The 55757-nt window shown below is 64.3% G+C and carries 57 protein-coding genes and 1 riboswitch (2 of these 58 running past the window's edge); of the genes, 35 read left to right on the top strand and 22 right to left on the bottom strand.

Translation table 11 applies throughout. From position 1 onward, the window contains the following. Nucleotides 1–483: the 5' portion of a sigma-54-dependent Fis family transcriptional regulator gene (locus DMX12_RS07805; protein ID WP_110676947.1), read on the bottom strand. 1371 nt of this gene lie to the left of the window's left edge; only the first 483 of its 1854 coding nucleotides appear in the window; its start codon is at nt 481–483; its stop codon lies beyond the left edge, outside the window. Between the two features lie 283 nt (nt 484–766). Between DMX12_RS07805 and DMX12_RS07800 the strand changes: the two genes are divergently transcribed. The 7 genes from DMX12_RS07800 to DMX12_RS07770 all read left to right on the top strand — a co-directional run bounded on the left by DMX12_RS07800 (nt 767) and on the right by DMX12_RS07770 (nt 8735). Further along, nucleotides 767–1822, top strand: a complete 1056-nt coding sequence (locus tag DMX12_RS07800) for an ATP-NAD kinase family protein (protein WP_110676945.1) — start codon at nt 767–769, stop codon at nt 1820–1822. A gap of 22 nt (nt 1823–1844) precedes the next feature. Further along, nucleotides 1845–2822 (top strand): thiamine pyrophosphate-dependent dehydrogenase E1 component subunit alpha, encoded by a 978-nt coding sequence (locus DMX12_RS07795; RefSeq protein ID WP_110676963.1) that lies wholly within the window; start codon nt 1845–1847, stop codon nt 2820–2822. 33 nt (nt 2823–2855) lie between these two features. Further along, nucleotides 2856–3878 carry an alpha-ketoacid dehydrogenase subunit beta gene (locus DMX12_RS07790; RefSeq protein WP_110676943.1) on the top strand — a complete coding sequence of 341 codons (1023 nt, stop codon included), beginning with the start codon at nt 2856–2858 and terminating at the stop codon, nt 3876–3878. Then, complete coding sequence (locus tag DMX12_RS07785) at nt 3875–4981, top strand: acetoin dehydrogenase dihydrolipoyllysine-residue acetyltransferase subunit (RefSeq protein ID WP_110676941.1); 1107 nt, start codon at nt 3875–3877, stop codon at nt 4979–4981. The genes DMX12_RS07790 and DMX12_RS07785 overlap by 4 nt, the downstream gene beginning before the upstream one ends. Nucleotides 4982–5033: 52 nt before the next feature. After that, nucleotides 5034–6098, top strand: coding sequence for a 2,3-butanediol dehydrogenase (locus DMX12_RS07780; RefSeq protein WP_223809663.1), 1065 nt, complete (start codon nt 5034–5036; stop codon nt 6096–6098). 231 nt (nt 6099–6329) lie between these two features. Beyond that, on the top strand, nt 6330–8063 hold the full coding sequence (locus tag DMX12_RS07775) for a C13 family peptidase (RefSeq protein ID WP_029886943.1): 1734 nt from the start codon (nt 6330–6332) through the stop codon (nt 8061–8063). Nucleotides 8064–8090: 27 nt separating this feature from the next. Further along, nucleotides 8091–8735 carry an oxidoreductase gene (locus DMX12_RS07770; protein WP_009685749.1) on the top strand — a complete coding sequence of 215 codons (645 nt, stop codon included), beginning with the start codon at nt 8091–8093 and terminating at the stop codon, nt 8733–8735. Between the two features lie 159 nt (nt 8736–8894). Here DMX12_RS07770 and DMX12_RS07765 read toward each other — a convergent pair whose 3' ends face one another. The 4 genes from DMX12_RS07765 to DMX12_RS07750 all read right to left on the bottom strand — a co-directional run bounded on the left by DMX12_RS07765 (nt 8895) and on the right by DMX12_RS07750 (nt 13221). Next, nucleotides 8895–9182 (bottom strand): YceK/YidQ family lipoprotein, encoded by a 288-nt coding sequence (locus tag DMX12_RS07765; RefSeq protein WP_110676939.1) that lies wholly within the window; start codon nt 9180–9182, stop codon nt 8895–8897. Beyond that, nucleotides 9179–9808 carry a flavin prenyltransferase UbiX gene (ubiX, locus tag DMX12_RS07760; RefSeq protein ID WP_029886945.1) on the bottom strand — a complete coding sequence of 210 codons (630 nt, stop codon included), beginning with the start codon at nt 9806–9808 and terminating at the stop codon, nt 9179–9181. Before ubiX ends, DMX12_RS07765 begins: the two co-directional genes overlap by 4 nt. Then, nucleotides 9805–11154, bottom strand: a complete 1350-nt coding sequence (gene mpl / locus DMX12_RS07755; RefSeq protein ID WP_110676937.1) for a UDP-N-acetylmuramate:L-alanyl-gamma-D-glutamyl-meso-diaminopimelate ligase — start codon at nt 11152–11154, stop codon at nt 9805–9807. The genes ubiX and mpl overlap by 4 nt, the downstream gene beginning before the upstream one ends. Before the next feature lie 66 nt (nt 11155–11220). Continuing rightward, the gene (locus DMX12_RS07750; RefSeq protein WP_110676936.1) at nt 11221–13221 is read right to left on the bottom strand and encodes a sigma-54-dependent Fis family transcriptional regulator; all 2001 of its coding nucleotides are present in this window, start codon (nt 13219–13221) and stop codon (nt 11221–11223) included. Nucleotides 13222–13475: 254 nt separating this feature from the next. Between DMX12_RS07750 and DMX12_RS07745 the strand changes: the two genes are divergently transcribed. From DMX12_RS07745 to DMX12_RS07705, 9 genes are all read left to right on the top strand, one after another. After that, a complete protein-coding gene (locus tag DMX12_RS07745; RefSeq protein ID WP_009685743.1) occupies nt 13476–14996 on the top strand; it encodes an aldehyde dehydrogenase family protein in 1521 nt (506 codons plus the stop codon). 220 nt (nt 14997–15216) lie between these two features. Next, on the top strand, nt 15217–16665 hold the full coding sequence (gene eat, locus DMX12_RS07740) for an ethanolamine permease (RefSeq protein ID WP_110676934.1): 1449 nt from the start codon (nt 15217–15219) through the stop codon (nt 16663–16665). A gap of 46 nt (nt 16666–16711) precedes the next feature. Beyond that, complete coding sequence (locus DMX12_RS07735; protein WP_110676932.1) at nt 16712–18106, top strand: ethanolamine ammonia-lyase subunit EutB; 1395 nt, start codon at nt 16712–16714, stop codon at nt 18104–18106. Nucleotides 18107–18114: 8 nt separating this feature from the next. Next, on the top strand, nt 18115–18933 hold the full coding sequence (gene eutC, locus DMX12_RS07730; RefSeq protein WP_110676930.1) for an ethanolamine ammonia-lyase subunit EutC: 819 nt from the start codon (nt 18115–18117) through the stop codon (nt 18931–18933). Nucleotides 18934–19041: 108 nt separating this feature from the next. Continuing rightward, nucleotides 19042–19500 (top strand): GNAT family N-acetyltransferase, encoded by a 459-nt coding sequence (locus DMX12_RS07725; protein WP_110676928.1) that lies wholly within the window; start codon nt 19042–19044, stop codon nt 19498–19500. 189 nt (nt 19501–19689) lie between these two features. After that, nucleotides 19690–20337: a DedA family protein gene (locus tag DMX12_RS07720; protein WP_009685738.1), complete on the top strand. Its 648-nt coding sequence runs from the start codon at nt 19690–19692 to the stop codon at nt 20335–20337. 9 nt (nt 20338–20346) lie between these two features. Beyond that, nucleotides 20347–21162: a zinc-dependent peptidase gene (locus DMX12_RS07715; protein ID WP_029886279.1), complete on the top strand. Its 816-nt coding sequence runs from the start codon at nt 20347–20349 to the stop codon at nt 21160–21162. A 93-nt stretch (nt 21163–21255) separates the two neighbouring features. Further along, nucleotides 21256–21783 (top strand): inorganic diphosphatase, encoded by a 528-nt coding sequence (ppa, locus tag DMX12_RS07710; protein ID WP_003255365.1) that lies wholly within the window; start codon nt 21256–21258, stop codon nt 21781–21783. A 176-nt stretch (nt 21784–21959) separates the two neighbouring features. After that, nucleotides 21960–22661 (top strand): XRE family transcriptional regulator, encoded by a 702-nt coding sequence (locus DMX12_RS07705; RefSeq protein WP_110676926.1) that lies wholly within the window; start codon nt 21960–21962, stop codon nt 22659–22661. A gap of 284 nt (nt 22662–22945) precedes the next feature. On the opposite strand, the gene DMX12_RS07700 is transcribed toward DMX12_RS07705, so the two are convergent. Next, nucleotides 22946–25123, bottom strand: coding sequence for a TonB-dependent siderophore receptor (locus tag DMX12_RS07700; RefSeq protein ID WP_110676923.1), 2178 nt, complete (start codon nt 25121–25123; stop codon nt 22946–22948). Nucleotides 25124–25304: 181 nt separating this feature from the next. On the opposite strand from DMX12_RS07700, the gene DMX12_RS07695 reads away from it, so the two are divergent. The 8 genes from DMX12_RS07695 (at nt 25305) to DMX12_RS07660 (ending at nt 34635) form a co-directional block, all read left to right on the top strand. Further along, nucleotides 25305–25997: a response regulator transcription factor gene (locus tag DMX12_RS07695; RefSeq protein ID WP_029886276.1), complete on the top strand. Its 693-nt coding sequence runs from the start codon at nt 25305–25307 to the stop codon at nt 25995–25997. After that, a complete protein-coding gene (locus tag DMX12_RS07690) occupies nt 25997–27343 on the top strand; it encodes a sensor histidine kinase (protein WP_110676921.1) in 1347 nt (448 codons plus the stop codon). Before DMX12_RS07695 ends, DMX12_RS07690 begins: the two co-directional genes overlap by 1 nt. A gap of 81 nt (nt 27344–27424) precedes the next feature. Further along, nucleotides 27425–28327: an alpha/beta hydrolase gene (locus DMX12_RS07685; RefSeq protein ID WP_110676919.1), complete on the top strand. Its 903-nt coding sequence runs from the start codon at nt 27425–27427 to the stop codon at nt 28325–28327. A 95-nt stretch (nt 28328–28422) separates the two neighbouring features. Beyond that, nucleotides 28423–28564, top strand: a riboswitch (FMN riboswitch). A gap of 80 nt (nt 28565–28644) precedes the next feature. Then, nucleotides 28645–29295 carry a 3,4-dihydroxy-2-butanone-4-phosphate synthase gene (gene ribB / locus DMX12_RS07680; RefSeq protein WP_054904362.1) on the top strand — a complete coding sequence of 217 codons (651 nt, stop codon included), beginning with the start codon at nt 28645–28647 and terminating at the stop codon, nt 29293–29295. Nucleotides 29296–29492: 197 nt separating this feature from the next. Next, nucleotides 29493–29735, top strand: a complete 243-nt coding sequence (locus tag DMX12_RS07675) for an exodeoxyribonuclease VII small subunit (RefSeq protein ID WP_009685726.1) — start codon at nt 29493–29495, stop codon at nt 29733–29735. Next, nucleotides 29732–30619, top strand: a complete 888-nt coding sequence (gene ispA, locus DMX12_RS07670) for a (2E,6E)-farnesyl diphosphate synthase (RefSeq protein WP_009685725.1) — start codon at nt 29732–29734, stop codon at nt 30617–30619. Before DMX12_RS07675 ends, ispA begins: the two co-directional genes overlap by 4 nt. Before the next feature lie 107 nt (nt 30620–30726). After that, nucleotides 30727–32622 (top strand): 1-deoxy-D-xylulose-5-phosphate synthase, encoded by a 1896-nt coding sequence (gene dxs, locus DMX12_RS07665; RefSeq protein WP_110676917.1) that lies wholly within the window; start codon nt 30727–30729, stop codon nt 32620–32622. 141 nt (nt 32623–32763) lie between these two features. Continuing rightward, the gene (locus tag DMX12_RS07660) at nt 32764–34635 is read left to right on the top strand and encodes a TonB-dependent receptor domain-containing protein (RefSeq protein WP_110676915.1); all 1872 of its coding nucleotides are present in this window, start codon (nt 32764–32766) and stop codon (nt 34633–34635) included. On the opposite strand, the gene DMX12_RS07655 is transcribed toward DMX12_RS07660, so the two are convergent. The 12 genes from DMX12_RS07655 to nrdR all read right to left on the bottom strand — a co-directional run bounded on the left by DMX12_RS07655 (nt 34607) and on the right by nrdR (nt 43314). Next, entirely contained in the window at nt 34607–35425 is an 819-nt protein-coding gene (locus DMX12_RS07655) for a cobalamin-binding protein (protein WP_110676913.1), read from the bottom strand. The two genes, DMX12_RS07660 and DMX12_RS07655, sit on opposite strands and share 29 nt — an antisense overlap. Then, the gene (locus DMX12_RS07650; RefSeq protein WP_110676911.1) at nt 35425–35844 is read right to left on the bottom strand and encodes an MFS transporter; all 420 of its coding nucleotides are present in this window, start codon (nt 35842–35844) and stop codon (nt 35425–35427) included. Before DMX12_RS07650 ends, DMX12_RS07655 begins: the two co-directional genes overlap by 1 nt. Beyond that, the gene (gene ribA / locus DMX12_RS07645) at nt 35841–36458 is read right to left on the bottom strand and encodes a GTP cyclohydrolase II (RefSeq protein WP_029886268.1); all 618 of its coding nucleotides are present in this window, start codon (nt 36456–36458) and stop codon (nt 35841–35843) included. The genes DMX12_RS07650 and ribA overlap by 4 nt, the downstream gene beginning before the upstream one ends. Before the next feature lie 129 nt (nt 36459–36587). Further along, nucleotides 36588–37331 (bottom strand): ABC transporter substrate-binding protein, encoded by a 744-nt coding sequence (locus DMX12_RS07640; protein ID WP_054904996.1) that lies wholly within the window; start codon nt 37329–37331, stop codon nt 36588–36590. A gap of 16 nt (nt 37332–37347) precedes the next feature. Further along, nucleotides 37348–37851, bottom strand: a complete 504-nt coding sequence (locus DMX12_RS07635; RefSeq protein ID WP_009685716.1) for a phosphatidylglycerophosphatase A — start codon at nt 37849–37851, stop codon at nt 37348–37350. Continuing rightward, nucleotides 37848–38816 carry a thiamine-phosphate kinase gene (gene thiL / locus DMX12_RS07630; RefSeq protein WP_009685715.1) on the bottom strand — a complete coding sequence of 323 codons (969 nt, stop codon included), beginning with the start codon at nt 38814–38816 and terminating at the stop codon, nt 37848–37850. Before thiL ends, DMX12_RS07635 begins: the two co-directional genes overlap by 4 nt. 18 nt (nt 38817–38834) lie before the next feature. Beyond that, the gene (gene nusB / locus DMX12_RS07625; RefSeq protein WP_054914177.1) at nt 38835–39335 is read right to left on the bottom strand and encodes a transcription antitermination factor NusB; all 501 of its coding nucleotides are present in this window, start codon (nt 39333–39335) and stop codon (nt 38835–38837) included. Then, nucleotides 39332–39808 (bottom strand): 6,7-dimethyl-8-ribityllumazine synthase, encoded by a 477-nt coding sequence (ribE, locus tag DMX12_RS07620; protein WP_003255395.1) that lies wholly within the window; start codon nt 39806–39808, stop codon nt 39332–39334. The genes nusB and ribE overlap by 4 nt, the downstream gene beginning before the upstream one ends. Nucleotides 39809–39899: 91 nt before the next feature. After that, nucleotides 39900–40991, bottom strand: coding sequence for a bifunctional 3,4-dihydroxy-2-butanone-4-phosphate synthase/GTP cyclohydrolase II (ribBA, locus tag DMX12_RS07615; RefSeq protein ID WP_029886265.1), 1092 nt, complete (start codon nt 40989–40991; stop codon nt 39900–39902). Between the two features lie 18 nt (nt 40992–41009). Continuing rightward, nucleotides 41010–41675 carry a riboflavin synthase gene (locus tag DMX12_RS07610; RefSeq protein ID WP_009685712.1) on the bottom strand — a complete coding sequence of 222 codons (666 nt, stop codon included), beginning with the start codon at nt 41673–41675 and terminating at the stop codon, nt 41010–41012. A gap of 41 nt (nt 41676–41716) precedes the next feature. Beyond that, nucleotides 41717–42847: a bifunctional diaminohydroxyphosphoribosylaminopyrimidine deaminase/5-amino-6-(5-phosphoribosylamino)uracil reductase RibD gene (gene ribD / locus DMX12_RS07605; protein WP_110676909.1), complete on the bottom strand. Its 1131-nt coding sequence runs from the start codon at nt 42845–42847 to the stop codon at nt 41717–41719. A gap of 2 nt (nt 42848–42849) precedes the next feature. Beyond that, nucleotides 42850–43314, bottom strand: coding sequence for a transcriptional regulator NrdR (gene nrdR, locus DMX12_RS07600; RefSeq protein ID WP_009685710.1), 465 nt, complete (start codon nt 43312–43314; stop codon nt 42850–42852). 106 nt (nt 43315–43420) lie between these two features. Between nrdR and DMX12_RS07595 the strand changes: the two genes are divergently transcribed. Genes DMX12_RS07595 through trxA form a run of 3 tightly spaced genes read left to right on the top strand, consistent with a single transcriptional unit; the run spans nt 43421 to nt 45437 of the window. Next, nucleotides 43421–43873: a YbaY family lipoprotein gene (locus tag DMX12_RS07595; RefSeq protein ID WP_110676907.1), complete on the top strand. Its 453-nt coding sequence runs from the start codon at nt 43421–43423 to the stop codon at nt 43871–43873. Then, nucleotides 43874–44533 (top strand): methyltransferase, encoded by a 660-nt coding sequence (locus DMX12_RS07590; protein ID WP_009685708.1) that lies wholly within the window; start codon nt 43874–43876, stop codon nt 44531–44533. It abuts the gene before it with no gap. Between the two features lie 31 nt (nt 44534–44564). Further along, nucleotides 44565–45437, top strand: coding sequence for a thioredoxin (trxA, locus tag DMX12_RS07585; RefSeq protein ID WP_009685707.1), 873 nt, complete (start codon nt 44565–44567; stop codon nt 45435–45437). A 136-nt stretch (nt 45438–45573) separates the two neighbouring features. Here the strand turns inward: trxA and DMX12_RS07580 are convergent, their stop codons facing one another. Next, nucleotides 45574–45918, bottom strand: a complete 345-nt coding sequence (locus DMX12_RS07580; protein WP_110676905.1) for a hypothetical protein — start codon at nt 45916–45918, stop codon at nt 45574–45576. A gap of 128 nt (nt 45919–46046) precedes the next feature. On the opposite strand from DMX12_RS07580, the gene DMX12_RS07575 reads away from it, so the two are divergent. The 5 genes from DMX12_RS07575 (at nt 46047) to DMX12_RS07555 (ending at nt 50019) form a co-directional block, all read left to right on the top strand. Further along, on the top strand, nt 46047–46628 hold the full coding sequence (locus tag DMX12_RS07575) for a DUF2796 domain-containing protein (protein ID WP_110676903.1): 582 nt from the start codon (nt 46047–46049) through the stop codon (nt 46626–46628). Nucleotide 46629: 1 nt separating this feature from the next. Then, on the top strand, nt 46630–47340 hold the full coding sequence (locus DMX12_RS07570; RefSeq protein ID WP_110676901.1) for an ABC transporter ATP-binding protein: 711 nt from the start codon (nt 46630–46632) through the stop codon (nt 47338–47340). Beyond that, nucleotides 47340–48605, top strand: coding sequence for an ABC transporter permease (locus DMX12_RS07565; RefSeq protein ID WP_110676899.1), 1266 nt, complete (start codon nt 47340–47342; stop codon nt 48603–48605). The genes DMX12_RS07570 and DMX12_RS07565 overlap by 1 nt, the downstream gene beginning before the upstream one ends. Nucleotides 48606–48713: 108 nt before the next feature. Further along, nucleotides 48714–49226, top strand: a complete 513-nt coding sequence (locus DMX12_RS07560; protein WP_033690955.1) for a DUF3299 domain-containing protein — start codon at nt 48714–48716, stop codon at nt 49224–49226. 109 nt (nt 49227–49335) lie between these two features. Beyond that, nucleotides 49336–50019 (top strand): OmpW family protein, encoded by a 684-nt coding sequence (locus tag DMX12_RS07555; RefSeq protein ID WP_009685701.1) that lies wholly within the window; start codon nt 49336–49338, stop codon nt 50017–50019. On the opposite strand, the gene DMX12_RS07550 is transcribed toward DMX12_RS07555, so the two are convergent. Further along, nucleotides 50007–51212 carry an MFS transporter gene (locus DMX12_RS07550; RefSeq protein WP_110676897.1) on the bottom strand — a complete coding sequence of 402 codons (1206 nt, stop codon included), beginning with the start codon at nt 51210–51212 and terminating at the stop codon, nt 50007–50009. The two genes, DMX12_RS07555 and DMX12_RS07550, sit on opposite strands and share 13 nt — an antisense overlap. A 101-nt stretch (nt 51213–51313) precedes the next feature. Here DMX12_RS07550 and DMX12_RS07545 point away from each other — a divergent pair, with 101 nt between their 5' ends. Further along, entirely contained in the window at nt 51314–51757 is a 444-nt protein-coding gene (locus DMX12_RS07545; RefSeq protein WP_110676895.1) for a helix-turn-helix domain-containing protein, read from the top strand. Between the two features lie 469 nt (nt 51758–52226). Here the strand turns inward: DMX12_RS07545 and DMX12_RS07540 are convergent, their stop codons facing one another. Both DMX12_RS07540 and DMX12_RS07535 read right to left on the bottom strand, forming a co-directional pair. Beyond that, nucleotides 52227–53159, bottom strand: a complete 933-nt coding sequence (locus DMX12_RS07540) for an NAD-dependent epimerase/dehydratase family protein (RefSeq protein ID WP_110676893.1) — start codon at nt 53157–53159, stop codon at nt 52227–52229. Next, nucleotides 53152–54036: a sugar nucleotide-binding protein gene (locus DMX12_RS07535; RefSeq protein ID WP_110676891.1), complete on the bottom strand. Its 885-nt coding sequence runs from the start codon at nt 54034–54036 to the stop codon at nt 53152–53154. The genes DMX12_RS07540 and DMX12_RS07535 overlap by 8 nt, the downstream gene beginning before the upstream one ends. Before the next feature lie 236 nt (nt 54037–54272). Between DMX12_RS07535 and DMX12_RS07530 the strand changes: the two genes are divergently transcribed. Together DMX12_RS07530 and DMX12_RS07525 are read left to right on the top strand one after the other, a co-directional pair. Beyond that, on the top strand, nt 54273–55334 hold the full coding sequence (locus tag DMX12_RS07530) for a TauD/TfdA family dioxygenase (RefSeq protein ID WP_110676889.1): 1062 nt from the start codon (nt 54273–54275) through the stop codon (nt 55332–55334). Nucleotides 55335–55356: 22 nt separating this feature from the next. Next, nucleotides 55357–55757, top strand: the 5' portion of a protein-coding gene (locus DMX12_RS07525) for a TSUP family transporter (protein WP_110676887.1). The gene runs 376 nt beyond the window's last position; only the first 401 of its 777 coding nucleotides appear in the window; the start codon lies at nt 55357–55359; the stop codon falls past the right edge of the window.

Below are 55757 nucleotides of genomic sequence, written 5' to 3'. Positions count from 1 at the left end.
CAGGCCGATGAATGCCGCCCGGAAGTGGTCGCGCTTGTGCACCGTGACCGGGGCCTTGCTGGTGAGCACCGCCGCCACGCCACAGGTGCCCTCCTCGCCCTCCGACCAGCAAGTGCCCAGGTACAGGCCGGCTTTGCGACAGTCGTTGCGAATGGCCGATTCGACCCGGTAGTCGATGGTGCGCCCTTGGGCGTCGGTCAGCAGCACGCAATAGTCGGCGCCCCGCACGCGCTCGTGCAGGCGGGCCACGGCGTCGCTGGCGATGCGCAGAAACAGCTGCGCGCGTTCACGGCACTCATTGAGCAGGCTTTGGGAAAGGATTCGCGGGCCCTGCTGGGAGGCGGGGTCCAGGCGGTACAGCTCCATGGAACGGCGCCATGAATCGAGGATCAGCGGCGGTACCGGCGCCTGTGGCAGGCGGTCGGCATTCTTCAGCACCCTGCTGACGCAATCGACATGGGCTCGGGAGTTCGCGGCAAGCATTCGGGCCCTCCGGTTCTCGTTGCTGTTTTTATCGTTGTTCGGCCATTAAGCGCTTGCGCGCCCGCCCCGACAAGCACTGTGTGGTTACCGGCTGGCTTGAGACGCAGCGTCTCAGCGTCTCGCTCAACGCAGCTGCGCACTGGCACCGCGCGTCTCGCCGTGCCCGCCCTGCAGCCGCCACCAAGGCAGGCCAAAGCGCTCTGCAACGGCCCCTTCGGCGCCCTTCGGCAAAGCTGGCACCGCCCTTGCTCCTGTCTTGGCAAACAAGAATACGAGGTGCGCCATGCCGCTACCCGCCCCGCTTGTCGGGATCATTGCCAACCCTGCCTCCGGCCGTGACCTGCGCCGCCTGACGGCCAGCGCCGGGCTCTATTCGAGCACCGACAAGGCTTCGGCAATTCAGCGCCTGCTGGCCGCCTTCGGCGCCACCGGCATCGGCCAGGTGCTGCTGCCCAGCGACATGACCGGCATCGCCGCCGCCGTGCTCAAGGCCAGCCAGGGCACGGCTGCGCTCGACCAGCACTGGCCAGCCATCGAAATACTCGACCTGCCGTTGTCGCAGACCGTAGCCGACACCCGCCTGGCCACCCGACGCATGGTCGAGCGCGGTGTGGCGCTGATCGCCGTGCTGGGGGGCGATGGCACCCACAAGGCCGTCGCCGCCGAGGCGCAAGATGTGCCACTGCTGACCCTCTCCACTGGCACCAACAATGCCTTCCCCGAACTGCGCGAGGCCACCAGCGCCGGCCTTGCCGGCGGCCTGCTGGCCACCGGCCGGGTACCGCCCAGCATTGGCCTGCGCCGCAACAAGCGCCTGTTGGTGACAGTGCCGCAGCAGCAACTGGCCGAATGGGCCCTGGTGGAAGTGGCAGTGTCACCGCAGCGTTTCATCGGCGCCCGCGCACTCAGCCGCAGCGAAGACCTTGCCGAAGTTTTCGCCTGCTTCGCCGAACCGCATGCCATCGGCCTGTCGGCGCTGTGTGGCCTGTGGTGCCCGGTGTCGCGCCAGGCCCCGCACGGCGCCTGGGTTCGCCTGGCACCTGGCGCTGAACAGGCACTGCTCGCGCCGCTGGCCCCCGGCCTGCTGCAAGCCTGTGGCATCACCGCCAGCGGCACGCTGCTGCCCGATGTTGCCCACCGCCTGAGCCTGGCCAGCGGCACCCTGGCCCTGGACGGCGAGCGCGAAATCGAATTCGCCGAACACGACACCCCCACCATCACCCTCGACCACCGCGGCCCGCTCAGTGTGGACGTCGAGGCCGTGCTGGCGCATGCCGCCCGTCACCACCTGCTGGCCGTACCTCGCGGCCATCGGCTGCACCCTGCAAACCCGTGTTGAGACAACCCCGGAGAACAACAACATGTCCAATCAACTCAGTACCGAACAACTGCTGCATGCCTATGAAGTGATGCGCACCATCCGCGCCTTTGAAGAACGCCTGCACGTGGAATTCGCCACTGGCGAAATTCCCGGTTTCGTGCACCTCTACGCCGGCGAAGAGGCCTCGGCTGCCGGGGTCATGGCCCACCTGCGCGACAGCGACTGCATCGCCTCGACCCATCGCGGCCATGGCCATTGCATCGCCAAGGGCGTGGACGTGTACGGCATGATGGCCGAAATCTACGGCAAGAAGACCGGTGTATGCGGTGGCAAGGGTGGCTCGATGCACATTGCCGACCTGGAGAAAGGCATGCTCGGGGCCAACGGTATCGTCGGCGCCGGCGCCCCACTGGTGGCCGGCGCGGCACTGGCGGCCAAGCTCAAGGGGCGCGACGACGTGGCGGTGGCCTTCTTCGGCGACGGGGCCTCCAACGAAGGCGCGGTATTCGAAGCCATGAACATGGCGTCGATCATGAACCTGCCGTGCATCTTCGTCGCCGAGAACAACGGCTACGCCGAAGCCACCGCCTCCAACTGGTCGGTGGCCTGCGACCACATCGCCGACCGCGCGGCCGGCTTCGGCATGCCCGGGGTGACCATCGACGGCTTCGATTTCTTTGCCGTGTACGAGGCCGCCGGTGCGGCCATCGAACGCGCCCGCTCCGGGCAAGGGCCATCGCTGGTCGAGGTCAAGCTCAGCCGCTACTACGGCCATTTCGAGGGCGACGCGCAAACCTACCGCGCGGCGGATGAAGTCAAGAACCTGCGCGAAACGCGCGACTGCCTGATGCAGTTCCGCAACAAGACCACCCGCGCCGGCCTGCTCACGGCCCAGCAGCTGGACGCTATCGACGCACGCGTCGAGGACCTGATCGAAGACGCTGTGCGCCGCGCCAAGTCCGACCCCAAGCCACTGCCCGCCGACCTGCTCAGCGATGTCTACGTCGCCTACCCCTGAGCCGCGCATTACAAGAACAAGAGGAGAACCACCATGGCAAGAAAGATCAGCTACCAGCAGGCCATCAACGAAGCACTGGCCCAGGAAATGCGCCGCGACGACAGTGTGTTCATCATTGGCGAGGACGTTGCCGGCGGTGCCGGGGCGCCCGGTGAGGAAGACGCCTGGGGTGGCGTGCTGGGCGTGACCAAGGGCCTGTACCACCAGTTCCCGGGCCGGGTACTGGACGCTCCCCTGTCGGAAATCGGCTACGTCGGCGCAGCGGTCGGTGCCGCCACCCAGGGCCTGCGCCCGGTGTGCGAGCTGATGTTCGTGGACTTCGCCGGCTGCTGCCTGGACCAGATACTCAACCAGGCCGCCAAGTTTCGCTACATGTTCGGCGGCAAGGCAGTCACCCCGCTGGTGATGCGCACCATGTACGGCGCAGGCCTGCGCGCAGCGGCCCAGCATTCGCAAATGCTCACCTCGCTGTGGACGCACATTCCAGGCCTGAAGGTGGTGTGCCCATCCTCGCCCTACGACGCCAAGGGGCTATTGATTCAGGCGATCCGCGACAACGACCCGGTGATCTTCTGCGAGCACAAGCTGCTCTACAGCATGCAGGGCGAGGTGCCGGAAGAGGTGTACACGGTCCCCTTCGGCGAAGCCAACTTCCTGCGCGATGGCGACGACGTGACCCTGGTCACCTACGGGCGCATGGTGCATGTAGCCCTGGAGGCCGCCAATAACCTGGCCCGCCAGGGCATCGACTGCGAAGTACTGGACCTGCGCACCACCAGCCCGCTGGACGAAGCCAGCATTCTGGAGAGCGTGGAAAAAACCGGCCGCCTGGTAGTCATCGACGAAGCCAACCCGCGCTGCTCGATGGCCACCGATATCAGTGCCCTGGTGGCGCAGAAGGCTTTCGCTGCGCTCAAGGGCCCGATCGAGATGGTCACCGCACCGCACACCCCGGTACCGTTCTCCGACGCCCTGGAAGACCTGTACATCCCCAACGCGGCGAAGATCGAGGCCGCCGTGCGCAAAGTGATCGAAGCCGCAAGGAGTGCCGCATGAGCCAGATCCATACCCTGACCATGCCCAAGTGGGGGCTGTCGATGACCGAGGGCCGGGTAGACACCTGGCTCAAGCAGGAAGGCGACCCGATCACCAAAGGCGACGAGGTGCTGGACGTCGAGACCGACAAGATCAGCAGCAGTGTCGAGGCCCCGTTCAGCGGCGTGCTGCGCCGCCAGGTGGCCAAGCCGGATGAAACCCTGCCGGTGGGCGCGCTGCTGGCCGTGGTCGTGGAAGGCGAAGCCGAAGAGGCCGAGATCGATGCCGTGGTGCAGCGCTTCCAGGCCGAGTTCGTCGCCGAAGGCGGCGCCGACCAGGCCCAGGGCCCGGCCCCGCAAAAGGCTGAAGTGGGTGGCCGCCTGCTGCGCTGGTTCGAGCTGGGTGAAGGCGGCACGCCGTTGGTGCTGGTGCACGGCTTTGGCGGCGACCTTAACAACTGGCTGTTCAACCACCCGGCGCTGGCGGCCGAGCGGCGGGTGATCGCCGTGGATCTGCCGGGGCATGGCGAGTCGGCCAAGGCCCTGCAGCGCGGCGATCTGGATGAACTGAGCGAGAGCGTGCTGGCCCTGCTTGACCACCTGGGCATTGCCAAGGCGCACCTGGCGGGGCATTCGATGGGCGGTGCAGTCAGCCTGAACCTGGCGCGCCTGGCACCGCAGCGGGTGGCCAGCCTGAGCCTGGTGGCCAGTGCCGGCCTGGGCGAAGCGATCAACGGGCAATACCTGCATGGCTTCGTCAGCGCAGCCAACCGCAATGCCCTGAAGCCACAGATGGTGCAGCTGTTCGCCGACCCGGCGCTGGTCACCCGGCAGATGCTGGAAGACATGCTCAGGTTCAAGCGCCTGGAAGGCGTTGACCAGGCCCTGCAGCAATTGGCTGCGGCACTGGCCGAAGGCGACCGCCAACGCCACGACCTGCGTGGCGTGCTGGGGCAGCACCCGGCGCTGGTGGTGTGGGGCGGCAAGGACGCGATCATCCCGGCCAGCCATGCCGAAGGGTTGGAGGCCGAAGTACTGGTGCTGCCCGAGGCCGGCCATATGGTGCAGATGGAGGCGGCCGACCAGGTCAACCAGCAATTGCTCGCATTCCTGCGCAAGCACTGAACCTATTCCGTGAGCCTGGAGAACAACCATGAATGACTTGAGCCACACCCACATGCGCGCTGCCGTATGGCATGGCCGCAACGACATTCGCGTAGAACAGGTCCCCCTGCCAGCCGACCCGGCGCCGGGCTGGGTGCAGATCAAGGTCGACTGGTGCGGCATTTGCGGCTCCGACCTGCATGAATACGTCGCCGGGCCGGTATTCATCCCGGTCGAGGCGCCGCACCCGCTGACCGGCATCCAGGGCCAGTGCATCCTCGGCCACGAATTCTGTGGTCAGATCGCCAAACTGGGCGAAGGCGTCGAAGGCTTTGCCGTCGGTGACCCGGTGGCTGCAGACGCCTGCCAGCATTGCGGCACCTGCTACTACTGTACCCATGGCCTGTACAACATCTGTGAACGCCTGGCCTTCACCGGCCTGATGAACAACGGCGCCTTCGCCGAGTGGGTCAATGTGCCGGCGAACCTGCTGTACCGCTTGCCGCAGGGCTTTCCGGCAGAGGCTGGCGCGCTGATCGAGCCGCTGGCGGTGGGCATGCATGCGGTGAAGAAGGCCGGCAGCTTGCTGGGCCAGACCGTGGTGGTGGTGGGCGCCGGCACCATCGGCCTGTGCACCATCATGTGCGCCAAGGCAGCCGGTGCGGCGCAGGTAATTGCGCTGGAAATGTCATCTGCGCGCAAGGCCAAGGCCAGGGAAGTCGGCGCCAGCGTGGTGCTCGACCCGAGCCAGTGCGATGCCCTGGCAGAGATTCGCGCGCTTACCGGCGGCCTGGGGGCGGATGTGAGCTTCGAGTGCATCGGCAACAAGCACACGGCCAAACTGGCCATCGACACCATCCGCAAGGCCGGCAAGTGCGTGCTGGTAGGCATTTTTGAAGAGCCCAGCGAATTCAACTTCTTCGAACTGGTATCCACCGAGAAGCAGGTGCTGGGGGCATTGGCGTACAACGGCGAATTTGCCGATGTCATTGCCTTCATTGCAGACGGGCGGCTGGACATTCGCCCGCTGGTGACCGGGCGGATCGGGCTGGAGCAGATTGTCGAGCTGGGGTTTGAGGAACTGGTGAACAACAAGGAGGAAAACGTGAAGATCATCGTGTCACCAGGCGGGCATTGATTGCACCTCAACCTGTGGGAGCGGGCGTGCCCGCGAAGCCGACGACTCGGTAGATGGCACCGGCTTCGCCGGTGTTCGCGGGCACGCCCGCTCCCACAGGGGTTGCGCCAGCTTTTAAGACAGGTATAGGCCCACAAGCGGCACCTCAGGGATGTGCGTCAGCGCAGGCGCTCGCTGTTTCAGGATCCCATTCTGCGTCATAATCGGCAGACCTATTGCCCGGTTCTCGCCATGCGTCCACTGCTCCCCATTACCCTGGTCCTGCTGCTCGCCGCCTGTGGCGATGGCGAATCGTTGCTGCCGCCGGATGCCCGCCTGCCCGACGGTGGGCGCTACCGGGGCCAGGTGGTCGATGGCCTGCTGCAGGGTGAGGGGCGGATCGACTATCCCAACGGCAGCTGGTATGCCGGCACCTTCAAGGACGGCCAGTGGCATGGCCAGGGCGAATGGCATGGCCAGAACGGCGAGGTGTACCGCGGCCAGTTCGCCGCGGGGCTGTTCGAGGGGCTGGGCGACCTGACCACACCGGGCAGCCACTATGCCGGCACGTTCAAGCACGGCCGCCGCGATGGCGAAGGCACCCTCAAGCAAGCCGACCAAACCTACCGCGGCCAATTCAAGGACGACCTGTACGACGGCGCCGGCGAGCTGGTGCTGGCCGACGGCAGCCGTTACCAGGGCCTGTTCGCCAAGGGCAAGCCCAACGGCGCCGGGGTGCGCAGCGACGCCAGCGGTAACCGGTTCAGCGGCCATTTCAGCAATGGCCAACTGCAAGGCAGCGGCACCTACGACAGCGTCGATGGCGAGCAGTACATCGGCGAGTTCAAGGACAACCGTATTGAAGGCCGTGGCCGCTACGAGAGTGCCGATGGCGATGTTTGGATCGGCCAATTCAAGGACGGCTCGCTGATCGGCGAAGGTGAATTGCTGGGCAGCGACGGCAGCCATTACAAAGGCACGTTCGCCGACTGGCGGCTGTCTGGCCAAGGCAGCTTGCAACTGGCCGACGGCAGCCAGTACGTAGGCGGCTTTCTGAACGATGCCTACAACGGCAAGGGGCGCCTGATCCTGCCCAACGGCAAGGTCGAAAGCGGCGTGTGGGCCAACGGGGTGCGCGTGCGCGACCAGCATGGCACGCTGCTGCCCGACCCGCTTGACCTGGCCCTGCTGAACCAGGGCCGGCTACTGCAACAGGCGCTGGCCGCAGTGCCGCGCTCGGCCCCGCCGATTCAGCTGTACAGCCTGGTGGTGGGCGGTGATGGCCAACAGAGTGTGTTCCTGCGTGAAGCCGACTACGTCAGCAACATGCTCAAGGTACGCTTTGGCGCCCGCGGCCAGGTGACCCTGGTCAACCACCGCGACCACCTGGCCAACCGCCCCATGGCAACCCGCGAGAACCTCACCCGTGCCGCCCGCACCCTGGCCGAGCGCAGCGGCCCGGAAGACCTGGTGTTCATCTACCTCACCAGCCACGGCAGCGCAGACCACCAGCTGGTGCTCGACCAACCCCGCCTGCAACTGGCCGACTTGTCCGCCGACGAGCTGGCAACGGCCCTTGCGCCGTTGAAGGATCGCGACAAGGTCATTGTCATCTCGGCCTGCTATTCAGGGGGGTATATCGCCCCGCTGAAAGATGAGCGTACCCTGATCATGACTGCCGCACGCGCCGACCGTGTCTCCTTCGGTTGCTCGGAGGAAGCCGATTTCACCTACTTTGGCGAAGCCCTGTTCGCCCAGGCCCTGAACCAGACCGACGACCTGAAACAGGCGTTTGAACTGGCACGCGGCAGTGTTGCCGAAAGGGAACAAAGGGAAGGTTTCGACGCCTCTGAGCCTCAGTTGTGGGCGCCGCCGGCGGTGCTTGAGCATTGGCAGCAACTGCGCCGGCAACAGGCCGAAGAAGCATTGCGCAACACGACCCAGGCCAAGGTGGGCGCACAGGCAAAAACCCCGGGCAACCACTAGACTTGGGTGTAACAAGGGAGAGACATCATGTACTTGACGCCTCAGCATGTCCTGCTTGCCGGTGCCACCGGCCTCACCGGTGAACACCTGCTCGACCGCCTGCTCAACGAGCCCACCATTACCCGCGTGCTGGCCCCGACCCGCCGGCCGTTGGCCGAACATCCGCACCTGGAAAACCCGGTGGGTGACCCGGCAGTGTTCCTGCCGCAGCTGGCCGGCAGGGTCGACGTTGCCTATTGCTGCCTGGGCACCACCCTCAAACAGGCCGGCTCCGAGTCGGCGTTCCGCGCGGTGGACCTGGACATGGTGGTGGCGTTCAGCAAACGGGCCCGGGAAATGGGCGCACGGCATTTGCTGGTGGTCAGTGCCTTGGGCGCCGACCCGAAGTCATCGATTTTCTACAATCGGGTGAAGGGCGAGATGGAAGAGGCGCTCAAAGCGCAGGATTGGCCGCAACTGACCATCGTGCGGCCGTCGTTGCTGCTGGGCGAGCGCATCAAACCGCGGCTGGCAGAGCAGTTGGTTTCACCGTTGTCCCGGCTGATACCGGGCAAATACCGGGGGATCGAGGCCTGCACCCTGGCCCGTGCGCTATGGCGCCTGGCCCTAGAGGAAGAAGACGGGGTGCGGATCGTGGAGTCGGATGAACTGCGCAAGCTCGGCAAGAAGTAAGCCGCAAGCATTGCACGGTACCTGTGGGAGCGGCCTTGCGTCGCGAAAGGACCGCGCAGCGGCCCCCGGATTTCAGCTTTAGCACAAACATGGCTGGGGCCGCTTTGCGGCCCATTCGCGACGCAAGGCCGCTCCCACACCACAGGACCGTGCAATCCCTCACAGCCCCCCTGTGGCCTGGAAGCCTACACCGGCAGCAGTCAGCAAGGACAACGGCAGCAACAGGGTATCAAGCAGCATGCTCCCTGGCAGGTCCAGCCCTGGATAGCTCGGGGCTTGAGCCCCAAACCGATCCTGCGGGCAGCAACCACCGTTGATCACATACAGATCCAGACGCGTACCGGCATACACCACCGGCGCCCCCGGCTTGTTGGCATCCAGCGTGCGCACCGTGGCACAACCACTCAGCAACCCCAGCGCCAGCAAGCAGGCCAGCGCCCGTTTCAATCATCCACCCCGAAGTGGTGCTCGCCCCAACGCGGCAGCATGTCCTGGGGGATGTTCAGCAGGTTGAGAACACGCGCCACAACGAAGTCGACCAGGTCGTCGATGGTTTGCGGCTGGTGATAGAAGCCCGGCGCCGCCGGCAGAATCACCGCGCCCATCTGCGACAACTTGAGCATGTTCTCCAGGTGAATGGTGGAGAATGGCGCTTCGCGGGGCACCAGAATCAACTGGCGGCGCTCCTTGAGGGTCACGTCGGCTGCGCGCTCGATCAGGTTGTTGCAGGCCCCGGTGGCAATCGCCGACAAGGTGCCGGTGGAACACGGCACCACCACCATCGCTGCCGGGGCGCCCGAGCCCGAGGCCACTGGCGACATCCAGTCTTCCTTGCCATACACGCGGATCTGCCCATCGGCAGCACCGGTGTATTCGGTGAGAAAGGCCTGCATCGCCTGGGGCTTGGCCGGCAGCAGCACATCGGTCTCGGTGGCCATTACCAGTTGCGCAGCCTTGGAGATCAGAAAATGCACCTCGCGGTCCTCGCGCACCAGGCAATCGAGCAGGCGCAGGCCGTACTGGGCGCCTGAAGCGCCCGTCATGGCCAGGGTAACGCGTTCCGGCCCGTTCACTTCAGCGCCTCGGCCAGCTTGCCATGCAGGCCGCCGAAGCCGCCGTTGCTCATGATCACCACGTGGGTGCCCGGGCGGGCCTGGCCCTTGATGCGTTCGATGATCGCTTCGAGGCTTTCGGCAACCACACTCGGTACCTTGCACTGCGCAGCAGTCGCAGCGAGGTCCCAGCCCAGGTTGGCCGGCGCGTACCAGATCACCTGGTCGGCGTCGTTGACGCTTTCTGGCAGGCCATCGCGGTGTGCACCCAACTTCATCGAGTTGGAGCGCGGTTCGATTACCGCGATCACCGGCGCCTCGCCAACGCGCTTGCGCAGGCCGTCGAGGGTGGTAGCGATGGCAGTTGGATGGTGAGCGAAGTCATCGTAGATGGTCACGCCCTGCACTTCGGCAACCTTCTCCATGCGCCGCTTGACGCTCTTGAAGGCGCAGAGGCCCTCGATGCCCATGGCCGGCACCACGCCTACATGGCGAGCGGCTGCCAGGGTAGCCAGGGCGTTGGCGACGTTGTGCTGACCGGTCAGCGCCCAGTCCACCACACCTTGCGCCTGGCCCTCGAACAGCACTTCGAAACGCGAGCCATCGGCGCTGAGCAGGCGGGCCTGCCACTGGCCACCTTCACCCGTGGTGTGTACCGGGGTCCAGCAGCCCATGCCGATGACCCGCTCCAGTGCTTGTTCGGTGGTCGGGTGGATGACCAGGCCTTCGCTGGGGATGGTGCGCACCAAGTGGTGGAACTGCCGCTCGATCGAGGCCAGGTCCGGGAAAATGTCTGCGTGATCGAACTCAAGGTTGTTGAGGATCGCAGTGCGCGGGTGGTAGTGCACGAACTTTGAACGCTTGTCGAAGAAGGCACTGTCGTACTCGTCGGCTTCGACCACGAAGAACGGCGTAGCCCCCAGGCGGGCCGACACCGAGAAGTTCTGCGGTACACCGCCTATCAGGAAGCCCGGGCTCATGCCGGCGTGCTCCAGCACCCAGGCCAGCATGCTGGTGGTGGTGGTCTTGCCGTGGGTACCGGCAACGGCCAGCACCCAACGGCCTTGCAGCACGTGGTCGGCCAGCCACTGCGGGCCGGAAACATAAGGCAGGCCTTTGTTCAGCACGTACTCAACCGCCGGGTTGCCGCGCGACATGGCGTTGCCGATCACCACCAGGTCGGGTGCCGGCTCCAGTTGAGCCGGGTCGTAGCCTTGGGTCAGCTCGATGCCCTGGGCTTCGAGCTGCGTGCTCATCGGCGGGTAGACGTTGGCGTCCGAACCGGTCACGCGATGGCCAAGCTCCTTGGCCAGCACTGCCAGCGAGCCCATGAAAGTGCCGCAAATACCGAGAATGTGAATATGCATGGTCGACCTCGCAAAACATCGAGGCAGGGTAGCCCAGGGCGCGACAAATCGCACCCGCTGTTTCGCTCAGTCGCCCCGGGTGATGCCGTGTTTGCGCAGTTTTCGATACAAGGTATTGCGGCTGATGCCCAAGTGTTCGGCGACACGGGTGAGGTGCCAGTGTTTTGCCTGCAACACTTCAATGAGCGCTTGCCGTTCTGCGTCCTGCAACACCTCGGTACCCTCACCTGGTCCATTGTCGGACCTGTGGGAGCGGGCGAGCCCGCGAACCGGGGCAACGCCCTCGCCTTGTGTCGACTGGGCAGACGGCTTCGCGGGCGCGCCCGCTCCCACAGGCCCGGTGTGGCTGCGCACAATGGCAGGGAGATCCGGGAAAGTGATGCGGGCACCTTCGCAAAGCGCCACCAGGGTACGCAGCACGTTGCGCATCTGCCGCACGTTGCCCGGCCAGGCAAAGTCCAGCAGCGCCTGGCGCGCTCTCGGTTCGATGTCGATCAGTTGGCCCTGCGCCTCCTGGCGCAGCAGGAAGTCCAGCAACTGCGCCTTGTCACTGCGCTCGCGTACGGCCGGCAATGCCACTTCCAGGCCATTGAGGCGGTAATACAGGTCTTCACGGAAAATGCCCTGCTCGACCCGCTGCAGCAGGTCACGGTGGGTAGCGCTGACAATGCGCACGTCCACTGCCTGTGGCTCGCCGCCGATCGGCACTACCTGACGCTCCTCCAGCACGCGCAGCAGGCGTGTCTGCAGGGCCAGCGGCATGTCACCGATCTCGTCCAACAGCAAGGTGCCACCATCGGCTTGCAACAGCTTGCCGCGCATGCCTTCCTTGCGGGCACCGGTGAAGCTGCCACCGCGGTAGCCGAACAGCTCGCTCTCGATCAGGCTTTCAGGGATCGAGGCACAGTTGATGGCCACGAAGGGTTGGCTGCGGCGCTCACTGGCCTGGTGCACGGCCTGGGCAAAGGCCTCTTTGCCGCAGCCGGTCTCACCGCGCAGCAGCAGTGGCACATCGCGCTCGAACACCCGCACACTGCGGCGGAAATCATTCTGCAACGCCGGGTCGAGCAGGCATACCAGCGGCTCTGCAGCACGCGTAGGCCGCGGCTGGGCCACGGGCACCGACCATACAGGCGCGCGCGCCTGCCCGCGCAGGCTGGCGAACACCTGGCGGCCGTCCAGGGTGCGCAGCGGCCAGGCCGTGCTGCCCCGGGGCGTGGCGCGGCCGAACAGCTCATCGTGGCTGCAGGCAAAAAACCGCTCCAACGGCTGGCCCAGCACACCACTGCGTACGCTGCCCAGCAGGTTCAGGGCGCTCTGGTTGGCCGCGCAGATCCGGCCATCACCGTCGAAGGCCAGCAGGCCCTCGCTGAACAGGCCAACCGACTCCGCCTGCAGGTGAAAACGCAGCAGCCACTGCTGCTCGAAATGGCGCAGGAAGTAGCAGCTTTCGATCATCTTGGCCGACAGGTTGACCAAGGCCATGGTATGGAACTGGCTTTGCCGTGAAACGTCGGGGCGGGCCGAGGATACGTCGAGCACCGCCAGCAACTCGCCATGGGGGTCGAACACCGGGCTGGCCGAGCACGTCAGCCCGGTGTGGCGGCCGCGGAAGTGCTCGTTCTGGTGGATGGTCAGCGCCTGGCGCTCGACCAGGCAGGTGCCGATGCCATTGGTGCCTTCACGCGCCTCGCTCCAGTCGGCGCCCAGCCACAGCCCGGCATGCTCGAAGCTGCGCCGCTCGCTGGCCGCGCTGACGCAATTGAGGATCACCCCGCGGGCATCGGTCAGCAACACCGCATGGCCGGCCCCGGAGAGTTGCTGGTGCAGGCTGTTCATTTCGTGGTCGGCGATCTGCAGCACCTGGCGCAAGCGCTCGCGGCTTTCCAGCAAGCGCCCGTGCTCGAGCACCACCGGCGCCTCGATCACCGTTGGGTCGAGGTGGTAGTCCTCCAGGCAACGCAGCCAGGAGCGGGCAATGGAGGGGTCGCTGACGCCCTCGCCAGCACCACCATGGGCCACAGTGTGGACCTGCCGGGCATGGCGGCTGAAGTGATTGCTCTGCATTGTTGTAGTTCTCCGCAGATAGAGCGTGCCACCAGCATCCTCCACCGGCGAAGGCATTGCAATGCACCCACGGGTGACGTGTCGTGAACGGCACAAAATGTCACCCCCAGGCGTACCGCAACCGGCACAGGCTCGCTGCCACGTGCCCGCCACACCCGCCCAAGCCATTGATTTTACGGGTGCCGCCCACGCTGGCCCAACCTTTGCTCTACGCTTCCTACTCCCTAACAAACACAATAGCCAGGAGACACACCATGCGTTACGCACATCCCGGTACCGAAGGCGCGAAGGTTTCCTTCAAGAACCGCTACGGTAACTACATCGGTGGTGAGTTCGTTCCTCCGGTAAAGGGTGAATACTTCACCAACACGTCCCCGGTGAACGGCCAGCCGATTGCCGAATTCCCCCGCTCTACTGCCGAAGACATCGACAAGGCACTGGACGCTGCCCACGCTGCCGCCGACGCCTGGGGCCGTACCTCGGTGCAGGACCGTTCCAATGTGCTGTTGAAAATCGCCGACCGCATCGAGCAGAACCTCGAACTGCTGGCCATTACCGAAACCTGGGACAACGGCAAACCGATCCGCGAAACCCTGAATGCCGACATTCCGCTGGCAGTCGATCACTTCCGCTATTTCGCTGGCTGCATTCGTGCACAAGAAGGTGGCGCCGCCGAAATCAACGAAGGCACCGTGGCCTACCACATCCACGAACCGCTGGGCGTGGTCGGGCAGATCATCCCGTGGAACTTCCCGATCCTGATGGCCGCCTGGAAGCTTGCACCGGCCCTGGCCGCTGGCAACTGCGTGGTGCTCAAGCCGGCCGAACAGACCCCGCTGGGCATCACCGTGCTGCTGGAAGTGATCGGTGACCTGCTGCCCAAAGGCGTGCTCAACGTGGTGCAGGGCTATGGCCGCGAAGCAGGTGAAGCGCTGGCGACCAGCAAGCGCATCGCCAAGATTGCCTTCACCGGCTCTACCCCGGTTGGCTCGCACATCATGAAATGCGCTGCCGAAAACATCATCCCGTCTACCGTGGAACTGGGCGGCAAGTCGCCGAACGTGTACTTCGAAGACATCATGCAAGCCGAGCCGAGCTTCATCGAGAAAGCGGCCGAAGGCATGGTGCTGGCTTTCTTCAACCAGGGCGAAGTGTGCACCTGCCCATCGCGGGCGCTGGTGCAGGAGTCGATCTACCCGCAGTTCATGGAAGTGGTGATGAAGAAGGTGCTGCAGATCAAGCGCGGCGACCCTCTGGACACTGACACCATGGTTGGCGCACAGGCCTCGCAGCAGCAGTTCGAGAAGATCCTCTCGTACCTCGAGATCGCCCAGCAGGAAGGTGCCGAGCTGCTGACCGGTGGCAAGGTTGAAAAACTCGAAGGCTCGCTGGCCACCGGTTACTACATCCAGCCGACCCTGCTCAAGGGCAACAACCGCATGCGCGTGTTCCAGGAGGAAATCTTCGGCCCGGTGGTCAGCGTCACCACCTTCAAGGACGAAGCCGAAGCGCTGGCGATTGCCAACGACACCGAGTTCGGCCTGGGCGCCGGCGTGTGGACCCGCGACATCAACCGCGCTTACCGCATGGGCCGCGGGATCAAGGCTGGCCGTGTATGGACCAATTGCTACCACCTGTACCCGGCGCATGCCGCGTTCGGTGGCTACAAGAAGTCCGGGGTTGGGCGTGAAACCCACAAGATGATGCTCGACCACTACCAGCAGACCAAGAACCTGCTGGTGAGCTACGACATCAATCCGTTGGGCTTCTTCTAAGCATCTAGCTGCAAGTCGCAAGTCGCAAGTCGCAAGTCGCAAGTCGCAAGTCGCAAGAATAAAGCGGATCGCCCGCCGACTCGCTTTTCTCTTTCAGCTTGCAGCTTGCAGCTTGCAACTTGCAGCTTGCAACTTGCAGCTCCCTGGCTCGCTTCCTGCAGTACCCATCACCATCGGCGCGGACCCCTTCCGCCCACCAAGAAAAACAACAGGTGAAACTATGCCAAGCGATCAATCCGCCGGCTCGCCGGCAGGCTCTTCCGTCGACTTCGAGAAGGTCGGTTCGGACTATTTCCAGCAACGTGAATTGAAAAAAGGCGCGGCCGGCTGGGTGCTGCTGGTCGGCCTGGGGGTGGCCTACGTCATTTCCGGCGACTACGCCGGCTGGAACTTCGGCCTGGCCCAGGGTGGCTGGGGCGGCATGTTCCTCGCGACCCTGCTGATGGCCACCATGTACTTGTGCATGTGCTTCTCGCTGGCCGAGCTTTCCTCGATGATCCCGACCGCTGGCGGTGGCTACGGCTTTGCCCGCAGCGCCTTCGGCCCCTGGGGCGGTTTCCTTACCGGCACGGCGATCCTCATCGAATACGCGATCGCCCCCGCCGCCATCGCGACCTTCATCGGCGCCTATTGCCAGTCGTTGTTCGGCATTGGCGGCTGGATGATCTACCTGGCGTTCTACGTGGTGTTCATCGGCATCCACATCTTCGGGGTGGGCGAAGCACTGAAGTTGATGTTCATCATCACGGCCATCGCGGCCATTGCCCTGGCGGTGTTCCTGGTGGCCATGGTGCCCCATTTTGATGCAGCCAACCTGTTCGACATCGCCAAAACGGACGCTGTCGGCGCCAGCAGCTTCCTGCCGTTCGGCTATGTCGGAGTATGGGCGGCGATCCCGTATGCCATCTGGTTCTTCCTCGCCGTCGAAGGCGTGCCGCTGGCCGCCGAAGAAACCAAGAACCCCAAGCGTGACCTGCCACGCGGCCTGATCGGCGCCATGCTGGTGCTGTTGGCCTTTGCCCTGCTGATCCTGGTGGTCGGCCCTGGCGGCGCGGGTTCCGAGGCGCTGAAAGCTTCCGGCAACCCCCTGGTCGAAGCATTGGCCAAAGCCTACGGCGGCTCTACCTGGATGGGCAGCTTCGTCAACCTGGTCGGCCTGGCCGGCCTGATCGCCAGCTTCTTCTCGATCATCTATGCCTATTCGCGGCAGATTTTCGCCCTGTCCCGCGCCGGCTACCTGCCGCGCAAGCTGTCGGAAACCAACAAGAGCAAGGCGCCGGTCATGGCCCTGGTCATTCCTGGCATCATCGGTTTTGCGCTGTCGCTGACTGGCCAGGGCGACCTGCTGATCCTGGTCGCGGTGTTCGGCGCTACGCTGTCGTACGTGCTGATGATGGCCGCGCATATCACCCTGCGCATCCGCCGGCCGAAGATGGAGCGCCCGTACCGTACCCCTGGCGGCATCTTCACCTCCGGCCTGGCCCTGGTGCTGGCGTGCATCGCCGTGGTCGCCGGTTTCCTGGTGGACCCGCGCGTGGTGATTGGCGCCGCAGTGATCTATGCGGTATTAATTGCCTACTTTGCTTTCTACAGCCGCCACCACCTGGTAGCGGGCACCCCGGAAGAGGAATTCGCCGCGATCCAGCAGGCCGAAGAGGCTCTGCACTGACCGGCGCCACCCGCCGCGGGGCAACCCGCGGCTCTGGAGATTCTGTATGGCAAGTTTCGTACACACGGTCGGCCACCTGGTCTACCGCTTCGACAGCCTCAAGGATGTCATGGCCAAGGCCAGCCCGGCGCGCTCCGGGGACTGCCTGGCAGGCGTTGCGGCAAACAACGACGGCGAGCGCGTAGCCGCGCAGATGGCCTTGGCCAATATCCCGCTGACGCATTTTCTCAACGAAGCCCTGATCCCCTACGAAGCCGACGAGGTCACCCGGCTGATCATTGACAGTCACGATGCCCAGGCATTTGCGCCGGTCAGCCACCTCACCGTCGGCGGCCTGCGTGACTGGTTGCTGAGTGAAGAGGCCAACGAGGACAGCCTGCGCGCCCTGGCGCCAGGGCTGACCCCGGAAATGGCGGCGGCGGTATCGAAGATCATGCGCGTGCAGGACCTGGTGCTGGTGGCGCAAAAAATCCGTGTGGTCACCCGTTTTCGCGGCACCATGGGCCTGCGCGGGCGCCTGTCGACCCGCCTGCAGCCCAACCACCCGACCGACGAGCCGGCCGGAATTGCCGCCAGCATTCTCGACGGCCTGTTGTACGGCAACGGCGATGCCATGATCGGCATCAACCCGGCAACCGACAGCATTGCCTCGATCTGCGCCCTGCTGGAAATGCTCGATGCCATCATCCAGCGCTACGACATACCCACCCAGTCCTGCGTGCTGACCCACGTCACCACCTCCATCGAAGCGATCAACCGCGGCGTGCCGCTGGACCTGGTGTTCCAGTCCATCGCCGGTACCGAAGCGGCCAATGCCGGCTTCGGCATCAACCTGAACGTGCTGCAGGAGGGTTACGAAGCCGGCCTTTCGCTCAAGCGCGGCACCCTGGGGCAGAACCTGATGTACTTCGAAACCGGCCAGGGCAGTGCGCTGTCGGCCAATGCCCATCACGGGGTCGACCAGCAAACCTGCGAAACCCGCGCCTATGCCGTGGCCCGCCACTTCAAGCCGTTCCTGGTCAATACCGTGGTCGGTTTCATTGGCCCGGAGTACCTGTACAACGGCAAGCAGATCATCCGCGCCGGCCTCGAAGACCACTTCTGCGGCAAGCTGCTGGGCGTGCCGATGGGCTGCGACATCTGCTACACCAACCACGCCGAGGCCGACCAGGACGACATGGACACCCTGCTGACCCTGCTGGGTGTGGCCGGGATCAACTTCATCATGGGTATCCCCGGCTCCGACGACATCATGCTCAACTACCAGACCACCTCGTTCCACGACGCGCTCTACGCGCGCCAGACCCTGGGCCTGAAGCCCGGGCCGGAATTCGAGGCATGGCTGGCCCGCACCGGCATCTTCACCCAGGCCGATGGCCGGGTGCGCTTCGGTGACAACCTGCCGCCGGCCTTCCGCCAGGCCTTGGCACAGCTTGCATAGGGATCACCATGGACCATCGCACCCCTACCCCTGAAAACCCTTGGCTGGCCCTGCGCACGCTGACCCCGGCGCGTATCGCCCTGGGCCGCAGCGGTACCAGCCTGCCGACCGGGGCGCAACTGGACTTCCAGTTCGCCCATGCCCAGGCCCGTGATGCCGTGCACCTGGCGTTCGACCACGCTGGCCTGGCTACCCAGCTGGCTGAACGCGGCCGCGACAGCCTGGTGCTGCACAGCGCCGCCAGCGACCGCCACGAATATCTGCAACGGCCCGACCTGGGCCGGCGCCTGAACGAAGCATCGGTCGCCACCCTGCGCCAGCACGCCCAGGCCAACCCAGGCGGGGTCGACCTGGCCATCGTGGTTGCCGATGGCCTATCGGCGCTTGCCGTGCACCGGCATACCTTGCCGTTGCTGAGCCGGTTCGAGGAACAGGCCGCCGCCGACGGCTGGACCAGCGCACCGGTGGTGCTGGTGCAGCAGGGCCGCGTGGCAGTGGCCGATGAGGTGGGTGAACTGCTGGGCGCGCGCATGACAGTGATGCTGATCGGCGAGCGGCCCGGGCTCAGTTCGCCCGACAGCCTGGGGCTGTATTTCACCTATGCGCCAAAGGTCGGCCTGACCGATGCCTACCGCAACTGCATTTCCAACGTGCGCCTGGAGGGCTTGAGTTATGGCATGGCCGCACACCGCCTGCTGTACCTGATGCGTGAAGCCTGCCGGCGCCAGCTGTCGGGGGTGAATCTGAAGGACGAAGCCGAGGTCCATAGCATCGACAGCGAACATGGCCCCGCGCAGCGAGGCAACTTCCTGCTTGGCGAGGGCTGAACACCCTGTCATGCAAAGCGGATTGCGCCGCGGGCCGGGCTTGGGGCAGCATGCCCTCGAAGCTGCTGGCAATCCGCTGTTTTCCCTAATGGACTCTGAGGGCCGCACATGCGCATCATCAAGGCAAAACTGGAACACCTCGACCTGTTGACGCCTATGTTCGTCAAATACCGTGAATTCTATGGGCAACTGCCCTATCCCGACAGCTCGCGCAGCTTCCTGGAAAAACGCCTGCAGCGGGACGAATCGGTGATCTACCTGGCACTCCCCGATGATGACGACAACAAGCTGCTGGGCTTCTGCCAGCTGTACCCGAGCTATTCATCGCTGTCGCTGAAGCGGGTATGGATTCTCAACGATATCTACGTGGCCGAGGACTCCCGGCGCATGCTGGTAGCCGACCACCTGATGCGCGAAGCGAAGAAAATGGCCAAGGAAACCAACGCCGTGCGCATGCGGGTGTCCACAAGCAGCAACAATGACACGGCGCACAAGACCTACGAGTCCATCGGTTTTCGTGAAGATACCGAGTTCAAGAGCTACATCCTGCCCATCAACCCGGATTGACCTGCGTCCACCCCTGCGCGGGCAAGCCCGCCCAGGGGCGGATACGGCGCTACTGCGTGCAGTAACCCCCCGCTACAAACTCCCCGGGCATGATCGTCACTTAGCCGTATAATGGCCCGCCTGTCATGTGTGAAAATTTACCCATCCGCCGGTAAACCGAGCCTACGCCCAAGAACACAGGTGCTGTACATGGATTTCAACCCGCTCGACCTTATCCTGCATCTCGATGCCTACCTCGATTTGCTGGTCACCAATTACGGCCCCTGGATCTATGCCATCCTGTTTACCGTGATCTTCTGTGAAACCGGGCTGGTGGTGATGCCCTTCCTGCCGGGCGATTCGTTGCTGTTCATCGCCGGCGCCGTAGCCGCAGGGGGCGGCATGGACCCGGTCTTGCTGGCCGGCCTGCTGATGGCTGCTGCAATCATGGGCGACAGCACCAACTACGTGATCGGGCGCACGGCGGGCGAACGTTTGTTCAACAACCCCAATTCGAAGATCTTCCGTCGCGATTACCTGCAGCGCACCCACGACTTCTACGAGCGCCACGGCGGCAAGACCGTGACCATGGCGCGCTTCCTGCCCATTCTGCGCACCTTCGCCCCGTTCGTGGCCGGTATTGCCCACATGCATTACCCGCGCTTCCTGGGCTTCAGCGTGGCCGGCTCGTTGCTGTGGGTAGGTGGCCTGGTCACCTTGGGCTACTTCTTCGGTAACGTGCCGTTTATCAAGCAACACCTGTCGCTGATGGTAGTGGGCATCATCATCCTGTCGTTGGTACCGATGATCCTCGGCCTGCTGCGTACCCGCCTGGGCCGCGCGGCCAAGGCGCACTGACCGGCCAGTATGTGGTCGTTCCGCGCCTGGCGGCGCAAGCGGGCCTTGGCACGCTACCCGATCACGCCACAGCAATGGCAGGCCGTACGCGAATGCCTGCCGATGCTGGACGGCATCACCGACGAAGAAGACCACTGGCTGCGCGAAGCCTGCATCCTGTTCCTGCTCGACAAGCACCTCACGTGCCTGCCGGGCGTTGAACTGGGCGACCAGCAGCGGCTGCTGCTCGCCGCCCAGGCGCAACTGCCACTGCTGCACCTGGGCGAACTGAACTGGTACCAGGGCTTTCACGAAATCGTGCTCTACCCCGACGACTTCAAGAGCCCGCAGCGCCACCGCGATGCCAGTGGCGTGGAGCACGTGTGGGACGGCGAGCACAGTGGCGAGGCCTGGCAGCAGGGCCCGATCATCCTGGCCTGGAACGGCGTACTGGCCAGTGGCGGCTGGGAGGCCTACAACCTGGTCATCCACGAACTGGCGCACAAGCTCGACATGCTCAATGGCGATGCCAACGGCCTGCCGCCGCTGCACAGCGGCATGCCCGTGGCCGAGTGGGCCACCGCCATGCAACAGGCCTACGACGACCTCAACCGCCAGCTTGATGCCAACCCCGACGCCGAAACCGCCATCGACCCCTATGCGGCAGAGAACCCCGCCGAGTTTTTTGCCGTCACCAGCGAGTACTTCTTTAGTGCCCCCGACCTGCTCCATCAGGCCTATCCACTGGTCTATCAGCAGTTGGCGCTGTTCTACCGGCAAGACCCGCTGGCGCGCCTGCGCCGGCTTCAGGCCGAGCACCCCGACTACCGCGAAAGCCACGCCTGACGCGGCCGCACATCAGGCCAGGCGTGGCATGCCCCGGCAGAATGTGCCTATAATCGCCGCCACTTTTTTGGTCAAACACGGGGGCACTGCCCAATGAGCTACAGCAAGATTCCGGCGGGCAAAGACCTGCCGAACGACATCTACGTCGCCATCGAGATCCCGGCCAACCACGCGCCGATCAAATACGAGATCGACAAGGACAGCGACACGCTGTTCGTCGACCGCTTCATGGCTACCCCGATGTTCTACCCAGCCAACTACGGCTTCATCCCGAACACCCTGGCGGACGACGGTGATCCGCTCGACGTGCTGGTCGTTACCCCGTACCCGGTCGCCCCAGGCTCGGTTATCCGCGCCCGCCCGGTTGGCGTACTGAACATGACCGACGACGGCGGCGGCGACGCCAAGGTCATCGCGGTTCCTCACGACAAGCTGTCGCAGCTGTACGTCGACGTGAAGGAATACACCGACCTGCCAGCCCTGCTGATTCAGCAGATCGAGCACTTCTTTGCCAACTACAAAGACCTCGAGAAGGGCAAGTGGGTCAAGATCGAAGGCTGGGAAGGCGCTGACGCTGCCCGTGCCGCGATCACCAAATCGGTCGCTGCCTACAAGGGCTGATACCGGTTGCAGGAAGAACCCCGCCATGGCGGGGTTTTTTTATGGCCAATCGCTGTACTCGGCGAATACTCCTACACAGCCCTACAGCTGTGCCCTACAACCAGCCACTTTTCACACAAGCCCCGTCAACATCAAGTTGATATCCTTGCTGGCACCGCGCCGCTACACTCGCTGGCATGAAGACCTCCGGTGACCGCCTCAGGGCCCTGCTTCACGAATGCGGCCTTACCCCTTCCGATTTCGCTGCCCAACGCGGCGTCACACCGCAGCACGTCAACAATTGGGTCAAGCGCGGCGTACCCCTGGCACGGCTGGACGAAATGGCCGACCTGTTCTGCGTGCATCGCCGCTGGCTGCACACGGGCGAAGGGCCCAAGCACCCCAGCCCGATCCTGCGCAACGCCCGGCCGCGAAAGTTGCACACGCCCGCGCCGTCCCCGCTGCTGGTGGACCATGGCCGGCTGGTCAAGGTGCCGTACTACGAACTGCATGACGGCCTGCTCAGCCCAGTCGCCAGCAAACACCTGCGCCTGCCGGCAAAAGCGCTGCAGGGGTTGGGGGTTCGGGCCGACGATGCAATCAGCGTGACGATGCCCGACAGCAACATGCTGCCGCTGATCCCACAGGAGGCGGTGCTGGTGATCGACGTGAGCATGACCCAGGTGTTCGAGGGCGAAACCTACGCCTTGCTGCACAACGGCGCGCTGCGGGTGAATACCCTCAGCCTCGGCCAACATGGCACGCTGTACCTGCACAGCCATGACCGGCGCAACTATGCGGTTGAGCGCTATACCCCGGCGCAGCGCCAGGCGCAGGGCCTGGAAGTGCTTGGCTGGGTGTTCCACTGGTCGTATTTTCGTCCGCAGCGGCCCGGTTGAAACACCCTGTGCCATTTTTTGCTGGGCATCCAGAGCGTGCCCTTGTATGCTACGCCGCACATTCAGCCCCGACCGGCGCAAGCCGCAGTCCAGAGGGCTCGGCGACATCTCACACGGGTGTCTGCCATCTCTTCCAGGCCCTTGTGGCCACACAGTTAAGGCGATTGCGGCTTACCATAAATTAGTCGGAAGCGTCCCCGAGAAGCCGGCCACAAGCCGGCTTTTTAATGCCCCCGCATACTCGCCTGCCCGCCCGGGCAGAGCGCTTTCAGCCAGAGCAACCCTCAGAAGTCATAGCGCGTGCCCACCATCATGCTGCGCGACGGCCCATAGAAGTTGAAGGTCGACGTCGAGCCCACGCGCGACAAGTAATCGCGGTCGAACAGGTTGTTGACGTTGAATGTGGCGGTCAGCTGCGAAGTGACCGGGTACGACAGCATCGCATCCACCGTGGCATACCCTGGCGCATCGATGCGCACGCCACCGTTCTCGGCGTAAAAGTTGCTCATCGCCGAAATACCGCCACCGATTGCCAGGCCGTTCAACGGGCCTTGGCTGATGGTGTACTTGCTCCACAATGAGGCCTGGTTGCGCGGCATGATGAAGAACGTGGTTTCGGCATCGCCCTTGACGGTTTCGGTTTCCATCCAGGTGTAGCCGGCCAGCAGTTCCCAGTTCGGCGTCAGCTTGCCGCTTACTTCCACTTCCGCGCCCTTGACCCGGGTTTTACCGGCGGCTACCGAGTCGGTGGTCGCCACGCCATCGGCGTCGTACAGGGTGGTAGCACGGTGCTTGTCGGTCAGGCGAAATACCGACAACCGCGTGTTCAAGTCGCCCCCGAAGTAGCTGCTTTTCAAGCCGAATTCATACTGCTCGCCTTCCCGCGGCTTCAGCACCCGGCCGCTGCTGTCGGTGGCTGACTGCGGCTTGAACACCTGCGAATAACTGGCGTACAGCGCGTGGGTGTCGGTGAGGTCGTAGACCACGCCGCCGTATGGGGTGAAGTGGCCGTCGACGCGCTTGCTGTCGTTGGTGCTGGCGCCACTGCCGAGGGTGGTGGTGTAGAAGTCACCGCGGTACCAGCTGAAACGCCCACCGGCGATCAGCGCCAGGCGCTCGACGGGGCGGAAGGTAACCTTGGAGTACAGGCCATATTCCTCTTCCTGCATACCGGTTTCGGTGCTGTAGTTGGGCGACGGCTTGGCAAACTGCATTGGCGAGTAGGTGTTGACGTTGATGGCGCCCAGGTTGGTCGTGCCATTGAGGTACTCGGTGTCGTAGTTCTTGTAGTCGCTGCCGACCACGAACTCGCTGACCTGGCCGAAGGTCTCGAACGGCTGGCTGTAGCTGGCGTCCAGCGAGTAGGTGTCCTGCGTGAAATCGCGGGCGCTGGCACGCTCGGAATTGCCACCGGTAGCGGCGTTGGTGGCGGTGAAGGCGTACAGGTACTGGGTGTCGCGGTGGGAGCCACGGGCAGCAATACGGCCGTAACCGCCGTTTTCGAAGCGGTGGGTCAGTTCGGCGACCAGGTCGGTGGTCTTGCCGTCGAAGTAGTTCCAGTCGGCCCCGAGGAAGCGTGAATGGCTGAAGTCGGGCACCTCACCCGACAAGGTGGCCGGGTAGCCATTATGCGGGGTGATGTTCTTCACTTCGTGCATCAGGCCGAACGACACGGCAGTAGCGTCGCTCAGGTCGATGTCCAGGGCGCCATAGTAGCTATTGCTGGTGTTGGCGTTGTAGTCGACCTCGCCATTGGTGTCATCACGCGAAGCGATGAAGCGCCCACGCACACGACCCGCATCGTCCAGCGGCCCGCTCAGGTCGAGTTCTTCGTGGTTGGTGTCCCATGTGCCATAGCTGCCTTCGACGTGGCCCTGGAACTCGGCGGTGGGGCGCTTGCGCACCATGTTCACGATGCCGCCCAGCTCGCTGGTGCTGCTGAACAGCCCCGCCGGACCGCGCATGATTTCGACCCGGTCGAACGCTGCCAGCGACGGCACAGTACCGAAGATGCTGGCCATGGGCGCCGGTAGCCCGTCGATATTGAACTCGCTGTACTCGTAGCCACGGGCATAGATGGATGAGCGGCCACTGTCGTTGGTCAGGGTCCGCAGGCCGGCGGTGTACTTGGCCAGGTCATCCAGGTGCACGAACTGGCGATCCTTGACGTAATCCTGGGTGTACACGGTGATCGACTGCGGGATGTCCTTGAGCGCCGCCGGGGTCTTGGTGCCCACGGTTGCAGCATCGACACTGTAGCCGCCGGTTTGCTCCGAAGGCAGCATGTCGTACAGGCGGTTGCCCTCGATGGTCAGTGCCGGCAGGTCGAGCGAGTTGCCACCACCGGCCGCCTGCGTCGCTACCGTTTCAGCCAATGCCGACACCGAAAAGGGCGCCAGCAGCCCTACTACCAGCCAGCCCCGCACCCGTCGCGGGCCCCCCACACTGTTCAAACCGCTCATGACACACCCTCGCCCAATTGATAATAATTCGCAAACGACAGAAATTGCTTTTTGCGGAAGATACCGGAGCGAAAACCGGGGTGCAGCATGATTAACCTTCTTAACACAATGCGGCGTTGCCCTCGCCCCACGGTCAATGGGATGATGGCTAACTGATAGAAATTCTCATTCAAGGCTCAACGTGCCCACCTCACTGCTCCTTGCCGAAGACGACCCACGCCTGCGCCAGGACCTGGAACGCCATTTCCTCAACCGTGGGTTTCAGGTGCTGGCCTGCGCCAATGGCAGCCAGGCCCTGAATGCCATACGGCAATCACGCTTCGACCTGGTTTTGCTGGACATCATGCTGCCGGGCATCGACGGCCTCAGCCTGCTGGACGAACTGCGCCACCAGCAAGCGGTGCCAGTGATGCTGATGTCGGCGCTGGGGGCCGAACAGGATCGCATCAGTGGCTTCACCCGGGGCGCAGACGATTACCTGCCCAAGCCGTTCAGCCTGGCCGAACTCGACGCCCGGGTCGATGCCCTGCTACGGCGCGTGGCGCTCGACCGCGGGCCGGCGTTGCGGGCCGATGGGGGGGCAGTGATGCTGGACCATGAACGCCAGGACGCCCTTCACCAGGGCAGGCCTGCCGGGCTGACCGCATCCGAATTCCGCCTGCTGGCCACGCTGCGGGCTCACCCCGGGGAGGCCTTGAGCAAACCTTTCCTCTACCAGACCGTGCTGCACCGCGCCTACACGCGCCTGGACCGTGGCCTGGATGTGCATGTGTGCAACTTGCGCCGCAAGCTGGCCGACATCAGCGCCCAGCACTTGCAGATCCAGGCGGTCAGGGGCCAAGGGTACATCCTGATAGACACGGACCAGCCCTGATGCGGCGGCACCCCCTGCTGTGGAAACTGGCCCTGTTGCAGGTCGGTTTCTGTCTGCTGCTGACCTGGCTGATCTGGACCTGGGGGCTGTCGGTGGAACGCAGTACCTACTTCCTGTCGCCGGCTGACCAGCAATACCTGGCGCGCTACGCGCAACAGGCCGAACACGCCTGGAACCAAGGCGGCGCCACGGGCGCCGAAGCCTGGCGCAGGCAGCTGCAACGTACCGAAGGCACCTGGGCAGCCTTGATCGGCCCCCACCTGCAAAGCCTGGGCACCACGCCACTGAGCGCCGAGGAGGCCAGCCACCTTACCTTCATGCGCAAGCTGAACTGGCCCATGAGCCGGCGCCTGCAGGACGAACTGCCGTACGTCAGCATCGCGTTCCCGCAACACCCCGAAAATGGCCGGCTGGTGATGCAATTACCCGAACGCCTGCTACCCACTGGCCTTACGCCCTGGACCCACCTGATCACCCATGGGGTCGCCCCCACCCTGCTTGCCCTGTTGCTGGGCCTGGCCCTGTACCGCCATCTGGTAGTTCCCCTGAACCGCCTGCGGGACCGGGCCGACGCCTTGCGGGCCGACGACCTAGACAGCCCCGCGCTGCCGTTGCAGGAGCGCCGCGATGAGCTGGGTGAGCTGGCCCAAGCCTTCGAGCACATGGCGGTACGCCTGCGCCAGAGCCTGGAGCAACAGCGCCTGCTGCTGCGTACGCTGTCCCACGAGCTGCGTACGCCGTTGGCGCGGCTGCGCATCGCCCATGACAGCGACTTGCCGCCGCCGCAGTTGCGCGAGCGCCTGGACCGCGAAGTCGCCGACATGCAAAAGCTGCTGGAGGACACCCTGGACCTGGCCTGGCTGGACACCGAACAGCCCAGCCTGCCGACCGAGCCGGTGCTGATGGTGGCCGTCTGGGAAGCCTTGTGCCAGGACGTCTGTTTCGAAAGTGGCTGGGCGCCAAGCCGCCTGCCTTGTTCGCTGGGCGCCGCGTGCCGGGTGCAGGCCAACCTCGACAGCCTGGCCCAGGCACTGGAAAACCTGATCCGCAATGCCGTTCGCCACTCGCCCGCCGAAGGCCGGATCAGCCTGGATGGCTGGCGCGAGGGGGATTACTGGCACCTGCGCCTGAGTGACCAGGGGCCGGGGGTCGCGCACGCCGACCTGGAGCGCATCTTCCAGCCTTACCAGCGGCTGACCGAAAGTGGCGCTGGCTTTGGCCTGGGCCTGGCCATCGCCCGCCGCGCCATCGAACTGCAGGGTGGCCGCTTGTGGGCCAGCAATGGCCACCCAGGCCTGTGCCTGCACATGACCTTGCCGGCGGCCCGGGACTGTTTAGAAAGTTAATGCGCTTTACCCTCAATCAGGACTGATTATCATCTTGCTGTTCCCGCTTTGCGCGCCTGCAAAGCCCTGAAGAGATGCCTGATGAGCAAGTTGACCCTGGCCGTGACGATGGCACTGTGCCTGGCACAGCCGCTTGCTGCTCATGTTGCCCTTGCGCAGCCCGACCATGAGCAGAAGATGGACACCTCACTGCTGCAGCGCCATGACCTGGCCTACCGCTTCACTCAGCTCGACCTGGACTCGGCCGACGGCCAGCGGCATTACCGGCTGTGGGTCGGCAAACCGAACCAGCCGGCGCCAGCGGCGGGCTACCCGGTGCTGTGGATGCTCGATGGCAATGCCGCGCTGGGCGCACTGGATGGCCAGCAGCTGGGCCGGCTTGCCGCAGGGCAGGCGCCATTGCTGGTGGCGGTGGGGTACCAGACCGAGCAGCGTATCGACCGTGCCGGGCGCACCCGGGATTACACCCCGGCGGTGCCTGGCCAGCCTGAGCAGCTTGACCCACTGACCGGAGCGCCCAGTGGCGGTGCCGACGTTTTCCTGGACCTGCTGACCGGGCGCATGCGGTCGATGGTGGCAGATGTGGCACCGATCGACCTGCAACGGCAGACATTGTGGGGGCATTCCTATGGCGGGCTGGCCGTTTTGCATGCGCTTTTCACCCGGCCTTGGTCATTCAGCGACTATGCGGCTGCCAGCCCTTCGCTATGGTGGCACAACGGCGCGATCGTGGGTGAGGCACAGGGGCTCGAGCAGCGCCTGGGAAGCAGCCGGCCGCGGCTGTTGCTGATGCGTGGCAGTGAAGAGCCGGCGAACCCGCGCACGCAGGTGCAAGGCGATGTCGAGCAGCCGGCGCGTGAGCTGGTGGCAAGCCTGGCCAGGGTGCCAGGCTTGCAGGTTCGTTTCGAGCGGTTTGCCGGGTTGGGGCATGGGCCTATGTTGCCGGCTTCGCTGAAGCAGGTGATTGAAGGGATGTCGCGGTAAGCCTGTCAGCACCTTCCACAACGCCCGCCCTACGCTACCGCCAAAGGTCGTAGAACCGCGGCTTGCCAGCGGGGTGGCCACGTGCGGTATGCTGTGGCGGTCTTCAGGGCGGGGTGAAAGTCCCCACCGGCGGTAAATCGAAAGATGAGCCCGCGAGCGCCCCGGCCATGCCGGGGGTCAGCAGATCTGGTGCAACTCCAGAGCCGACGGTCATAGTCCGGATGAAAGAAGGCGTCAGGCGGGGGCCATCCGGGCGCCCCTGCGCACGCATTTTGTTCGCCCCGAGACGTTCATCGATCATTCACGAGGAGCGTTTCATGTCCACCCAGCACCACGCGCACTACCCCAATGTTTCCGCCGCCATCGCCGCCTTCAAGGCTGGGCGCCCTGTACTGTTGCTGGACGATGACGACCGCGAAGACGAGGCGGACATCATTGCCGCCGCCGAAAACATTACGCTGCAAACCATGGCCATGATGATTCGCGATTGCAGCGGTATCGTCTGCCTGTGCCTGGACGAAGCCACCGTCGATGCGTTGCAGCTGGCGCCCATGGTGCAGAACAACCAGGCCCGACATGGCACCGGCTTCACCGTCACCATCGAGGCGGCCGAAGGGATCACCACCGGGGTTTCTGCCCAGGACCGCCTCACCACCATTGCTGCGGCACTGCGTTCCAGCGCCGAACAGCGTCATATCGTCAGCCCGGGGCATGTGTTCCCGCTGCGTGCGCGCAATGGCGGCGTGCTGGCCCGCCGTGGGCATACCGAAGGTTCGGTGGACCTGGCCCGCCTTGCCGGCCTGCGCCCGGCGGCAGTGCTGTGCGAACTGATGAACCCGGACGGGACCATGGCCCGTGGCGAACAGGTGGCGGTGTACGCGCGGCAGTACAATCTGCCGGTGCTGACCATAGAAGAGCTGGCGCGGTACCGGGAGGCGATGGTGGCGCTGGAAGCCGAGCCGGCCTGATAAGCCACTTTGGGGCAATTCGCGGGCACGCCCGCTCCCACAGGTATGGCGCAGCGCTTGAAGGCTGTGATGTACCTGTGGGAGCGGGCGTGCCCGCGAAAGGACCTGTGAAACCAACCTCACGGCCCCGGAAGTTTGCTCCCCCCGCCCTGCTCTGCTAGTGTCGCGCCGTTCTGAATGCCTCCGAGACAGTCGCCATGGCCCGCAAAAAATCCTCCCTTGATTTCGAGCAATCCCTCGCAGACCTGCAAACACTGGTCGAGCGCCTGGAGAACGGCGAGTTGTCGCTGGAAGAGTCGCTGGCCGCTTTCGAGCAAGGCATCGCGCTGACCCGAGAATGCCAAGGTGCCCTGGCCCAGGCCGAGCAGAAGGTGCAAATTCTGCTGGAGCGTGACGGCGAGCTGGCTGCCCAGCCCTTCGACGCGGAGCCCGAAGCATGATCGGCAGCTACCAGGCCAGTTGCCAGAGGCGGGTGGATGCAGCCCTCGAACCGCTGTTCGTCGCCCCGACCAAAGAACTCGAACGCCTCTATGCCGCCATGCGCTACAGCGTGATGAACGGCGGCAAACGCGTGCGGCCACTGCTGGCCTACGCCGCGTGCGAAGCCCTGGGTGCCCCGGCCGAACAGGCCAACGGCGCGGCCTGTGCGGTGGAGCTGATCCATGCCTACTCGCTGGTGCATGACGACCTGCCTGCCATGGATGACGACGACCTGCGCCGGGGCCAGCCCACCACGCACAAGGCCTTCGACGAAGCCTGCGCCATCCTGGCCGGTGACGGGTTGCAGAGCCTGGCGTTCAGCGCCCTGCTCGATCCGCACCTCAGCCCGCAGGCCGACAGCGTCCGCCTGGCCATGGTCCAGGCCCTGGCCACGGCCGCCGGCCCAGCCGGCATGGTGGGCGGCCAGGCCATCGACCTTGGCTCGGTCGGGCTGAAGCTCGACCAGCGGGCACTGGCATTCATGCACAGGCACAAGACCGGCGCCCTGATCGAAGCCAGCGTGCGCCTGGGCGCACTGGCCAGCGCCCGTGCCGGCCAGCAGCAACTGGACGCCCTGCAAACTTATGCACAGGCCATTGGCCTGGCATTCCAGGTTCAGGACGACATCCTCGACGTGGAAGGCGACACCGCCACCCTGGGCAAACGCCAAGGGGCAGACATCGCCCGTGACAAACCGACCTACCCGGCCCTGCTGGGCCTGGACGCGGCCAAGGCCTATGCGATCGAACTGCGCGACCAGGCGCTGGTCGCACTGGAAGGGTTCGGCGAAAAAGCCGAGCCGCTGCGGGCACTGGCGCGCTATATCGTCGAGCGCCGCAACTAAGCACGGATACCCGCGCCATTGGGGTGTCACAAGCAGTGGTCGAATGGGCACTTTTCCCACAATGGGGTAAACTGCCGCGTCTTCACACACCTATAACGACTCGCCTGATGCCCACGACGTTTCAAGAGATTCCCCGCGAACGCCCGGTCACGCCGTTGCTCGACCGCGCTGACACGCCTGCCGGCCTGCGCCGGCTGGCCGAAGCCGACCTGGAGACCCTGGCCGACGAGTTGCGCCAGGAGCTGCTGTATACCGTGGGGCAGACCGGTGGGCATTTTGGTGCCGGCCTGGGCGTGATCGAACTGACCATCGCCCTGCACTACGTGTTCGATACCCCGGACGACCGGCTGGTGTGGGACGTGGGCCACCAGGCCTACCCGCACAAGATTCTGACCGGGCGCCGTAACCGCATGCTCAGCCTGCGCCAGAAGGACGGTATCGCCGCCTTCCCGCGCCGCAGCGAAAGCGAGTACGACACCTTTGGCGTGGGCCACTCCAGTACCTCGATCAGCGCAGCGCTGGGCATGGCCATTGCCGCCCGCCTGCAGAACAGCGCGCGCAAGTCGATCGCCGTGATCGGTGATGGCGCCCTCACCGCCGGCATGGCCTTCGAGGCGTTGAACCACGCCCAGGAAGTCAATGCCGACATGCTGGTGATCCTCAACGACAACGACATGTCAATTTCGCGCAATGTCGGCGGCCTGTCCAACTACCTGGCCAAGATCCTGTCCAGCCGCACCTACGCCAGCATGCGCGAAGGCAGCAAGAAAGTGCTGTCGCGCCTGCCCGGTGCCTGGGAAATCGCCCGGCGCACCGAAGAGTACGCCAAGGGCATGCTGGTGCCGGGTACACTGTTCGAAGAGCTGGGCTGGAACTACATCGGCCCGATCGACGGCCATGACCTGCCGACCATGATCGCCACCTTGCGCAACATGCGTGACCTGAAGGGCCCGCAGTTCCTGCACGTGGTGACCAAGAAGGGCAAGGGCTTCGCCCCCGCCGAACTCGACCCTATCGGCTACCACGCCATCACCAAGCTGGAGCCCGCCGACAAGCCTGTCGCGCCGACAAAGGCCAGCGGGCCGAAATACTCCGCGGTGTTCGGCCAGTGGCTGTGCGACATGGCCGCTGCCGACAACCGCCTGGTGGGCATTACGCCGGCGATGAAAGAAGGCTCCGACCTGGTCGATTTCAGCGAGCGCTACCCGCAACGCTACTTCGATGTGGCGATCGCCGAGCAGCACGCCGTCACCCTGGCAGCCGGCATGGCCTGCGAGGGCAGCAAGCCCGTGGTGGCGATCTACTCCACCTTCCTGCAGCGCGCCTACGACCAGCTCATCCACGATGTGGCGGTGCAGAACCTCGATGTGCTGTTCGCCATCGACCGCGCCGGGCTGGTGGGCGAAGACGGGCCGACCCATGCGGGTAGCTACGACCTGTCTTACCTGCGCTGCATCCCGGGCATGCTGGTGATGACCCCCAGCGACGAGAACGAGCTGCGCAAGATGCTCAGCACCGGCCACCTGTACAACGGCCCGGCTGCCGTGCGCTACCCCCGCGGCACCGGCCCGAACGCGCCGATCAGCGGCGACCTAGAGCCGCTGCAAATCGGCAAGGGCGTGGTCCGCCGCCAAGGCCAGACAGTCGCCCTGCTGGTGTTCGGCGTGCAGTTGGCAGAGGCCATGCAGGTTGCCGAGCAGATCAATGCCACCGTGGTCGACATGCGCTTCGTCAAACCTCTGGACGAAGCCCTGGTGCTGGAACTGGCTGGCAGCCATAAGCTGCTGGTCACCGTCGAAGAGAACGCCATCATGGGTGGCGCTGGCGCTGCGGTAGGCGAGTTCCTGGCCAGCCAGGCCGTGGTCAAGCCGCTGCTGCACCTGGGCCTGCCTGATATCTACGTCGAACATGCCAAGCCGGCGCAGATGCTGGCCGAGTGCGGGCTGGATGCGGCCGGGATTGAGGCTTCGGTGAAAGCCCGCATGGCCAAGCTCGGCTTGTAATCCCCGGGGCCGCCTTGCGGCCCTTTCGCGACACAAGGCCGCTCCTACAGAGACCGCGCCGCTCTACCGGTTTGTGCAATACCTGTAGGAGCGGCCTTGTGTCGCGATCGAGGGCGCAGCCCTCGCAAAATGGTACTGCTTATGAAGAAATCTGCCTGTGCCGCGCTACTCTGCGCCCCCACATTGTTAATCGCCGCCGAACGCGATGACGCGCTGAAGCTCCCCGACGTGCTGATCAGCGCCAGCCGCCAGGTCGAGTCACGCACCGCCACCAGCGCCGCCAACACGGTCTTCACCCGCGCCGACATCGACCGCCTGCAACCCACCAGCATCACCGACCTGCTAAGCCGCGTACCCGGCGTACAAGTGGCCCCCACTGGCGGCCGTGGCAGCCTGCCGGGCATCTTCATACGCGGTACCAAGGCGGCGCAAAGCCTGGTGCTGGTGGATGGCGTACGCATTGCCAACGCCACTTCGGGCGACAGCGGCCTGCAGTTCCTCGACGTTGACCAGATCGAACGGGTAGAAGTGCTGCGTGGCTCGCGCTCGGCGGTGTACGGCAGCGATGCCATCGGCGGGGTGATCCAGATCTTCACCCGCCGCAGCAACACGCCCGGCCTGCAGCCGCGGCTGCGCATCGCGGCAGGCAGCCACCAGACCGTCCAGCGTAGCCTGGGGCTTTCCGGCGGCAACGACGCGACCCGCTTCAACCTCGGTGCCAGCCTGGATGAAACAGCCGGCATCGATTCGACTGGCCCATCCTTCGCCAGTGACGGCGACCATGATGCCTACCGTAACCAGTCCTTCAACCTGAGCCTGAGCCACACCTTCAGCGAGCGCTTCGAGGCCGGGGTCAACCTGCTCGACAGCCGTGGCCGCAGTGAATACGACAACCCGTTCGGGGGGTTCGACCCGGTAACCTTCGAGAGCTTCGGCCAGAAGCCCTACACGGACTTCAGCGTCAGCAGCCTGGGCAGCTATTTCGCTGCGCAGCTCAGCGATGCCTGGCGCTCGCGCCTGGAACTGGCCCACAGCGAGAACCGCGACGACAAGCGTGACAAGCTGAGCGCCGAGCGCTTCGTGTTCAACACCTACCGCGATCAGCTGACCTGGCAGAACGAACTCGCCCTGGGCGAACAACACACATTGCTGATCGGTGGGGACTGGTACGAAGACCGTGTCCATGCCAGTACCGACTTCACCGAAGACAGCCGCTGGAACCGGGCGGTCTTTGCCCAGCACCGCTACCAGGGCGAGCAGTTTTCCACAGAGCTGGGCGTGCGCCACGACCGCAACCAGCAGTTTGGCGGCCAGACCACCTGGAGTGGCAGCCTGACCGTGCCGCTGAACGCGGATAACGATGTGCTGCTGTCCTACAGCGAAGGCTTCCGCGCACCGACGTTCAACGACCTGTATTACCCGCAATACAGCAACCCGAACCTGGACCCCGAGCACTCGAAAAGCTATGAGCTGCAGTGGCGCAGCCAGCTGGCGACCACCACCCGCCTGGAGACCTCGCTATATCGGACCGACCTGCGCGACGCCATCGTATTTGGCCAGGACTCGATCCCGCGCAACGTCGCCTCGGCACGCATCAACGGCCTGGAAATGGCCTTGTCCCAGCAGTGGGCGAGTTGGCGCGCCCAGTTGGGCATGGCACTGATCGACCCACGTGACCGCGACACTGGCCACACCCTGGCCCGCCGCGCCCGGCGCACGTTGAGCCTGGACCTGGACCGCGACTTCGGGCGTTTCAGCGCGGGCGCCAGCTGGCAGGCCGTCAGCAGCAGCTATGACGATGAGGCCAACCGCAACCGCATCGGTGGCCACAGCTTGCTGGGCCTGCGTGGCAGTTGGGCTGCCAGCGACGAAGTGAAACTGGAAGCCAAACTGGATAACGTGCTGGACCGCCGCTATAGCCGCGCCCTTTACAGCTACGAAGGGGCCTACCACCCGTACCGCGAAGAAGGCCGCACGTTGCTGTTCAGCGTGACGTGGACGCCGGCGCTTTAGCGGCCAGCAACGCACACAAGCGGGCGGTGGCTTCAATCATTTGCCCGCTCGGGCGCTCCAGGCCTTTATCGGGTACCACCAGCAAACCGGCGTGGGCAACGGCGCGCAACTGCGGCCAGGCCAGCCAGCGGGTCAACTGCGCCTGGTCACCGGCCAGGATGACCTGGGGGTTGCGTAGCAACACCGACTCCACACTCACCTGCGGCGCCGGTTGGCTGAGGTCGGCAAACACATTGCGCGCCCCGCATACGGCCAGTGCGTCGCTCACCACCTGGCGGCCACCAAGGGTGTACAAAGGCCGATCCCACACCTGGTAGAACACCTGCAAGGGCTCGTCACGTCGGTACTGCTGGCGCAGTTGCCGCAACCGCTCGCGCAGGGCCCGGGCATACTGCTGCCCTTGCTCGGCACGGCCGACGCGCTCGCCAATCGCGGCGATCTGCTCGATGAGCTGGTCCAGGTCATGGGGTTCGGCGCTGAAGGTCGTGATACCCAGGCTTTTGAGCTGCTCGCGTTGCGCCGGCGGCACGCTGCCTGGCCACAGCAGCAACAGGTCGGGGCGCAGGCTCAGCAGGCGCTCCATGTTCAGCTGGCCTTGGCGGCCAACCGAGGGCAAATCGCGCAACGCATTTGGCCGTTCGCCCCCGTCAAGCACACCCACCAGCAGGTCATCGGCCTGCAGTTCGAGCATGATTTCCGTCATCGAAGGCGCCAGGCTGACCACTCGCAAGGGTTCGCCAGCCAGCGCGGCACAGGCGAACAGTGCCAGCAGGCCAGGCAGCAGGCGCATCAGCCGAGCTGTCGTGGAATGCGGTAGAGGGACAACACCACCACGGTGGATATCGCCAACAGGATCTGCGGCACCGCTTCAAGACCGACCCCTACAGACAGCGCTGCGACCCAGCCCGGGAAGCAGGCGTACAACATGGCCAGGCGCCGTACCCGTGCCAGCTCGATCCACGCGGCAGGCTCTTCAGCAGTACCCAGGGCTTTCGAGGTGGCGATGAGTGCACGCTTGTAGGCACCGAAACGTGGCAGGCTGAGGAACATGGTGGCCGCGCCGGCAATGAACAACGGCATGGCCAGAATCGGCACCAGCGCCTCACCGCCGCCAAAAGCCCAGCTCATGACCGGCAGCGGCAGCAGGCCCACCGCCAGGTACTGCCACCAGGCCAGCGCCAGCCGCCGCTTGACCTCGGCGCGGGTCACGCCTGGGGCACCTCGCCCTGGTGTTCGTTGCCGAGCATGTGGCCAAGCTTGCCGGCCTTGGTTGCCAGGTAGTAGCGGTTGTGCGGGTTATGCCCGGTATGCAGCGGTACTCGCTCGGCAACCACGATGCTCATGTCGGTCAGGGCTTTGACCTTGCGTGGGTTGTTGGTCATCAGCCGCAGCGCCTTCACGCCCAGGTGTTCGAGCATGGGCAGGCACATGGCGTAGTCACGCTGGTCGGCGGCAAACCCCAGGCGCTCGTTGGCTTCCACGGTGTCCGCCCCGCCGTCCTGCAACTCGTAGGCACGAATCTTGTTCAGCAGGCCAATGCCACGGCCTTCCTGGCGCAGGTACAGCAATACGCCGCGGCCCTCGCGGGCGATTGCCTGCAGTGCGGCCTCCAGCTGCGAGCCGCAGTCGCAGCGCTGGCTGAACAGAGCATCGCCGGTCAGGCATTCGGAATGCAGGCGCCCCAGCACCGGCTGACCATCCGCGATGTCACCCAGGCTGAGCACCACATGCTCCCGGCCGGTGGCTTCATCAAGAAAGCCATGCATGGTGAAGGTCGCGAAGGGCGTCGGGAGTTTAGAGGCGGCAACAAAGACGACGGGCACGTTGTGCTCCTGGAAAAAGTGGGACATATCTCGTGAGCCGATTGTATCAGCAGGTTGCACACTATGGGCTGGCTGAATACCGCGGGGTAAGATCGAAAAGTTCGATACTTAGGCCAGGCAGGCCCGGCCTCAGTGCGGTTTGCTATCCGCAGTGAACGGATACGGTTGCCGCCAGTGCTCGAAAATCGGCTTCAGCTCGCCACTGCGTACCAGCTCGGCCATGCGCTTGTCGAACAGGTCGCGCAGGGCCTTGGCCTGGTCGTTGCGGGCAAAGGCCAGGTACAGCGGCAGCTCGGCCACGTGGGTGCGGCGAAAGCGTTCGGGCTGCGATGACTGGTTCAGTACGTAATCGACTTCAGTCTGGGAATCGATGTAGAAGTCCACACGGTCATGCTCCAGCATCGGCAGGATGCCTTCGCGGCGCTGGATTTCACGGAACTCATGCACATCGGGCAAGTAGCTGCCGTAGTCGTAGCCACGTACCCAGGCCAAGCGGTACTTGCCCACATTCTGCGACGTGGGCACAGGCTTGCTGGCCAGCCCCAGCGCATAGATATGATCCATATCGAAGTGCCAGCGCGGGTACAGGTTGTCGTCGTTCTCTTCCTTGTAGGAGCCGACCCAGGCATCCGCCTCGCCACGTTTCACCAGGCCGACCGCGCGGCTGTAGGGTGCACTTTGGGTCACCACCTTGACCCCGGCCGGCTCGAACACCTTGCGCAGAACGTCCCAGGCAACGCCGGTACCGTCAGCATTGGTGTAGTCGATCCACTCCTCGCTGACCAGCTGGATCTGCTTTGGCAGGCCTTCGGCAGCCACCGCCCACGGGGCGACACTCAGCAGCATCGCCAGCAGCACAACCCTCATGGCCATTCACGCGCTCCCTGTTTCAGGCAACCGCCCATACCAGAACCTGCATGCCCAGCCAGGCGAACACACCGGCCAGGATATCGTCGAGCATGATGCCGACGCCCCCGTGCACATGGCGGTCGATCCAGCGGATAGGCCACGGCTTGAGGATGTCGAAGAAACGGAACATCAGGAACCCTGCCAGCAGCCACTGCCAGCCTTCCGGCACCAGCCAGAGGGTGATCCACATGCCAACGATTTCATCCCAGACAATGCCTTCATGATCGTGCACACGCAAGTCATTGGCGACCTTGCCGCACAGCCAGATACCGAACAGCATGCTGATGCCCAGCAACAGCCAGTAGCCCCAGTCGGGCAGCATCTGCCACAGGGGGATGAACGGTATGGCCACCAGCGAGCCCCAGGTACCCGGTGCCTTGGGCAAGGTGCCGGAACCAAAGCCGAACGCGATGAAGTGCCATGGGTTGCGCCAGACCGAAGGCGGAACGAACTCCGCAGGCACCTGGTTGGGGTGATCGGTCACGGTGTCTCCCTAAAGTGTTGATAGCCCCGCTGGGCGGGGGTGATGTCCTGGCCCTGTGCGTCGCGCAGGGTCACACCGCGACCTTGCAGCACACGACCAATGGTGTGTACCTCGATGAAGCCAAGCTCGGCCAGGGGCGGCAGTGCTGCAGGCGGCAAGGTGAAGGCCAGTACGTAATCATCACCACCGGTGAGTGCTGCCTGCAGTGCCGCCTCGTGGCCGAGGAATGCCTGCAAGGCAGGAGACACTGGCACCTGGGCCAGGTTCACCTCAAGTGCCACCCCGGACGCCTTGGCGATATGCCCGCAATCGGCTAGCAGGCCATCGGAGACGTCGAGCGCCGCCGTGGCCCTGCCCCGCAGCCATGTGCCCAGGGTGAGCTGCGGCATCGGCGACCAGTAATGGGCCAGCAGCGGCTCGGCCAGCTCGGCGGGCGCCTGGCGCTCGCCCAGTACCAGCGGCAAGGCACCGGCGGCCTTGCCCAGGGTGCCGCCAACACACAGCAAGTCGCCTGGCCGCGCACCGCTGCGGCGCAACGCCTGGCCAGCCGGCACCCGGCCGAACACGGTCACGGTGATGCTCAATGGGCCACGGGTGGTGTCGCCGCCAATCAGGCTCATGCGGCAGCGGTGCGCCATGCGGCTCAGGCCGTTGGCGTAGGCTGCAAGCCAGTCCGGGCCAACGCTTGGCAGGGTCAGGGCAAGGGTGAAGCCGATCGGGGTCGCGCCCATGGCAGCCAGGTCACTGGCCGCCACGGCCAGCGACCGCTGGCCCAGCAGTTGTGGGTCGCACACGGCAGGGAAATGCACCCCGGCCACCAGCGTGTCGGTCGACACCGCCAATTGTTCACCAGGGGGAAGGTCGAGCAAGGCGCAATCGTCACCGATCCCCAGGGCCACGCCTTCGCCGCCTTGCGCGCAGGGCGCGGCGGCGAAGTAATGGTTGATCAGCTCGAATTCACCCATGGCCAGGCAGCGCCGGGATCAGCGCTTGTTCGCCTTGACTTCTGCTTCACGCAGGGACGGGGCAAGCTTGTCGAGCACACCGTTGACGAACTTGTGACCGTCGGTAGCACCGAAGACCTTGGCCAGCTCCACGCCTTCGTTGATGACCACACGGTACGGTACGTCTACGCGCTTGATCAGCTCCCAGGTGGACAGGCGCAGCACGGCCAGTTCCACAGGGTCGAGCTCGTCCAGGGCAATGGTCATGCACGGGGCCAGCGCTTTGTCGATTTCGTCCTTGATTGCCGGGACCCCATGCAGGATCTCGCGGAAATAGGCACCGTCGACGTCGGTGAAATCGTTATCCACCCGGAACTGCGCTTCGACCTCGTTCAGCGAATGCTGGGCCATGTGCCACTGATAGAGGGCCTGGGTCGCAAGCTTGCGGGCTTCGCGACGCTTGGCGCTCTTGGAGGGCTTGCCGGCATCCGCAGGTTTTGGATCGCGCGGGTTGAAACGATCGCTTTCGTCGCTAATCACTTGGCCTCCAACTGCGCCAGCAGGCTGACCATTTCCAGAGCGGACAGGGCAGCTTCAGCACCTTTGTTGCCAGCCTTGGTGCCGGAACGCTCGATGGCCTGCTCGATGGAATCGACGGTCAGTACGCCGAAGGCCACCGGAACACCGAACTCCATGGACACCTGGGCCAGGCCCTTGGTGCATTCGCCCGCCACGTATTCGAAGTGCGGGGTACCGCCACGGATCACGGCGCCCAGGGCGATGATCGCGTCGTAGGCGCCTTGCTGGGCGACCTTCTGTGCCACCAGCGGAATTTCGAATGCACCCGGGGCACGGATGATGGTGATGTCGCTTTCGCTGACACCGTGGCGAACCAGGGCGTCAACGGCACCGCTTACCAGGCTTTCGACAACGAAGCTGTTGAAGCGGCCAACCACCAAAGCATAGCGACCTTTGGGGGCGATGAAGGTACCTTCGATGGTCTTCAGGGTCATTCCGATATTCTCATATTCAAGAGCGAGGCCGCTTGCAAGCGGCCTCGACAGGGGTCTGGACTCGAGCTGGGGGCGTCATTGCCGCCTCAAGTCACTCGGAGGGCACGTATTCTACAACTTCCAGATCGAATCCGGATATCGCGTTGAACTTCATTGGCGAACTCATCAGGCGCATCTTGCGCACCCCGAGGTCGCGCAGGATCTGCGAGCCAGCACCCACGGTGCTGTAGGTGGTCGGTGCCTTGGCCGGTAGGTCGCCGGCGCTTTCGCGGATGTGCGCCAACAGCACGTCGCCGTCCAGCGGGTGGCCCAGCAGCAGGACCACGCCGCTGCCGGCTTCGGCCACGGCCGCCATGGCCGCGCGCAGGCTCCAGCGGCCCGGTTGCTTGACCAGCAGCAGGTCACGCAGCGGGTCCATGTTGTGTACCCGCACCAGGGTCGGCTCTTCGGCGCAGATCTTGCCCAGGGTCAGGGCCATGTGCACGTCGCCCTCCACCGCATCGCGGTAGGTGACCAGGTTGAACTCACCCAGCTCGCTCTCTACCGGTTGCTCGGACACCCGTTGCACGGTGCGCTCGTGAATCATGCGGTAGTGGATCAGGTCGGCGATGGTGCCGATCTTCAGGCCATGCTCGGCAGCAAAGACTTCCAGCTCGGCGCGGCGCGACATGGTGCCGTCGTCGTTCATCACTTCGCAGATCACGCCGCTTGGCTCGAAACCGGCCATGCGCGCCAGGTCGCAGGCCGCTTCGGTATGGCCGGCACGCGCCAGGGTGCCGCCAGGCTGAGCCATCAGCGGGAAGATGTGGCCAGGGCTGACGATGTCTTCGGCCTTGGCGTCCCGGGCAGCAGCGGCTTGCACGGTGCGCGCGCGGTCGGCGGCGGAGATGCCGGTGGTGACGCCTTCGGCGGCTTCGATCGACACGGTGAACTTGGTGCCGAAGCCCGAGCCGTTGCGCGGCGCCATCAATGGCAGCTTCAGCGTTTCGCAACGCTCACGGGTCATCGGCATGCAGATCAAGCCACGGGCATGCTTGGCCATGAAGTTGATGTGTTCGGGCTGGCAGCACTCGGCAGCCATGATGATGTCGCCTTCGTTCTCGCGGTCTTCGTCATCCATGAGGATGACCATTTTGCCCTGGCGGATGTCTTCGACCAGTTCTTCGATGCTGTTGAGCGCCACGCGGCACCCCCTTCTCAATCAGGATTTCAAGAAGCCGTTGGCGGCCAGGAAGCTTTCGGTAATGCCACTGCCCTTGCTCGGTTCGGCGGCCTTGTCACCCAGCAGCAAGCGCTCCAGGTAACGGGCCAGCAGATCGACCTCAAGGTTCACCCGACGCCCTGCGCGGTAGTCGGCCATGATGGTTTCGGACAGGGTGTGCGGGACAATGGTCAGCTCGAACTCGGCGCCATTGACTTCGTTGACCGTCAGGCTGGTGCCGTCGACGGTGATCGAGCCCTTGTGGGCGATGTACTTGGCCAGCTCCTTCGGTGCGCGTACGCGGAACTGGATGGCGCGGGCGTTATCGCTGCGCGAGATGATTTCACCCACCCCGTCGACATGGCCGCTGACCAGGTGCCCGCCAAGGCGGGTGGTAGGGGTCAGGGCTTTTTCCAGGTTGACCTTGCTGCCGCTCTTGAGGTCGATGAAGGCAGTGCGCTTGAGGGTTTCGACGCTGACGTCGGCCCAGAAGCCGTCACCAGGCAGTTCCACGGCGGTCAGGCACACGCCGTTGACGGCGATGCTGTCGCCCAGCTTGACGTCACCCAGGTCCAGCTTGCCGGTTTCGACGTAGACGCGAACGTCGCCGCCCTTGGGGGTCAGGCTGCGGATGCTGCCAATGGATTCGATGATGCCGGTGAACATGGGGTCTTCCTCAAAACGGTTTGCACGGGGCAAGCCCGGCATTATACGCCGGGCGCCGGCAGGGGCACGGCTGTGACCCGCCAGTCATCGCCCACTGCGCGCATTTCGGTAATTTTCAGCCGCGGTGCTTCACTCATCCGCTCCATCGGCCAGTCCAGCAATGGGCGGGCATGGGAGCCGAGGAAGGTACCGGCGACGAACAACTGGTACTCGTCCACCAGGCCAAGGCGGGCAAAGGCACCGACCAGGCTGGCACCGGCTTCCAGCAGCACTTCGTTGACGCCACGCGCGCCCAGGGCGTGCAGCAGCGCCACCAGGTCGACCTGGCCATTGTCACCCGGCAGGCACAGCAGTTCGTGGCCGGCAGCGGCATAACCGGGGTCATCTGCGACAGCTGTTACCACCAGGGCCGGGCCGGCCTGGAAGAAGGGCGCATCCAGCGGCAGGCGCAGGCGGCCATCGACCAGCACGCGCAGCGGTGGGCGGCTGAGGGCCAGGGCGGTGGTTTCGGCATCCAGGCCCAACTCGCTGCCCCGTACGGTCATGCGCGCGTTGTCGGCCAGCACGCTGGCGGCGCTGGTCAGCACCACGCTGGAGCGGGCGCGCAGGCGTTGCACGGCCGAGCGCGCGGCCGGGCCGGTGATCCACTGGCTTTCACCACTGGCCATGGCGGTACGGCCGTCAAGGCTCATGGCCAGCTTGGCGCGCACGTAGGGCACGCCATGCTCCATGCGCTTGAGAAAGCCCGGGTTCAGGGCGCGGGCCTCGGCCTCGAGCACACCACTGGCCACTTCGATACCGGCCTCGGCCAGGCGCCGCAGCCCCCGCCCTGCGACTTGCGGGTTAGGGTCCTGCATGGCCGCTACCACCCGGGCCACACCCGCCTTGACCAGCGCTTCGGCGCACGGGGGCGTGCGGCCATGGTGGCTGCAAGGCTCGAGGGTGACATAGGCACACGCGCCGCGGGCGCGTTCCCCGGCCTGGCGCAGGGCATGCACTTCGGCATGTGGCTCACCGGCGCGCACGTGCCAGCCCTCCCCGACCACTTCGCCGTCGCGCACGATCACGCAGCCTACACGGGGGTTCGGGTGGGTGGTGAACAGGCCTTTGCGCGCCAGCTCCAGCGCACGCGCCATGTAGTGGGCGTCAAGAATCGCGGCTTGGCTGGGCATGTTCACTCTTTGGCCGGCTCGCGGGCCAGGCGGTCGATTTCTTCACGGAACTCGTCGAGGTCCTGGAAGCGTCGGTACACCGAGGCAAAGCGGATGTAGGCCACCTCATCGAGCTTGCGCAGCTCGGCCATGACCATTTCACCCACCACCAGCGACTTGACTTCGCGCTCGCCAGTGGCACGCAGGCGGCTCTTGATGTGCGCCAGCGCCGCTTCCAGGCGCTCGACGCTGACCGGGCGTTTTTCCAGCGCCCGCTGCATGCCGGCACGCAGCTTGTCTTCGTCGAAAGGCTGGCGCGTGCCGTCTTGCTTGATCAGCCGGGGCAGCACCAGCTCGGCGGTTTCGAAGGTGGTGAAGCGCTCGCCACAGGCCACGCATTCGCGGCGGCGGCGCACCTGCTCGCCCTCGGCGACGAGGCGAGAGTCGATGACCTTGGTGTCGTTGGCACCGCAAAAGGGACAGTGCATGGTGGCAGGCAACAAAAAAAGGGAGGGCCATGGTAGCGCATTGCACTGGCAAGACAAGCCAAAGGGGTTAACATCCATGGGAAATCTGCCCGTTAAGGACTCCTCCATGCACTACCGAGCGCTCGTCGTGCTGTGCTGCGCCGCCCTGCTCGCCGCCTGCGGCAGCGACAGGCCGAAGACCGATACCTCCGTTGCGCCGGCACCGGCCCGCGTGGCCAAAACCACCGAAGCGCCCGGCCCGCTTCCGGCCTACCAGCGCGAGTTGAGCGGCACTTTGCTGGAAATCCCGGCCGGCGCCGACGTGGAACTGGCGTTGCTGGTGATCGACGAACGCGACCGCCCGCAGCGCCTGCTGGCCAGCAGCAACCTGACCGCTACCGGCCAGGCCCTGCCCTACCAACTGCGCTTCAACCCCGAAGCCTTCCCGGCCGGCGCACGCGTGGAATTGCGTGGCCGCGCCAGCCGCTCCGGCCAGCTGATCATGCACCTGCCGCCGCTGCGCATCACCCAGGCGCAGACCCAGGCCACCGGGCCGCTACGTTTCGAGAAGGCGCCCTGAGTGGCACCGCTCGCCCTGCAGCAGGCCCTCAGCGGCCTGATCGGTGAAGCGCGGCTGGTCGTCAGCGAACTGCCCGGCTGCGCCTTGAAACTGTGGCTGATCGACGACCAGAACATGGACCGCGCCTTCAGCAGCGACGAAACCCGGCGCATTCTCGAAGACCCGCCCTACTGGAGCTTCTGCTGGGCCAGTGGCCTGGCCATGGCCCGTTACCTGGCCGAGCGCCCGGAATGGGTGGCCGGCAAGCGGGTGCTGGACTTTGGCGCCGGGTCCGGCATTGCCGGCATCGCTGCCGCCCGCGCGGGTGCCCGGGAGGTGGTGGCCTGCGACCTGGACCCACTGGCCCTGCAAGCCTGCCGCGCGAATGCCGCGCTGAACGGGGTGCAACTGGGCTACAGCGACGACTTCTTCGCCGAGGACGACCGCTTCGACCTGATCCTGGTCGCCGACGTGCTGTACGACCGGGCCAACCTGCCGCTTCTGGATGCTTTTCTTGGCCGTGGTCGCCAGGCCCTGGTGGCCGACTCGCGGGTACGCGACTTCAGCCACCCGCTCTATCAGCAGCTCGGGGTACTTGAAGCGCTGACCCTGCCCGACCTGGCCGAGCCGCACGAATTCCGCCGGGTCAGCCTGTACCACGCCAGCCGCGACACCTTATAGTGGTGGTATTCACGAGTTTGCGAGAAGCGCAATGAGCCAAGACACGCCTTACATTTTCGACGCTACCGATGCCACCTTCCAGCAGCTGGTGATCGAGAACTCCTTCCACAAACCGGTGCTGGTGGATTTCTGGGCCGAGTGGTGTGCGCCATGCAAGGCACTGATGCCCTTGCTGGCGAAGATCGCCGAGGGCTACCAGGGCGAACTGCTGCTGGCCAAGATCAACTGCGACGTGGAACAACAGGTGGTCGCCCAGTTCGGCATTCGCAGCCTGCCGACCGTTGTGCTGTTCAAGGACGGCCAGCCGGTGGACGGCTTTGCCGGTGCCCAGCCGGAATCGGCGATCCGCGCCATGCTCGAGCCGCACGTGCAAATGCCTGCCGCACCGCAGGCATCGCCGCTGGAACAGGCCAAGGCGCTGTTCGCCGAAAGCCGTTTCGCCGAAGCGGAAGCGCTGCTGCAGGCCCTGCTGGGTGAAGACAACAGCAATGCCGAGGCACTGATCCTGTACGCCCGTTGCCTGGCCGAACGTGGCGAGCTGGGGGAGGCGCAGGTGGTACTGGACGCGGTCAAGAGCGATGAGCACAAGGCCGCACTAGCCGGCGCCAAGGCCCAGCTGACCTTCCTGCGCCAAGCGGCCAGCCTGCCGGAGGTGGCGGAGCTGAAAAGCCGCCTGGCTCAGAACCCTGAGGATGATGAAGCCGCCTACCAGCTGAGCGTCCAGCAGTTGGCACGCCAGCAGTATGAGGCGGCGCTGGAAGGGTTGCTGAAGCTGTTCCAGCGTAACCGCAGCTATGACAATGGGCTGCCGCAGAAGGCGATGCTGCAGGTCTTTGAACTGCTGGGTGGCGATCACCCGCTGGTTGGGGTTTATCGTCGCAAGCTGTCGGCGGCGATGTTCTAGCCCAAAAGCATTGCGAGGGCTTCGCCCTCGTTCGCGGGCACGCCCGCTCCCACAGGATACCCACCGAACTCGAGACTGGTGCAATACCTGTGGGAGCGGGCATGCCCGCGAAGAGGCCAGCACAGGCAATACAGGCTTATCCCACCCAGTGATAAACCGGCGCGTCCACGCCGCTTTCCACCTTCACATCACTGCTGTGCCGCAAGCGCACCAGCAATCGCTTGCCCGCCGCCGTGCTCCCCGCCAACCCTTCCAGCCGGTCCAGCAACTGCGGCCCGCTCATTTGCCCGGCAAGGCGCAATACATCACACGCTGCTACCCATTGCCCGTCATCCTGGCGCGGCGCCGCCACGGTTTGTGTTGCTGCGGCCTGCGCTACCACCGGTACATCAATCTGCCGCCCCAACTGCGCCCACTCTTCAGGCTCAAGCTCGATGGTCAGGTCCACCGGCCATTCCCCAATCTGTCCACGAATTCTCACGATGCATTCCTTGAGCAAGGTCGATGGCCCATGCTACCCCAAGATGAAACCTGCGCCATGCGGGCTGGCAGGACGCAGAAAAGTTGTTATAACATAACCCAATCATCCAGCCCGCCCCGGAGCCTCCCATGCGTCGCCTGTTGCTCGCCCTGCCCTTCGCTTTGCTGCCACTGGCCGTGGCCCATGCCCACGAAGACCCTGACCATGATCACGACCACGCCCATGGCACCCTGGGCGCGCATGAACACGGCGTGGCCAAGCTCAATGTCGTGCTCGACGGCAATACCCTGGAACTGGAGCTGGACAGCCCCGCCATGAACCTGGTTGGTTTCGAGCACGCTGCCAGCAGCGACGCCGACAAGGCCAAGGTTGCCGCGGTGCGCCAGCAGCTGGAACAACCGTTGAAGCTGTTCGGCCTGGCCTCGGCAGCCGGCTGCAAGGAAGACCAGCAAGCGCTGGAAAGCCCGTTGTTCGGTGACGCCGCCAAAGCGGACGACGACGGTGACGAGCATGAGAAGGGCCACATGCACAGCGATATCAATGCCCACTACCAGCTGACATGCGCCAGCCCGGAGAAACTCACCCAGCTGGACCTGGCTCCCCTGTACAAAGCCTTCCCAGCCACGCAAAAAATCAACGTGCAGCTGATCGGCCCCAACGGCCAGAAAGGCGTTGAAACCTCGCCCGCCAAGGCCATGGTCGCGTTCTGAGATGAGTCAGGCACTGATTGACGTGCAGGACCTGGTGTTCGCCTGGCCCGGCCAGGCGCCGCTGCTGGACATCCCGGCGTTTCGCCTGCAAGCCGGTGAGGCCCTGTTTCTCAAAGGCCCCAGCGGCAGTGGCAAGACCACCCTGCTGGGCCTGCTGGGCGGGGTGAACCGAGCGGACCAAGGGCGAATCCGGCTGCTTGGCCAGGACTTGGCCGCGCTGGGCCAAGGTGCACGCGACCGGTTCCGCGTCGACCACACCGGCTATATCTTCCAGCAGTTCAACCTGCTGCCCTTCCTGTCGGTAAGGGAGAACGTCGAACTGCCATGCCGCTTCTCCCGCAGCCGGGCGGAAAGGGCCATCCAGCGCCATGGCAGTGTCCACCAGGCGGCAGGCGAACTGCTCGCCCACCTGGGGCTGGGCGACCCGGCACTGCTGGCGCGCCGTGCCGACAGCCTGTCGATAGGCCAGCAACAGCGGGTTGCCGCAGCCCGCGCGCTGATCGGTCAACCCGAGTTGGTGATCGCCGACGAGCCGACCTCGGCGCTGGACGCCGACACCCGTGAGGTGTTCATCCGCCTGCTGTTCGATGAGTGCCGGGCCGCTGGTGCCAGCCTGCTGTTCGTCAGCCACGACCAGAGCCTGGCGCCGCTGTTCGATCGCCACCTGTCGCTGGCCGAACTCAACCGTGCCGCCAAGCCCGTGGAGGCCTGATGTACCTGCTCCGCCTTGCCCTGGCCAGCCTGGCCAACCGCCGTTTCACCGCTTTTCTCACGGCCTTTGCCATCGCCCTGTCGGTATGCCTGCTATTGGCCGTGGAGCGGGTGCGGACCGAGGCCCGTGCCAGCTTCGCCAGTACCATCAGCGGTACCGACCTGATCGTGGGCGCGCGCTCGGGCTCGGTGAACCTGCTGCTGTATTCGGTATTCCGGATCGGCAACGCCACCAACAACATCCGCTGGGACAGCTTTCAGCACTACGCCCATGACCCACGGGTGAAGTGGGCGATTCCGATCTCGCTGGGCGACTCGCACCGCGGCTACCGGGTAATGGGCACCACTGCCGACTACTTCAAGCATTACCAGTACGGCCGCAAACAGCACCTGCAGCTGAGCCAGGGCCGCGAATTCGCCAGTGACCCGTTCGAGGTGGTACTGGGTGCCGAAGTGGCCGAGGCACTGCATTACAAACTGGGGGACAAGCTGGTGCTGGCGCACGGTGTGGCCGCAATCAGCCTGGTCAAGCATGACGACAAACCGTTCACCGTGGTGGGCGTGCTCAAGCGTACCGGCACACCGGTCGACCGCACCCTGCACATCAGCCTGGGCGGCATGGAGGCGATCCACATCGACTGGCACAATGGCGTGCCGGCACGTGGCGCCGGGCGCATCAGCGCCGAGCAAGCACGCAGCATGGACCTGCAACCTGCCGCCATCACGGCGTTCATGCTGGGCCTGAACAACAAGATCGCCACGTTCAGCCTGCAGCGGGAAATCAACGAGTACCGCAACGAACCGCTGCTGGCGATCCTGCCTGGCGTTGCCTTGCAGGAGCTGTGGAGCCTGATGGGCACGGCCGAACAAGCCTTGTTCGTGGTTTCGCTGTTCGTTGTGCTCACGGGCCTGATCGGCATGCTCACGGCCATTCTCACCAGCCTCAACGAACGCCGCCGGGAGATGGCGATCTTGCGTTCCGTAGGGGCCAGGCCGTGGCATATCGCCGGGCTGCTGGTGCTGGAGGCGCTGTCACTGGCGGCAGTCGGCATCGTCGCCGGGCTGGGCTTGCTGTATGCGGGTATCGCCCTGGCACAGGGGTATGTACAGGCCAACTATGGTTTGTACCTGCCGCTGGCGCTGCCGAGCGCTCATGAATGGAGCTTGCTGGCTATCATCCTGGGGGCTGCACTGCTGATGGGCAGCGTGCCAGCGTGGCGCGCCTATCGGCAGTCGTTGGCCGATGGCCTGTCCATACACCTATGAGTGCGCGTAATGATCAAACACCTCACCGCCTGCTTCGCGGGTAAACCCGCTCCTACATCGGGTCGCGTTCCCCGTGTAGGTGCGGGTTCACCCGCGAAGAAGCCGGCACTGCGAACGCTGCTGATCCTGCTGCTTGCGGCAGCGATGCCGCTGTGGGCGGCCGAACCCAAGGAGCTCGACTGGCCAGCGCTGATCCCGGAAGGCGCCCCGGTCATTCCACCGCAACTCACCCCCTTGCACGACATGTCGCAATTGAGCAACGCCCTGGCCGCCGAGTCTGCGCCAGCAGCCCGGCAGCAGGCGCCGAACGCGCCGGTGGTGAAAAGCCTCGATGGCCAGCAGGTCAAACTGCCCGGGTATATCGTGCCGCTGGAAGTCAGCGAGGAGGGGCGCACCACCGAGTTTCTGCTGGTGCCTTACTACGGCGCGTGCATCCATGTGCCGCCACCGCCCTCTAACCAGATCGTGCACATTTTCAGCGAAATGGGCGTGCGCGTCGAAGACCTTTATCAACCCTACTGGATCGAGGGAAAGATGCAGGTCAAAGCCTCCAGCAGCGAACTGGCCGATGCCGGCTACCAGATGGAAGCCGAAAAAATCTACGCTTATGAGCTGAAGTGAGCGCTATTACCGGTTCATGAAGACGCTTCGTTGAGCTGGGTCAAACATTCTGTTTAGACCCATCCGTACCATTGGACTACTCGATTATTAACGTCCTCTGGGAGCTTCCATGAACAAGTCCTTGCTCGGGGCCGCATTCGCGGCACTGGCCTTCGCCGCCCCTGTTGCCCACGCCCACCAGGCGGGTGATGTCATCGTTCGCGCCGGTGCAATCACCACTGCGCCGAATGAGAGCAGCAGCGACCTGAAATTCGACGGCAACAAGGTTTCGGGCACCAAGGCGACACTGGACAGCGACACCCAGCTGGGCCTGGCCTTCGCCTACATGCTCACCGACCACGTTGGCCTGGAGCTGCTGGCGGCTACGCCGTTCAAGCACACCGTAGGCGTAAAAGGCCTGGGTGGCGGGCTGGACGGCAAGCTGGCCGACATCAAGCAACTGCCGCCAACACTGTCGCTGCAGTACTACCCGATGGAACCGAACTCCAAGTTCCAGCCGTATGCCGGCGTGGGTATCAACTACACCCTGTTCTTCGATGAAGACCTCAGCAGCGCCCGCAAGCAGCAGGGCTTCAGCAACCTGAAGCTACAAGACTCGGTAGGTATCGCCGGCCAGTTGGGCATGGACTACATGCTCACGGACAACCTGCTGGTCAACGCCGCGGTCTGGTATGTGGACATCGACACCAAGGCCAGCGTCAACGGCCCCACCGCGCTGGGCTACAGCAAGACCAAGGTCGACGTGGATGTCGACCCATGGGTGTACATGGTCGGCCTAGGCTACAAGTTCTGACCGGAACACTGCAGGGCGGCTCCGGCCGCCCTTGCGCGTTGCAGCCACAGCCAATAAGCCAGGGCCGCCGCGCTGATGGCCAGGCCCAGGCCGCACACCGCTACCCAACCCCAGTGCGCATAACACCAGTTCGCCAGCACCGCCCCCACCCCGCTCCCCAGCGAATAGCAGCACATGTAGGCCGCAATCAGGCGGCTGGCCATTTCGCCACGCCCGGCCAGCAACACCGTCTGGTTGGTGACATGCACCGCCTGCACGGCAAAATCCAGCATCAGCACGCCGAGGACAAACGCCATCACGGATTGCCCGAGCATGGCCGTGGGCAGCCATGAAAGCGTCAGCAGCAACAGCGCCAGCCCCGTGGTCCGCTCACCCTGCCCCTGGTCGGCCAAGCGCCCGGCACGCGATGCGGCCAACGTGCCCGCTACACCTGCCAGGCCGAACAGACCGACCTCGGTATGGCTGAACGCCAATGGCGCAGCGCTGAGGGGCATGACCATGGCACTCCACAGCACGCTGAATGCAGCGAAGATCAACCCGCCAAACACCCCACGCTGACGTAGCAGCCGGTCGTGCCGGTAAAGGCTGAACTGGCCGGCGATCAGTGCGCGGAAGCTGGTGCGATGCCGGGTTGCAGGCACGGCGGGCAAGCTGCGCCACATTACTGCGGCCAGCACCACCAACAGGCTTGCAGCCATCCAGTACACGCAGCGCCAACCTGCCAGGTCAGCCAGCCCGCCGGAGACCAGCCGCGCCAGCAAAATACCCAGTACCACGCCACTGGTGACGGTACCTACCGCCTGCCCTTGCTGACCGGGGGCGGCCAGGCTGGCAGCGTGCGCCACCATCAATTGCACCATCACGGCCATCAGCCCGGTGATGGTCAACGCCAGCAGCAACACCGCCCAGTTCGGCGCCATGCCGACCGCCGTCAGCGCCAGCGCCGAGAACAGCAGTTGGCCCAGCAGCAGGCGCTTGCGGTTCACCCGGTCACCCAGCGGCACGACCAACAGCAAGCCCAAGGCGTAGCCCGCCTGGGTCGCACCAACCACCCAACCAATCTGCTGCCGCGCTACCCCCAAGTCGGCAGCCATCGAGTCCAGCAACGGTTGCGCAAAGTACACCGTTGCCACCGCCATGCCGCTGGCAGTGGCAAGCAGTAGCGTTATCCAGCGTGTCAGTGAAGGTTGCATGGCCCGACCTCGTCAATCTGGTTTCATTTTGAAACTACCTGCTGGCTATTTAACAAACGTGGTTTTAATCTGCAACCAGTCATTCAGGACAAGGAGCCTCCATGCTCGATGCAAACAACGCGCAATGCCCCGTCGCCCGGGCCTTGGAAGTGCTGGGTGACCGCTGGGCGCTGATGATCCTTCGCGATGCCTTTGATGGCCTGCGTCGCTTCAGTGAGTTTCAGAAGAATCTGGGGCTGGCGAAGAACATCCTCGCCTCACGGCTCAAATGGCTGGTGGAAAGCGGTTTGCTGGAGCTGCAGCCAGCCTCGGATGGCAGTGCCTACAAGGAATATGTGCTGACTGGGAAAGGGCGCGCGGTATTTCCGCTGGTGGTGGGTTTGCGCCAATGGGGGGAACGGTATTTGTTCGAGGCGGGTGAAACGCGTTCAGCGCTGGTAGACGCCGCTAGCGGGCAGGGACTTGAACCGTTACAGGTGAGAAGCCTGGATGGGCAGATGTTGAACCCCGAGGACTGCGTGCGCAAGGTGGTGCGCCATGGCTGATCCCGGGGCTGCTGCGCAGCCCTGTCGCGACACAAGGCCGCTTGTGTCTTGAGAGAGGTTTAGAATTTTGAGTGAGAGCGGTGAATGACAAGCTGAATGCCGCAGGTGCCTAGAGCACGAGTAGGAGCAGAAGCTGTCATTCACCGCAATCCCCGCAGCGAACACCCCTGTGTGAGTTTTCCTGGTGCGACTCAATGCGATGCTCAGGGCTGGCGATCCTTGGCTGGATCTGGTGTTGCCTCAGCCGAAGAGGGTGTAGATCAACAGCCAAAATGCAGGACTCGAAGATCACACGGTTCCTGTGGGAGCGGGCGTGCCCGCGAACACCGGCGCAGCCGGTGCCAGACACCGCGTCGCCTGCTTCGCGGGCACGCCCGCTCCCACAATGAATCGCGCAGGCTTTTCAAATTTCGAGAAAGACAGTTGCTCCTACAGGCCGTGCAGGCAGGGCATCGCTTGGCCCGTGACTTCAGCTTTTACCCAGTAGCCGGGCCAGCCCCTCGACCATCGGCGTAGCCTGCGGGAATGCAAACCGCGCCAGCAAGCGCTGGTTATCGGCCCGCGAATGGCGAATATCACCGGCACGCGCCGCCGCGTAGGTCACCGCTGGCAAGCTGCCCACGACTTTCTGCAGCGCCGCGAGCATCTGGTTGATCGACGTTGCCTGGTTGAGGCCGATGTTCACCGCACCCTCCTCGACCTGCGGCTGCTCCAGTGCCTGCACCATCACTTGCACCAAGTCGCCTACATACAGGAAATCGCGGGTCTGCTCGCCATCCCCGTACACGGTGATCGGCAGGCCCTGCACAGCACGCTCGCAGAAGATGCTGATAACCCCGGAATAGGGCGAGGACGGATCCTGGCGAGGCCCGAAAATATTGAAGAAGCGGAACACCACCGGCTCCAGCCCGTGCTGACGGCGGTAGAAGTCCAGGTATTGCTCACTGGCCAGCTTGTCCACGGCATAGGGCGTCAGCGGTGCCTTGGGCGTATCCTCGGCGATCGACTCGCCCTCGCCATTGTTGCCATACACGGCGGCACTGGAGGCGAACACCACCCGGCGCAGACCGTGCACGCGCATGGCTTCACAAACATTGAGGGTGCCGATGAAATTGCTCTGGTGGGTACGCACCGGATCTTCGACCGAGGCCTGCACCGAAGCCACTGCGGCCAGGTGCACCACGGCACTGCAACCTGCCGCAGCCCGCATGACCAGAGCAGCATCGGCGACATCGCCTTCGATCAGTTCCAGCCCTGGGTGGTCGACCTGCAGGTTGTCCCGCCGGCCAGTGGACAAGTCATCGAGAATGCGTACGGCGTAGCCTTTGTCCAACAACGCATCGCACAGGTGGGAACCAATGAAGCCGGCACCGCCGGTGATCAGGATGGGGGCATCAGCCATGGCGGTAGAAACGGTCCAGTAGGGGCGGCAAGCCGGCGCGCCAGGCACGCGGCTTGATGCCAAAGGTATGAAGGATTTTCTTGCAGGCCAATACGGCATGCTGCGGCTCTTCGCTGGCATCCGGCCGGGCGGCATGCGCTTGCGCCGTGGGTGCCTGCACTGCCAGCTGGCGATATTGGCCGGCCTCGGCCAGGATCGCCTGGCCCAACACCAGCGGCGTGGTCGCCTCGTTGCCGGCGTAATGGTAGGTGCCCCATAGCGGCGCGTTGCAATCGAGTTGCTTGAGCACAGACAGGATCACCCGGGCCGCATCGTCCACAGGGGTGGGGTTGCCGCGCCGGTCATCGGCCAGCAGCAACTCGGCCGGTTGCTCGGCACGGGTGAGGAAACGACCGAGCGAGCCATCGATGCTTTCGTCCAGCAACCAGCCAAAGCGCAGCAGCACATGTTGCGGGCACGCCGCACGCACGCTCTGCTCGATCCGCCACAAGGCCTGGCCACGCAGCCCCAGGGGTACGGGCTCGTCCTTCTCGCTGTAGGCAGTGGCCCGCGAGCCATCGAATACCCGGTAGCTGGAAGGCTGCACCAGGGTGATCTGGTGGTGCTGGCACAGCTCTGCCAGCCGCTCGACTGCCCGCTCCTGCTGCGCCAGGCGCGGCTCGCTGACCGACTCGGCCTGGAACCAGTCGAAGTAATAGGCCAGGTTCACCAGGGCATCGGGGCGATGGTCGTCAAGCAACTGGGTCAGGCTCTCCGGCGTCCAGCCGTTCTCGGGCGGGCGCGGCGCCAGGAATGCGATGTCCTCCTCGGCCCCAAGACGAATCAGCGCTTGCCCGAGGGCATTGCCACCACCCAACAGCATTAGGCGCATACGCATAGAGTCAGCAGATCCGGAGAGGTTGATTAAGGAAAGTGGGTCATTTTGCGGTTTCCGGGCGGGGAAGTCCAACCCTGGGGCGGAGGTGGATACGTAGGGCTATTCCTACCACTGCCGAGGACATTCCTCACATGACCAAGGGAGCAGGTCCTGCATCACTGCGTAAGATTCTCTGGCTAAATTAACGGCGAACTCACAAAAAGTTCCACCTCCCCCTACATACAAGGAAAAAAACAATGATAGGGAACGTGCCTCAACGATCGACTGAGGTCATCCAGTTCGAGCTCAATGACCAGCAAGCCAATTTTCTGGACTGCGCAGCCCGCCAAGTCGGTGCGATGGGTGGCCCAGATGTAGCAGGTAGCGCAAAAACTTCCATCTTCCATGCACAGGCACTGATGCGATTAATGGGTCGCCCGCAACGAGATCTGCTCGAACTTTTCAGCAACGGAAAAGCAGCCGCCATTGAATTCACAGGAATGCGAGAGCCCGAGCAAGACCCTGCGCCAAAATTTCTTCCGCCAATAGATATAATCTGCAATGAACCAACAACTCTTTATTTGAGCTCTCGAAGTCAGATTCTTTTGAGCCTTGTCAACTATAGATCATTCGCTTTCGACATAGACAATGAAAGCAAGCAGATAAGAATCGTAGGGAACTTCAAGGGTGGCGGTGCAGTGGGCCTACCCAGTGAGACCGGAAGTGTCACAGCGGAGCTTAGTTCTCATTCTGGGCTTGAGCTTGGGCCACACACGGAGCCCCCTTACAACTGTTCGATCAATGCCGAAAACGGGCACTCTCCAGCACCCAGCGCCTTGATTCTGACGGCCCGATGGAACCCATCCCAAGAGCCGACAAAATTGATACCGGTACGCAATGTAATTGCAAAACTGAACGGCCTTGAAGCACTGGCGCTTTCATCGAAATCATTCTGTTTCAGTCGCAGTGAATGTTTCGTCAAGGACGACAGCGAGGACATGCTAGAACACTCCATCATCCAGTTCGACCCTCGAGGTGACTTCACCTTGCGCTACAACAGTTATCGGTACTCTGTGCACGAAAAAGCTAGCCAATTGGCGCGCCAATCCTACTGGTCATTGAAAGATCTATTGAATCAGGCAGATTGTTACGAATTCGTTCTGCAGCCCACCTCTGCGCTGTTAATCAACAACAGCCAGGCCCTGCATGCACGCGACACAATCAAAGATAACAGGCGACTACTGATCAGGCTGTTTGGGTATTCGCCAGATGCGCAGCCATTAATCCTGCAGCAAGACCCGTTGATAGTACGTGGCTAGTGAAAATGGAGCACAATTGAAAATGGATTCGATCTATATAGCGCTAGCAGCCGTCGCGCTGTTTGCCGGTTTCTTCGATGCGATAGCAGGCGGCGGCGGACTCCTCACTCTTCCCGCTCTATTCATCGCAGGCATCGACCCATTGGCAGCAATGGCCACTAACAAATTTCAAGCTTCCTCAGCCAGTGCGTCAGCCGTCTGGGCGTTTGCTCGAAAACGAATGATCGATTGGCGAGCAGACTGGCCTATGGCCTGCCTATCCTTTACTGGAGGCGTCACTGGCGCCATGTCAATCAGCATGCTCGACAGGTATGTCCTGGAATCTGTCGTTCCCATCATGCTGATCGCGGTCGCCGCCTACTTTGCGTTCACTCCCACGCTGAGTGGTCAGGAGCGCAAGCAACGGCTGTCGAGCGTTGCATT

Source organism: Pseudomonas sp. MB-090624 (genome assembly GCF_003205245.1).
Classification (GTDB): domain Bacteria; phylum Pseudomonadota; class Gammaproteobacteria; order Pseudomonadales; family Pseudomonadaceae; genus Aquipseudomonas; species Aquipseudomonas juntendi.
The sequence above is the reverse complement of the archived record's forward strand: the minus strand, read 5'-3'. Positions and strand labels throughout refer to the sequence as shown.

Bases quoted from the DNA above. Each gene is read 5' to 3' on its own strand.
- DMX12_RS07660 (WP_110676915.1), top strand. From the start codon at position 32,764: ATGAAGAAATCTGCCTGTGCCGCGCTACTCTGCGCCCCCACATTGTTA.
- DMX12_RS07535 (WP_110676891.1), bottom strand. From the start codon at position 54,036: ATGCGTATGCGCCTAATGCTGTTGGGTGGTGGCAATGCCCTCGGGCAA.
- DMX12_RS07795 (WP_110676963.1), top strand. From the start codon at position 1,845: ATGTCCAATCAACTCAGTACCGAACAACTGCTGCATGCCTATGAAGTG.
- ppa (WP_003255365.1), top strand. From the start codon at position 21,256: ATGAGCTACAGCAAGATTCCGGCGGGCAAAGACCTGCCGAACGACATC.
- DMX12_RS07545 (WP_110676895.1), top strand. From the start codon at position 51,314: ATGCTCGATGCAAACAACGCGCAATGCCCCGTCGCCCGGGCCTTGGAA.
- DMX12_RS07685 (WP_110676919.1), top strand. From the start codon at position 27,425: ATGAGCAAGTTGACCCTGGCCGTGACGATGGCACTGTGCCTGGCACAG.
- dxs (WP_110676917.1), top strand. From the start codon at position 30,727: ATGCCCACGACGTTTCAAGAGATTCCCCGCGAACGCCCGGTCACGCCG.
- DMX12_RS07775 (WP_029886943.1), top strand. From the start codon at position 6,330: ATGCGTCCACTGCTCCCCATTACCCTGGTCCTGCTGCTCGCCGCCTGT.
- DMX12_RS07745 (WP_009685743.1), top strand. From the start codon at position 13,476: ATGCGTTACGCACATCCCGGTACCGAAGGCGCGAAGGTTTCCTTCAAG.
- eutC (WP_110676930.1), top strand. From the start codon at position 18,115: ATGGACCATCGCACCCCTACCCCTGAAAACCCTTGGCTGGCCCTGCGC.
- DMX12_RS07750 (WP_110676936.1), bottom strand. From the start codon at position 13,221: ATGCAGAGCAATCACTTCAGCCGCCATGCCCGGCAGGTCCACACTGTG.
- DMX12_RS07555 (WP_009685701.1), top strand. From the start codon at position 49,336: ATGAACAAGTCCTTGCTCGGGGCCGCATTCGCGGCACTGGCCTTCGCC.
- DMX12_RS07690 (WP_110676921.1), top strand. From the start codon at position 25,997: ATGCGGCGGCACCCCCTGCTGTGGAAACTGGCCCTGTTGCAGGTCGGT.
- DMX12_RS07675 (WP_009685726.1), top strand. From the start codon at position 29,493: ATGGCCCGCAAAAAATCCTCCCTTGATTTCGAGCAATCCCTCGCAGAC.
- DMX12_RS07570 (WP_110676901.1), top strand. From the start codon at position 46,630: ATGAGTCAGGCACTGATTGACGTGCAGGACCTGGTGTTCGCCTGGCCC.
- DMX12_RS07530 (WP_110676889.1), top strand. From the start codon at position 54,273: ATGATAGGGAACGTGCCTCAACGATCGACTGAGGTCATCCAGTTCGAG.
- ribD (WP_110676909.1), bottom strand. From the start codon at position 42,847: ATGCCCAGCCAAGCCGCGATTCTTGACGCCCACTACATGGCGCGTGCG.
- DMX12_RS07785 (WP_110676941.1), top strand. From the start codon at position 3,875: ATGAGCCAGATCCATACCCTGACCATGCCCAAGTGGGGGCTGTCGATG.
- trxA (WP_009685707.1), top strand. From the start codon at position 44,565: ATGAGCCAAGACACGCCTTACATTTTCGACGCTACCGATGCCACCTTC.
- DMX12_RS07610 (WP_009685712.1), bottom strand. From the start codon at position 41,675: ATGTTCACCGGCATCATCGAATCCATTGGCAGCATCCGCAGCCTGACC.
- ribB (WP_054904362.1), top strand. From the start codon at position 28,645: ATGTCCACCCAGCACCACGCGCACTACCCCAATGTTTCCGCCGCCATC.
- DMX12_RS07565 (WP_110676899.1), top strand. From the start codon at position 47,340: ATGTACCTGCTCCGCCTTGCCCTGGCCAGCCTGGCCAACCGCCGTTTC.
- DMX12_RS07700 (WP_110676923.1), bottom strand. From the start codon at position 25,123: ATGAGCGGTTTGAACAGTGTGGGGGGCCCGCGACGGGTGCGGGGCTGG.
- DMX12_RS07720 (WP_009685738.1), top strand. From the start codon at position 19,690: ATGGATTTCAACCCGCTCGACCTTATCCTGCATCTCGATGCCTACCTC.
- DMX12_RS07595 (WP_110676907.1), top strand. From the start codon at position 43,421: ATGCACTACCGAGCGCTCGTCGTGCTGTGCTGCGCCGCCCTGCTCGCC.
- DMX12_RS07550 (WP_110676897.1), bottom strand. From the start codon at position 51,212: ATGCAACCTTCACTGACACGCTGGATAACGCTACTGCTTGCCACTGCC.
- ribE (WP_003255395.1), bottom strand. From the start codon at position 39,808: ATGACCCTGAAGACCATCGAAGGTACCTTCATCGCCCCCAAAGGTCGC.
- DMX12_RS07800 (WP_110676945.1), top strand. From the start codon at position 767: ATGCCGCTACCCGCCCCGCTTGTCGGGATCATTGCCAACCCTGCCTCC.
- DMX12_RS07705 (WP_110676926.1), top strand. From the start codon at position 21,960: ATGAAGACCTCCGGTGACCGCCTCAGGGCCCTGCTTCACGAATGCGGC.
- DMX12_RS07715 (WP_029886279.1), top strand. From the start codon at position 20,347: ATGTGGTCGTTCCGCGCCTGGCGGCGCAAGCGGGCCTTGGCACGCTAC.
- mpl (WP_110676937.1), bottom strand. From the start codon at position 11,154: ATGCATATTCACATTCTCGGTATTTGCGGCACTTTCATGGGCTCGCTG.
- DMX12_RS07640 (WP_054904996.1), bottom strand. From the start codon at position 37,331: ATGGCCATGAGGGTTGTGCTGCTGGCGATGCTGCTGAGTGTCGCCCCG.
- DMX12_RS07780 (WP_223809663.1), top strand. From the start codon at position 5,034: ATGCGCGCTGCCGTATGGCATGGCCGCAACGACATTCGCGTAGAACAG.
- DMX12_RS07790 (WP_110676943.1), top strand. From the start codon at position 2,856: ATGGCAAGAAAGATCAGCTACCAGCAGGCCATCAACGAAGCACTGGCC.
- DMX12_RS07725 (WP_110676928.1), top strand. From the start codon at position 19,042: ATGCGCATCATCAAGGCAAAACTGGAACACCTCGACCTGTTGACGCCT.
- thiL (WP_009685715.1), bottom strand. From the start codon at position 38,816: ATGGGTGAATTCGAGCTGATCAACCATTACTTCGCCGCCGCGCCCTGC.
- DMX12_RS07540 (WP_110676893.1), bottom strand. From the start codon at position 53,159: ATGGCTGATGCCCCCATCCTGATCACCGGCGGTGCCGGCTTCATTGGT.
- DMX12_RS07770 (WP_009685749.1), top strand. From the start codon at position 8,091: ATGTACTTGACGCCTCAGCATGTCCTGCTTGCCGGTGCCACCGGCCTC.
- nrdR (WP_009685710.1), bottom strand. From the start codon at position 43,314: ATGCACTGTCCCTTTTGCGGTGCCAACGACACCAAGGTCATCGACTCT.
- DMX12_RS07575 (WP_110676903.1), top strand. From the start codon at position 46,047: ATGCGTCGCCTGTTGCTCGCCCTGCCCTTCGCTTTGCTGCCACTGGCC.
- ispA (WP_009685725.1), top strand. From the start codon at position 29,732: ATGATCGGCAGCTACCAGGCCAGTTGCCAGAGGCGGGTGGATGCAGCC.
- eat (WP_110676934.1), top strand. From the start codon at position 15,217: ATGCCAAGCGATCAATCCGCCGGCTCGCCGGCAGGCTCTTCCGTCGAC.
- DMX12_RS07735 (WP_110676932.1), top strand. From the start codon at position 16,712: ATGGCAAGTTTCGTACACACGGTCGGCCACCTGGTCTACCGCTTCGAC.
- DMX12_RS07655 (WP_110676913.1), bottom strand. From the start codon at position 35,425: ATGCGCCTGCTGCCTGGCCTGCTGGCACTGTTCGCCTGTGCCGCGCTG.